This window comes from Flavobacterium salilacus subsp. salilacus, from assembly GCF_004634195.1.
Classification (GTDB): Bacteria; Bacteroidota; Bacteroidia; order Flavobacteriales; family Flavobacteriaceae; genus Flavobacterium; species Flavobacterium salilacus.
Map to the genome: position 1 here is coordinate 1 of NZ_SKBP01000004.1, position 57,671 is coordinate 57,671.

The 57,671-nt window shown below is 37.5% G+C and carries 47 protein-coding genes, 1 tRNA gene and 2 pseudogenes (1 of these 50 running past the window's edge); 28 read left to right on the forward strand and 22 right to left on the reverse strand.

Annotated elements, in window-relative coordinates; translation table 11 throughout:
- On the forward strand, window positions 1-273 hold a 273-nt coding region (locus E0W68_RS06060; RefSeq protein WP_135218527.1), incomplete at its 5' end, for a T9SS type B sorting domain-containing protein.
- Window positions 274-1,031: 758 nt separating this feature from the next.
- On the opposite strand, the gene E0W68_RS06065 is transcribed toward E0W68_RS06060, so the two are convergent.
- The gene (locus tag E0W68_RS06065; protein ID WP_135218528.1) at window positions 1,032-1,571 is read right to left on the reverse strand and encodes a hypothetical protein; all 540 of its coding nucleotides are present in this window, start codon (window positions 1,569-1,571) and stop codon (window positions 1,032-1,034) included.
- 46 nt (window positions 1,572-1,617) lie between these two features.
- Window positions 1,618-2,046 carry a hypothetical protein gene (locus tag E0W68_RS06070; RefSeq protein ID WP_135218529.1) on the reverse strand — a complete coding sequence of 143 codons (429 nt, stop codon included), beginning with the start codon at window positions 2,044-2,046 and terminating at the stop codon, window positions 1,618-1,620.
- Between the two features lie 242 nt (window positions 2,047-2,288).
- Between E0W68_RS06070 and E0W68_RS06075 the strand changes: the two genes are divergently transcribed.
- Window positions 2,289-2,519, forward strand: a complete 231-nt coding sequence (locus E0W68_RS06075) for a helix-turn-helix domain-containing protein (protein WP_135218530.1) — start codon at window positions 2,289-2,291, stop codon at window positions 2,517-2,519.
- Window positions 2,520-2,860: 341 nt separating this feature from the next.
- Here the strand turns inward: E0W68_RS06075 and E0W68_RS06080 are convergent, their stop codons facing one another.
- Window positions 2,861-3,295 (reverse strand): JAB domain-containing protein, encoded by a 435-nt coding sequence (locus E0W68_RS06080; protein ID WP_135218531.1) that lies wholly within the window; start codon window positions 3,293-3,295, stop codon window positions 2,861-2,863.
- Between the two features lie 121 nt (window positions 3,296-3,416).
- The gene (locus E0W68_RS06085; protein WP_135218532.1) at window positions 3,417-3,791 is read right to left on the reverse strand and encodes a hypothetical protein; all 375 of its coding nucleotides are present in this window, start codon (window positions 3,789-3,791) and stop codon (window positions 3,417-3,419) included.
- Between the two features lie 570 nt (window positions 3,792-4,361).
- Between E0W68_RS06085 and E0W68_RS06090 the strand changes: the two are divergent.
- The 6 genes and pseudogenes from E0W68_RS06090 to E0W68_RS06115 all read left to right on the forward strand — a co-directional run bounded on the left by E0W68_RS06090 (window position 4,362) and on the right by E0W68_RS06115 (window position 12,802).
- Window positions 4,362-4,895, forward strand: a pseudogene (locus E0W68_RS06090) (DNA polymerase Y family protein).
- Between the two features lie 50 nt (window positions 4,896-4,945).
- Window positions 4,946-6,556, forward strand: a complete 1,611-nt coding sequence (locus E0W68_RS06095; RefSeq protein ID WP_135218533.1) for a competence protein CoiA family protein — start codon at window positions 4,946-4,948, stop codon at window positions 6,554-6,556.
- Between the two features lie 447 nt (window positions 6,557-7,003).
- Window positions 7,004-8,662 carry a class I SAM-dependent DNA methyltransferase gene (locus tag E0W68_RS06100; protein WP_135218534.1) on the forward strand — a complete coding sequence of 553 codons (1,659 nt, stop codon included), beginning with the start codon at window positions 7,004-7,006 and terminating at the stop codon, window positions 8,660-8,662.
- A gap of 3 nt (window positions 8,663-8,665) precedes the next feature.
- Complete coding sequence (locus tag E0W68_RS06105) at window positions 8,666-10,027, forward strand: restriction endonuclease subunit S (protein WP_135218535.1); 1,362 nt, start codon at window positions 8,666-8,668, stop codon at window positions 10,025-10,027.
- Window positions 10,024-11,787, forward strand: a complete 1,764-nt coding sequence (locus E0W68_RS06110) for a restriction system-associated AAA family ATPase (RefSeq protein ID WP_135218536.1) — start codon at window positions 10,024-10,026, stop codon at window positions 11,785-11,787. The genes E0W68_RS06105 and E0W68_RS06110 overlap by 4 nt, the downstream gene beginning before the upstream one ends.
- On the forward strand, window positions 11,780-12,802 hold the full coding sequence (locus E0W68_RS06115) for an HNH endonuclease signature motif containing protein (protein WP_135218537.1): 1,023 nt from the start codon (window positions 11,780-11,782) through the stop codon (window positions 12,800-12,802). The genes E0W68_RS06110 and E0W68_RS06115 overlap by 8 nt, the downstream gene beginning before the upstream one ends.
- A 70-nt stretch (window positions 12,803-12,872) precedes the next feature.
- On the opposite strand, the gene E0W68_RS06120 is transcribed toward E0W68_RS06115, so the two are convergent.
- A complete protein-coding gene (locus E0W68_RS06120) occupies window positions 12,873-13,961 on the reverse strand; it encodes a DUF3871 family protein (RefSeq protein ID WP_135218538.1) in 1,089 nt (362 codons plus the stop codon).
- Window positions 13,930-14,814: an AAA family ATPase gene (locus E0W68_RS06125; RefSeq protein ID WP_135218539.1), complete on the reverse strand. Its 885-nt coding sequence runs from the start codon at window positions 14,812-14,814 to the stop codon at window positions 13,930-13,932. Before E0W68_RS06125 ends, E0W68_RS06120 begins: the two co-directional genes overlap by 32 nt.
- 280 nt (window positions 14,815-15,094) lie before the next feature.
- On the opposite strand from E0W68_RS06125, the gene E0W68_RS06130 reads away from it, so the two are divergent.
- The 3 genes from E0W68_RS06130 (at window position 15,095) to E0W68_RS06140 (ending at window position 18,476) form a co-directional block, all read left to right on the forward strand.
- Window positions 15,095-15,886: a DUF5131 family protein gene (locus E0W68_RS06130; RefSeq protein ID WP_135218540.1), complete on the forward strand. Its 792-nt coding sequence runs from the start codon at window positions 15,095-15,097 to the stop codon at window positions 15,884-15,886.
- 94 nt (window positions 15,887-15,980) lie between these two features.
- Window positions 15,981-17,417, forward strand: coding sequence for a hypothetical protein (locus E0W68_RS06135; protein WP_135218541.1), 1,437 nt, complete (start codon window positions 15,981-15,983; stop codon window positions 17,415-17,417).
- 78 nt (window positions 17,418-17,495) lie between these two features.
- Window positions 17,496-18,476: an HNH endonuclease gene (locus E0W68_RS06140; protein WP_135218542.1), complete on the forward strand. Its 981-nt coding sequence runs from the start codon at window positions 17,496-17,498 to the stop codon at window positions 18,474-18,476.
- Here E0W68_RS06140 and E0W68_RS06145 read toward each other — a convergent pair.
- The 3 genes from E0W68_RS06145 to rseP all read right to left on the reverse strand — a co-directional run bounded on the left by E0W68_RS06145 (window position 18,466) and on the right by rseP (window position 21,457).
- Entirely contained in the window at window positions 18,466-19,680 is a 1,215-nt protein-coding gene (locus E0W68_RS06145; protein WP_135218543.1) for a site-specific integrase, read from the reverse strand. The genes E0W68_RS06140 and E0W68_RS06145 overlap by 11 nt on opposite strands.
- Before the next feature lie 221 nt (window positions 19,681-19,901).
- Window positions 19,902-19,975: transfer RNA gene (locus E0W68_RS06150), tRNA-Asn, on the reverse strand.
- A 147-nt stretch (window positions 19,976-20,122) separates the two neighbouring features.
- A complete protein-coding gene (rseP, locus tag E0W68_RS06155; RefSeq protein WP_135218544.1) occupies window positions 20,123-21,457 on the reverse strand; it encodes an RIP metalloprotease RseP in 1,335 nt (444 codons plus the stop codon).
- A gap of 263 nt (window positions 21,458-21,720) precedes the next feature.
- On the opposite strand from rseP, the gene E0W68_RS06160 reads away from it, so the two are divergent.
- From E0W68_RS06160 to E0W68_RS06175, 4 genes are read left to right on the forward strand one after another with little or no spacing between them, the layout of a single operon-like run.
- Window positions 21,721-22,797, forward strand: a complete 1,077-nt coding sequence (locus E0W68_RS06160) for an NADH:flavin oxidoreductase/NADH oxidase (RefSeq protein ID WP_135218545.1) — start codon at window positions 21,721-21,723, stop codon at window positions 22,795-22,797.
- A 24-nt stretch (window positions 22,798-22,821) separates the two neighbouring features.
- A complete protein-coding gene (locus tag E0W68_RS06165; RefSeq protein WP_135218546.1) occupies window positions 22,822-23,862 on the forward strand; it encodes a Gfo/Idh/MocA family oxidoreductase in 1,041 nt (346 codons plus the stop codon).
- A 13-nt stretch (window positions 23,863-23,875) separates the two neighbouring features.
- Window positions 23,876-24,829 carry an aldo/keto reductase gene (locus E0W68_RS06170; protein ID WP_135218547.1) on the forward strand — a complete coding sequence of 318 codons (954 nt, stop codon included), beginning with the start codon at window positions 23,876-23,878 and terminating at the stop codon, window positions 24,827-24,829.
- Between the two features lie 30 nt (window positions 24,830-24,859).
- Window positions 24,860-26,065: an MFS transporter gene (locus E0W68_RS06175; protein WP_135218548.1), complete on the forward strand. Its 1,206-nt coding sequence runs from the start codon at window positions 24,860-24,862 to the stop codon at window positions 26,063-26,065.
- 10 nt (window positions 26,066-26,075) lie between these two features.
- On the opposite strand, the gene E0W68_RS06180 is transcribed toward E0W68_RS06175, so the two are convergent.
- Window positions 26,076-27,476, reverse strand: a complete 1,401-nt coding sequence (locus tag E0W68_RS06180; protein ID WP_135218549.1) for a T9SS type A sorting domain-containing protein — start codon at window positions 27,474-27,476, stop codon at window positions 26,076-26,078.
- A 69-nt stretch (window positions 27,477-27,545) separates the two neighbouring features.
- Window positions 27,546-29,471, reverse strand: coding sequence for a M1 family aminopeptidase (locus E0W68_RS06185; protein ID WP_135218550.1), 1,926 nt, complete (start codon window positions 29,469-29,471; stop codon window positions 27,546-27,548).
- Window positions 29,472-29,715: 244 nt separating this feature from the next.
- On the opposite strand from E0W68_RS06185, the gene E0W68_RS06190 reads away from it, so the two are divergent.
- From E0W68_RS06190 to mgtE, 7 genes are all read left to right on the forward strand, one after another.
- Window positions 29,716-30,684 (forward strand): T9SS type A sorting domain-containing protein, encoded by a 969-nt coding sequence (locus tag E0W68_RS06190; RefSeq protein WP_162845812.1) that lies wholly within the window; start codon window positions 29,716-29,718, stop codon window positions 30,682-30,684.
- A 97-nt stretch (window positions 30,685-30,781) separates the two neighbouring features.
- Complete coding sequence (gene serS, locus E0W68_RS06195) at window positions 30,782-32,053, forward strand: serine--tRNA ligase (RefSeq protein WP_135218552.1); 1,272 nt, start codon at window positions 30,782-30,784, stop codon at window positions 32,051-32,053.
- A 150-nt stretch (window positions 32,054-32,203) separates the two neighbouring features.
- Window positions 32,204-33,982, forward strand: coding sequence for a tetratricopeptide repeat protein (locus E0W68_RS06200; protein WP_135218553.1), 1,779 nt, complete (start codon window positions 32,204-32,206; stop codon window positions 33,980-33,982).
- Between the two features lie 18 nt (window positions 33,983-34,000).
- Window positions 34,001-34,687, forward strand: a complete 687-nt coding sequence (locus tag E0W68_RS06205) for a hypothetical protein (RefSeq protein WP_135218554.1) — start codon at window positions 34,001-34,003, stop codon at window positions 34,685-34,687.
- A 3-nt stretch (window positions 34,688-34,690) separates the two neighbouring features.
- Entirely contained in the window at window positions 34,691-35,011 is a 321-nt protein-coding gene (locus tag E0W68_RS06210) for a DUF4286 family protein (protein ID WP_135218555.1), read from the forward strand.
- A 48-nt stretch (window positions 35,012-35,059) separates the two neighbouring features.
- Window positions 35,060-35,839, forward strand: a complete 780-nt coding sequence (gene rsmA / locus E0W68_RS06215; RefSeq protein WP_135218556.1) for a 16S rRNA (adenine(1518)-N(6)/adenine(1519)-N(6))-dimethyltransferase RsmA — start codon at window positions 35,060-35,062, stop codon at window positions 35,837-35,839.
- Entirely contained in the window at window positions 35,829-37,181 is a 1,353-nt protein-coding gene (gene mgtE / locus E0W68_RS06220; RefSeq protein WP_135218557.1) for a magnesium transporter, read from the forward strand. The genes rsmA and mgtE overlap by 11 nt, the downstream gene beginning before the upstream one ends.
- A gap of 10 nt (window positions 37,182-37,191) precedes the next feature.
- Here the strand turns inward: mgtE and E0W68_RS06225 are convergent, their stop codons facing one another.
- The gene (locus tag E0W68_RS06225; protein ID WP_135218558.1) at window positions 37,192-38,094 is read right to left on the reverse strand and encodes a hypothetical protein; all 903 of its coding nucleotides are present in this window, start codon (window positions 38,092-38,094) and stop codon (window positions 37,192-37,194) included.
- A gap of 139 nt (window positions 38,095-38,233) precedes the next feature.
- Between E0W68_RS06225 and E0W68_RS06230 the strand changes: the two are divergent.
- Window positions 38,234-39,187: pseudogene (locus E0W68_RS06230) on the forward strand (2-hydroxyacid dehydrogenase); the annotation flags it as partial.
- 562 nt (window positions 39,188-39,749) lie between these two features.
- A complete protein-coding gene (locus E0W68_RS06235) occupies window positions 39,750-40,148 on the forward strand; it encodes a DUF805 domain-containing protein (protein ID WP_135218560.1) in 399 nt (132 codons plus the stop codon).
- Between the two features lie 39 nt (window positions 40,149-40,187).
- Here E0W68_RS06235 and E0W68_RS06240 read toward each other — a convergent pair whose 3' ends face one another.
- Window positions 40,188-42,011: a GNAT family N-acyltransferase gene (locus E0W68_RS06240; protein WP_135218561.1), complete on the reverse strand. Its 1,824-nt coding sequence runs from the start codon at window positions 42,009-42,011 to the stop codon at window positions 40,188-40,190.
- A 190-nt stretch (window positions 42,012-42,201) separates the two neighbouring features.
- Here E0W68_RS06240 and E0W68_RS06245 point away from each other — a divergent pair, with 190 nt between their 5' ends.
- Both E0W68_RS06245 and E0W68_RS06250 read left to right on the forward strand, forming a co-directional pair.
- Window positions 42,202-42,963: an exodeoxyribonuclease III gene (locus E0W68_RS06245; RefSeq protein ID WP_135218562.1), complete on the forward strand. Its 762-nt coding sequence runs from the start codon at window positions 42,202-42,204 to the stop codon at window positions 42,961-42,963.
- Window positions 42,964-42,992: 29 nt separating this feature from the next.
- On the forward strand, window positions 42,993-43,952 hold the full coding sequence (locus E0W68_RS06250) for an OmpA/MotB family protein (protein ID WP_135218768.1): 960 nt from the start codon (window positions 42,993-42,995) through the stop codon (window positions 43,950-43,952).
- Between the two features lie 131 nt (window positions 43,953-44,083).
- Here the strand turns inward: E0W68_RS06250 and E0W68_RS06255 are convergent, their stop codons facing one another.
- The 9 genes from E0W68_RS06255 to panC all read right to left on the reverse strand — a co-directional run bounded on the left by E0W68_RS06255 (window position 44,084) and on the right by panC (window position 55,504).
- Window positions 44,084-45,457 (reverse strand): PQQ-dependent sugar dehydrogenase, encoded by a 1,374-nt coding sequence (locus E0W68_RS06255; RefSeq protein WP_135218563.1) that lies wholly within the window; start codon window positions 45,455-45,457, stop codon window positions 44,084-44,086.
- 101 nt (window positions 45,458-45,558) lie between these two features.
- Window positions 45,559-46,926, reverse strand: a complete 1,368-nt coding sequence (locus E0W68_RS06260; RefSeq protein WP_135218564.1) for a PQQ-dependent sugar dehydrogenase — start codon at window positions 46,924-46,926, stop codon at window positions 45,559-45,561.
- Window positions 46,927-47,075: 149 nt separating this feature from the next.
- Window positions 47,076-48,689: a DUF4139 domain-containing protein gene (locus tag E0W68_RS06265; protein WP_135218565.1), complete on the reverse strand. Its 1,614-nt coding sequence runs from the start codon at window positions 48,687-48,689 to the stop codon at window positions 47,076-47,078.
- A gap of 67 nt (window positions 48,690-48,756) precedes the next feature.
- The gene (locus tag E0W68_RS06270; protein ID WP_135218566.1) at window positions 48,757-50,748 is read right to left on the reverse strand and encodes a transglycosylase domain-containing protein; all 1,992 of its coding nucleotides are present in this window, start codon (window positions 50,746-50,748) and stop codon (window positions 48,757-48,759) included.
- An 18-nt stretch (window positions 50,749-50,766) separates the two neighbouring features.
- Window positions 50,767-52,131, reverse strand: coding sequence for a DNA repair protein RadA (gene radA, locus E0W68_RS06275; RefSeq protein WP_135218567.1), 1,365 nt, complete (start codon window positions 52,129-52,131; stop codon window positions 50,767-50,769).
- A gap of 5 nt (window positions 52,132-52,136) precedes the next feature.
- Window positions 52,137-53,285, reverse strand: a complete 1,149-nt coding sequence (locus E0W68_RS06280) for an alpha/beta hydrolase (RefSeq protein WP_135218568.1) — start codon at window positions 53,283-53,285, stop codon at window positions 52,137-52,139.
- Window positions 53,286-53,324: 39 nt separating this feature from the next.
- Entirely contained in the window at window positions 53,325-54,263 is a 939-nt protein-coding gene (locus E0W68_RS06285; RefSeq protein WP_225990342.1) for a lysylphosphatidylglycerol synthase transmembrane domain-containing protein, read from the reverse strand.
- A gap of 31 nt (window positions 54,264-54,294) precedes the next feature.
- Complete coding sequence (panD, locus tag E0W68_RS06290) at window positions 54,295-54,645, reverse strand: aspartate 1-decarboxylase (protein WP_135218570.1); 351 nt, start codon at window positions 54,643-54,645, stop codon at window positions 54,295-54,297.
- Between the two features lie 13 nt (window positions 54,646-54,658).
- Complete coding sequence (gene panC / locus E0W68_RS06295; protein WP_135218571.1) at window positions 54,659-55,504, reverse strand: pantoate--beta-alanine ligase; 846 nt, start codon at window positions 55,502-55,504, stop codon at window positions 54,659-54,661.
- A 105-nt stretch (window positions 55,505-55,609) separates the two neighbouring features.
- Here panC and E0W68_RS06300 point away from each other — a divergent pair, with 105 nt between their 5' ends.
- Together E0W68_RS06300 and E0W68_RS06305 are read left to right on the forward strand one after the other, a co-directional pair.
- A complete protein-coding gene (locus tag E0W68_RS06300; RefSeq protein WP_135218572.1) occupies window positions 55,610-56,416 on the forward strand; it encodes a glycogen/starch synthase in 807 nt (268 codons plus the stop codon).
- A 20-nt stretch (window positions 56,417-56,436) separates the two neighbouring features.
- On the forward strand, window positions 56,437-57,671 hold the 5' portion of the coding sequence (locus E0W68_RS06305; protein WP_135218573.1) for a DUF4270 domain-containing protein. 358 nt of this gene lie beyond the right edge of the window; 1,235 of the gene's 1,593 nt are visible here — the first part of the coding sequence; its start codon is at window positions 56,437-56,439; its stop codon lies beyond the right edge, outside the window.

Here is a 57,671-nt window from a genome sequence, read left to right on the forward strand (position 1 = left end):
GCGGAGATATACATCTTTGACCGTTACGGCAAGCTGATCAAACAAATCAGTTCGCAAAGTGAAGGATGGGACGGTACTTACAATGGCAGTCCACTACCAGCAGACGACTACTGGTTTACGGTAACCTTCAATGAAGAGACAATCAGTATACAACCTCTGAGAGATGCAAGCGGAGCCATTGTGAATGACCCTGTAACTAATGAACCGATTATGGTGGAAGTACCCTTAGAGCTTACTCGAGAGTTTAAGGCGCACTTCTCGCTGAAGAGATAAGTTATTCTGTTCACTTATATAAAAGTAAGGGCAGCCGATTGGCTGCCCTTACTTTTGTGGGTTAAAACAGGGAAATTTTTTTTACATGGAAAAATTATCAACCAAAAGAAGAATCATTTTATGATTACAACTTTGAAGAATAACATCTCTTCGGGAATTTGCAAAAGTCTAAAATCAAAAAAGCCACTATAAATAGTGGCTTTTCTTTAGTAGCTCCCCCTCTTGGGCTCGAACCAAGTGAGTATAAACTCTTATATTCAACACTTTACAATATAGCAGAAATGTATGTTTCCTCAAATCCACCCTTTTAATAATTTTTACTACCATAATAGGGATAGGAGTAATGGAGATATAATATTATCATTTGATATTAGGATGTAGGTATTATTACCAAGTAGAGTTATACAAATTACATAGTTATTATTATAAAACCTATATAACTTGAAATTGTGTTGGACTTTTATATTTAGACTACTTAATAAACTCTCCAATCGTGTTGCAATATCCTCGGACTCCTTTAAAGGTAAGCTAATAATAATTGCTTCCAGTACATCCATCCTGAATATTAGTTCAGTTTTATTTGTAATATAATTCAGAAAATTATTAAACTTTCCCAAGTAAATGTAACTATCATAGCCTTGTATTCTATCAGGCAGTATTTCTAAATCAAATTCCAATTCCTCATAATCCATCCCTAACCTGAAGGGTAGATTTAATTGTTCCATAATTGTAATAAAAAAACCACTTACAAGAGGTGGTTATTCATTAAACAGAATATTTATAGCTTCAGTAGTATCGTTATCCTGAGCAGAAGCACTATACTTTTTAGTCTCTCTAATTCCTGCCTCTAAACCATATACTATCTTTACAATAGTTGATTTTTTGAGTTTGTCAATCTCAATATTTGTGAGATAATAAAGCACACTCGAAGTATCATCTATATACCCATATATTTCCCTGTCTATACAATGTATTACAGAATTGTCCTGAAGGTATATATATAAATCTCCTGTTAGATGAGCTTCAATTTTTAGTTCTTCATTGAACCCTTCATCATGAACAAGTTTAAGAAGGTTATCTTTTTGTAATAGAATTACTCCTCCTTTATTGTTTTTTCCTATTGATAAAGTTATAGGCTCATAATATTTACGAGAGCTTGAATAGCTATGTGTACTCGCATTTTGAGTAAAATAAAATGCATCTGTAGAGGGATAACTTTTATCATTAAAGTTGATTACATTTTGACTGTACATCAAGTGTCCTATTGTTACGCAGAACAGTAACAGTTTTAATTTCATGGTTAGTAATTTAGATGTTAATATTGGTTTGAAATCCTTCGGAATATTACACAGTAGTAAATATCTCCTGAAACTGAATTACTGTGCTGAATTCATCAGGATTAAGCTGTATTATCAGCTTATCATTTTTCTCTGAGCTACGGGAAATAGTAATTGTGGTATTAAAGAATAGCTTACTGCCAATACCTTGGTACCTCTTTATCCATGAGAGAAGAGCAGTACTACTTTGCTTATCTATCAACTCAAATTCTTCAAGGGCTTGTTTGAAATAGGCTTCCTGATTATACAGATTGATTACCTTCTGTAACTCATGGTATAATTCAAGTTCTATACAGTATTCATCACGTACAGAACATACACATGGATAAGGCTCTTCTGCATCATTAAACCACTTACCCCATTTTTTACATGGAGTTTTATTAATAGCTTCCCTTAAATCATCTTGTATGATTGACTTTTTATAATTCTTGTTCATCTTCGTAAAAAAATAGACACTATTATTATAAATGAGACAATAACAAGTATTAAGGAAAAGAATGTGAATTGCTCAAATAGCATGTCTACATTAATTCCACCTATTATTGCGAAAACAAAAAACACAATAATTTCAGCTATTATATTTTTTTCTTTTTTATCGTTCATTATTAATGACTTGTCATATATGGCATAAGTTAAAGCAAATATAAACTATTACTTGACTTGCCAAATATGTCAAGTATGGAAAAATCAGAATTACTTAAAAAAGTGGGTAAAAAGGTGCAGAAATTGCGAAATGAAAAGGGTATGAAACAGGTTGACCTTGCAGCTAAAATTCAGGGAGATATAGATACGACAAACATTTCAAGGATAGAATCAGGAAGGACTAATCCAACCATCTATACACTCTACAGAATAGCTATTGCATTGGAAGTATCACTCACTGATTTAATCCAAATTGAGCAGGATTAAAACTACTTTTCGCTATTAGGCAGTTACAAGCCTGTTTACTGGGCTTATAACCTCAGAAAGAGTAAAAGGAGATATCAGAACCTTATTTTATCCTTCATTTCATCACATTTTCGCTATAGTATATATATCTTGGAATTTAATCTGGAAATTAATTTCAGGTAATAATAGCCTTTTTTATACTCCTTTACATACACACACATTTTATAATTTCTACTACCATAATAGGGAAATATAGAAGTGGCAACATAATAGAGGAAAGTATAGAGAGAGTAGATAATAATACTAAAATTATAGATAGTCTGGAAAAGATAAAATTGCAGATTTTGTAAATACTGCAAGACTTATAAAGTACCACTATCAGCAAAGCTATAGTAGCCTTCCTTAGAGATTATTAAATGGTCAAGCAACACCAGGTCTAATAAATGACATGCCTTTCTTAATTGCCTTGTTATTCTATTATCAGGCTCACTGGGCTGTAAATTACCTGAAGGATGATTGTGTATGAGTACTATTGCACTGGCATTACACTTTAATGCTACCCCGAGGATAATTCTTATATCTACCACTGTACCTGAAATACCTCCTTTGGATAATTCATATACCCCAAGAATTTCATTTGCCCGGTTAAGTAGTATGATTTTACTTTCCTCAATATATTCTATGGTCTCAGAGCTCCATAATGGCAGTATTGCTTCATAAATGGCTTTACTATGCAATACCTTTAACCTCTGAGTGCCCTGGTTGATATAGGACACTTTTATTTCTGCTAATTGCATGGTTTGAATAAATTAAAAGTGCCAAAGTGCCAATTATTTCCGAAACTATTTTCAGGATTTCTCAATGGAAATTACCAAAATAAGTATTCAGATAAAAAGGCACTTCAGCACTGGTTACACTTTAGACTTGCTGTTCTTTTAATTCCTCATGCTGCCCATTTCGGGAAAAGGCATTTGCATCAGCTTGTAAGTTTCCCATTTGCTCAGGAAGATACACGTACCTGTAGTTAAGGGTAATTACTTCCCCTGTGTCCCGGATAGTGTATTCATAAGGCTCACATTCTGCCTTAATAATACTTCCTGGCATCTCTGAGCCAACAAGGGCTTTACAAATTTCTTCATCAAAGGTTGAAGCAAGGTAGGCTTTCTTAGCAGTAGCATAAAATTGTCCTGTGGCATTTGACATTACCATTTCAATACCACCTGTGATTTCAAGCACAAAGAATTCTTTGCCATCTTCAGCTTGTCTTTGCTTGTAGTTTACAATTCTAACCATAATACTTAAAGGTTTTTGAGTTGATAAAAACATAATGATTACACCATTAAACCAGAGCTACAACTATCACCTTGAGCTTTCTAATTATAATAATAAACCAGTATGACAGGCTGACCAGCCTGCCTGAATAAGTAGGGGTATTTAGTGGGGATGGTACGTGAGAGTGAGAGGGGTTACAAAGATTAGATGTTTAAAGCTACATAATAGTTTGTGAGATTCTACTAGATCATATAATTGTATGTAAATAACTTTCACTCCTGAATAAGTTAATTCAAAATAGATTAAATAATTTTCAAAGATTGATATATCTGCCAAGAAAAAAAATCTATATAAGAAAGGGTACGGGGGAGTTTCCTTTTTTAGAAAGGGGGGGCTGTTTTTATAGGGAGGTTCACAGACTTATAGATGTATTAAATAATTTTATTAAAAAAAATATAGCTCAATCTATTTGTATAGTGTGAATTAAATTATAGAAAAAAACAATTGTTGATTAAATTCTAATTATATAAGAAAATAATATTATAATTTTGTATTCTAATTTAAGACGTTATGAGCAAGGCTATAGTGCATATGGATTTAGATACTTTTTTTGTGTCTTGTGAGAGGCTATTGGATTTAAAACTAGACAATATGCCTGTAATTATTGGAGGTAGTTCTGATAGGGGTGTTGTTGCTTCATGTTCTTATGAAGCAAGAATATTTGGTGTGCGCTCTGCGATGCCTAATAAAAATGGCATTGAGATTATTTCCCCAGGCAAAGGTCATAAAGGGAGATATGGAGCTATACTCTAAAATGTCTCATGCTGTTACAGAAGTTATTGAGGAAAAATCCCCTGTAAGTAGAAAGCAAGTATAGATGAATTTTACCTTGATATTACAGGTATGTATAAGTTCTATGGCTGTTATAAATGGACTAATGAACTTGCCAAAACAGTTTCCAAAGAAACTGGTCTTCCCATTAGTTTTGCTCTTTCAGTTAATAAAACAGTATCTAAAATAGGTACAGGTGAAAGCAAGCCTAAAGGTAATATAGAAATACCTGAAGGAATGGTAAAGCCATTCCTAAACCCTTTATCAGGTTTGCCGAGATATAAGATGAAGTAGATTTATATATCTAAAAATTATATATTAGCCCTCAATGATTTATAGAAGCAATGAAAGAAGTAAACCTTGAGCAACAAAATGACTGGGCTTTTGATATTTATGACAAGCCTATTCATATAGCCAATGCGGAAAGTGGGCTAAAAGGATATTACTGCATGGGCTGTAAGAAAGAGATGCAGGCAGTAAAGCCTACAAAATATCAATCCTACTTCAGGCATCATGCTTTTAATGTTGATAAGAAAAGTACGGAATGTGTATATTCCAGTAGGGAATACCGCGAAAGATTAGCTGAGCAAATTCTCCACAACCTTAAAGAACTAAAGCTTCCTGCTGTTATTAAATATCCCCCAAAAGATGTTGATGGTGACCCTATTATACTAAAGGAAAGAAGCATATGTGTAGCAGCTAAAGTAAAATCACAACTTAGTTTTTATGAAGATGAAGATGGTAATATAAAGTATGGTAAAAATCCTGATATAGAAGACAGGTTTCTTTTAATCAGGCCTGATGTTACTTTCTTTGACATTCATGACAAGCCAATTCTATTTGTAGAGTTTGTTATTACACATAAAGTTGATGATGAGAAAAAAGCAAAGTTAAGGCGATTAGGTATTGATACAGTTCAAATAATAATTCCTAAAGTACCTCAAGAAGAAATAGAAGCAAGTCTAAAATCAGTATCTAAGATTAAATGGGTATATAATGAACTCGAAGCAAACACCACTTACCTATCAATTTCCGAAGGAAATCCAGAAAGAGTATCATCAATTGATGAACAGCAAAGAAAGTTTTTTGAAGAATCTGCCACTTGCAGAACAGCGCAAATTAATAACCTTATACGCTCGATTAGCAGAAACTTGGAATCTCAACAATACAGAAGAACTATCAGACTCTTTGAACAGGAAATATCAAGAATTGCGAGAGCTTCAGGAGAAAGAAGAACAAGACTGGAAGAGCTGGAAAGAAGCTACGAGAGCGAAGTATATAGAGAGTTTGAACACTCACAATTTGAACTTGAACAAAGATATCAAGAATTTAGAGAAGAGGAAATGGCGTTTACAGAAAAATATTCAAATCTGGAAAGAAGATATATTAAAAAAGATAGAGAACTTCGAGAATCTACAGAATTACTTTCAAAAAATATCAGAAACATCCTTAACTCAGGAGCAATTGAGACAGGAATTAGAGGAGAGTTTGATGCCAAGCGAGACAGAATTAGAAGAGATATTGAAAGAGAAAGAGCTTATGTTGAAATGCTTAGAAGAAAAGAAGGAGATTTTGGAGAACAATTTGAGCGATTTGGAAGAGAAATTCACGAAGAGTTTCTTGAACAGGAAAGAAGAGAACAAGAAAACCTTGAAAGTTCAGTTAGAGAAATTGAAGAAAGAAGAGAACAAATTGAAACAGAAATCAATAGCCTTGAAGAAAGCTTTGGAGAAGAAGAAAGACGAAGTATATCAGAAGTGGAAGCCATTGAAAGAGAATTCATTGAAAGAATTAGGAATGAAGATGCTTCAGGAAATTCCGAGTTGTCCGAAAGAATTAACTCAATACTTGGAGTTAGGGGATTTTTACGCAATTTCACTGAAAGAAAAAGCACTTGTGACAGATACAGAGCACATCTTGAGCTTGTTAGAAAAGGAGCTTGGAAATCATGGTAAGACTTACGAATGGCTTTACAATAAACTAATATCTAATAGTTTTTAAGCGTAAATCAATGTTCCTTTTATAATACAGAAAATGAAGGATGGGTTGTAATAATGTAAATGCCCATAAAAATAGCTACATCAGGGAGTAGACAAAGAGGGAGAAGATTGGAGCAGGCGTGATAAATAGCTGTGCATGATGTATTCCCGACTAAAGTTATTACATAAATTACTTGCTGAGGATATAATTGATAGTGTTATTTTAAAAAATGTTTCCTTTTAAAAAAGGGGGGGGATGTTTATAAGGATGATTGTAGATGAACAACCTTTTAAAAAAAAGCTCTACTTTTGATTAATTATTTAGGTTGAAAGTATTTATAAATTTTTCTAAAATTTTAATTTATTTATTAGTCTATTTATCAATAACTTAAATGCAAATCCCATAACTTAAAAAACACAAAAATGTTACAAAATAATGCAAGGTTAAAAGCCTTAATAATGAGTTTATGGAATACTCTATATGGGGGAGGAATTTCTAATCCTATAACTGCTATAGAGCAGATTACATATTTGTTATTCATTAAGAAACTCGATGAATTAGAAAATACTAGGGAAATAGAAGCAACATCTAAAGGAAAAAAGTATATCTCTAAATTTGATGGCAATTATATACCCTGGATTGATGAAACGGTATATCGTCCGAAACCTAGTATGACAGAAGAAGAGAAGGATGAGTTAAATAAAAGAAGGGATGAAGCGCTTAGATCGAGGCGAAAAAGTGAATTAAAATGGAGCTATTTTAAGGATATGCTTCCAGCCTCTGAAATGTTACTACACGTTAAAAATAATGTGTTTACTTTCATTAAAGAATTAAACGGAGAATTATCTCCTTTTACACATTATATGACTGATGCTTCTTTTATAATACAAAAGCCATCGTTGCTGGTAGAAGTAGTTAAAAAAGTTGATGAAATTTTTATAGAAATTGAAAAAGATGCTGAAGAAGGGAAACAATCATTTCAAGATATTCAAGGTGATGTCTATGAAATGCTTCTTAAAGAAATATCCACCTCTGGCAAAAATGGGCAATTTAGAACTCCCAGACATTTGATAAAGTTGCTTGCTGAACTTACAGAGCCAAAATTAGGAGATAAAATTGCGGACCCAGCCTGTGGTACTGGAGGTTTTTTACTAGGTGCATATCAATATATACTCACTGATATAATTAGAAAAAAAGAACCCAACTTATTACAAATAGATGAAGATGGTTTTGAAAGAGCTAAAGTCTCTTCTTTTCTTGATGAAGAAACGAAACATAAGTTAAATGAAAGCTTTTATGGGTTTGATATTGATATTACAATGGTACGTCTAGGTTTAATGAATCTTATGATGCACGGCATAGACAATCCTCATATTAATTATAAAGATACTTTAAGTAAGAATTATAATGAAGAAGCTAAATATGATATCGTCTTAGCCAACCCTCCTTTTACTGGCAAATTGGATAGAGGTGACGTTAATCCAAGCTTAGGGCTAGATACGGGCTCAACGGAATTACTATTTTTATCTCGAATTTCCAAAATGCTACGCATAGGGGGCAAAGCAGCGGTTATCATACCTGAAGGAGTTTTATTTGGTGTTTCCAAAGCTCAAAAAGCTACACGAGAAATATTACTAAGAGATAACCAACTAGAAGCTGTTGTTTCTTTACCTGCAGGAGCATTTAAGCCTTACACAGGGGTAAAAACTGCCATTTTGGTATTTACTAAAGTTGATGAAAACAAAAAAAAGTGGAATACCGAGAAGGTTTGGTTTTATTCATTAGATAATGATGGGTATACTCTTGATGATAGTAGAAGGAAACTAACTGAAAACCCACTCCCAATAGTAAAACAAGAATATTCTAAGAGAAATAGAACTATTATCTCGGATAGGAAAAAACACTTTTATGTTCATTTAACTGAAATTCAGGAAAATGACTTAGATTTAAGCTATAATACATATAAAGAGCATGAATACTACGAAAAAAAATATGAAGCTCCAAAGAAGATTTTAGACAGCCTAATTCAATTGGAAAATCAAATACTAAGAGAATTAGATGAACTTCAAGAACTTATTTAAGTTATGAAAGTAAAATTAGAGAAACTATTTCTTTTTAAAGAGAAGTCCAAAATAAAAGCAGGGGAAGGTTTGTCAGAAGGGAATTTCCCATTTTATACATCTAGTCCAACACTTTCAAAATGGGTGGACAATTGGCAATATTCTGACCCATCTTTAATCTTTGGAACGGGTGGTTCTCCAAGTATTCACTATTCTACCGATAGATTTTCAACATCTACAGATTGTATTGTTATTTCTAAAAAAAACGATATAGAACTGAATGAGAAATTTGTATATTATTACTTACTTGGTAATTTGCACATAATTGAGCGAGGATTTAAAGGTGCTGGATTGAAACATATTTCTAAAAAATACATACAAAACATTGAAGTTCCAATATATCCAATTGAACGACAAAATGAAATTGTAACCCTCTTAGATAAAGTCAGCTCTTTATTAAAGAAAAGAGAAGATGCAATAGCGGGATTAGATGATTTATTACAAGCTCAATTCTATATTATGTTTGGAGATAGTTATAATAATCCAAACAACTATGAAACGAAAAAGATTGTTGAGATTTGCTCAAAGATTATAGATTGTCCTCACTCAACCCCAAATTATGTAGATGAAATAACGGAATATCCCTGTATTAGAACATCTGAAATAAAGGGTGGAGAAATTATTTGGGATTCGATCAAGTACCTTAATTCAGAAGGTCACAAAGTTAGGATATTAAGGTTAGAACCAATGGAAGGTGATATTGTATTTGGAAGGGAAGGCACTGTGGGTGATGCAGCACTCATCCCAAATAATGTTAATATAAGTCTAGGTCAAAGAGTAATGTTGTTTCGTGTAAATCATGAACTTGTTACACCTGAATATTTTTGGGCTCTTTTACGTTCTAATGGAATACAATTTAAAATTAAAATAAGGACTGTTGGCGCTACTGTTAAGAGAATTAATATAAAAGATGTAAAACAAATTATATGTCCTGTTCCACCGCTAAAAGAACAGGAAAAGTTCGGCTATCTTGTACATAAGCATCAAGCTTTTAAAGAAAAATATTTTATGACATTTTCTAAAACTAAAGAATTGTTTAATTCATTAATTCAACAAGCTTTTAGTGGTCAACTTAATGTTTTAGAAGAAGTTGCTCTTGAATCTTTAATAGATGATATTGACTTAGAAAAAGACAAAAATGACGTGCGGGATATCGCTACTGTTTATTTAAGGGAATTAGTTGAAAAATTAAATGATAAAGATTTTGAGCATTTAATCCAATATAGGAAAGCAAAGAAAGTTGCATTCCAACTTTTAGAGTCAGGAATTCTAACACAGCGTTTTAATGACAAAAATAAAAGTGTAGAGCTTATCATTAAACAATGAAACTATTAAAATTACATATTCAAGATGAGTTTAGAAGTTTACATAGTGACTTCATCGTAGACTTTCATAATTTAGAGTCAAGAGTGGCTGACTTGGAGACATTTCAACCTTTCTGTTTTGCAGGTTTAAATGGTAGTGGTAAATCTAATGTTCTTGAAGCTCTGGCATCAATTTTTTATCATTTAGAATTTTGTGTGGCTAAATTTAGACCTCAAAGTTTTGATAAATATTTTAAACGTCATATTTGTACTCCCAATTCATTTCAATTAGAATATTTAATTGGAAAACATGATGACAAGCCATATATTTTGCCTAATTTTTATAGGGTTGTTATTTCGAAAACTAATGATAAGCAAAAAAAGGAAGTAGATAATGAACCTAAAATGTTTATCCAAGAATATCCTTTTCAAGCAAAAAATGAACTTAAAGAAATTTCATTAGTTCCCTCTAAAAATAATAATGAAGCCGCTGAGGGTAAAATTTATCTGCCTGATTTGGTTGTTGGCTACAGTTCAGGTGAAAATGAAATTTTAAGCCTACCATTTATAAAAAACAGGTTAGTCAATTTTGATAAATATCGAGAAGACTATAAAGGTAGAATTCTGTTCAATGAGCCTGAAACAAGTCTTATATATATTGATGAGAGTATGAGTCAAGCAGTATTATTAGCTGCATTAATTTTTGAAGATGATGAAACGCTTAAACCGTTAAAAAAAGAGCTCGGTATTGTTGGTTTACAAAGCTTTACTATGAACCTAAATAATCAAGGTTTAGCAATGGTTGATAAAGAAGTTATCACTTCTAAACCAATACTTGAGCATATAAGAGCTAGGCTAGAAGATTTAAAAAAATGCGCAACTTCGTATTATGAAGAACAATCTGATATGATTGATGGTTTTTTTGGTCCATTTTCTGTTTTAAGCCTTGATTTCTTTGTGGATGATATAACCAAAAAAGTCTTCAAAAAACATTTTAAGACTTCATTTGAGTTATTCCGCTTCTTTCAAGTGCTTTATGAACTCAATTCAAATATAGTTTCAGATAGTATCAAAGAGGATGTATATAACTCAAAGGGATTTTATACAGATGGCAAATTGCCCATACCTGCTCCTCAAGACACTGTATTTCATTTTCTTGACTATAGAATACTCAAAAAAGTTAAAGGTTATGAAGAGCCATTACCCCTGTTGCTTCGAGAATTTTCAGATGGTGAACATCAATTCTTACACACGATAGGTATCTGCTTAATGATGAAAGAGCGGAGGAGCTTACTCCTTTTAGATGAGCCCGAAACTCATTTTAATCCATCATGGCGAGCTAAATTCATTAAAATATTAAATGACAGTATTACTGCTGGCAATCCTAAGGGATTAACTGATGGAGATATAAATGTACATTTATTAAAGGATGTGATAATTACCTCACATTCTCCCTTTATTATTTCAGACTGTATGCCAAACAACGTTATTTTTTTCAAACGTAATGAAGAAACACAGAAAGTTGACGCTAAAAGCGCATTAGAATTAGATTTTAATACTTATGGAACTTCAGTAGAAATAATACTAAACGAGTTATTCGAATATAATCAGTCCATTGGAGATTGGTCTAAGCAAGAATTGTTAAATATAGTTTTTGATAAAATAAGAACTCAGAATGATGTCCTAAATGCCAAAAATAATTTAAGAAAACTTGGGCCATCTATAGAAAAAGATTTAGTCTTAGCTAAGTTAAACCGTATTAAACCTGAAAATAATGCTTAGATTATATAGACCTATTGAACACGATATATTTAAATTACATACTATTCTAGAACATTTAGTATGTAATGTATGGTGCGAAGCTTGTGATGAAGCTTGTGATAGCAAACTTCAAAACGAATTTAAAGCTCTTTATGTCTATTCCGTAAAAAAAGGTGTGACTTTAAAAAATGAAGTAGAAAGAATATATAAAATTTTTCAAGTTATCCCAATTGAAGATAGAGCACTTATTAAAAAAGCATTTGAAAAAAATAACGATATCGAAAGATTATGTAATGGAGAAATACCAATTTATTTAAATGAGTTAAATGACGTTATAAGTAATGATATAAAACCACTTTTTAAGTGGTGCTATGAAGTCCTTCTTAATAAAGAGAAAGTTGTAGGTGATAAAATGGATTACTACAAGGCACTAATCAAACATAATAATTTTCATGTTTGCCCATGTTGTGGATTAATTGATATTGAATCCTTTGAAAGCAAATATAGAGAAGCCTTTGACCATTATCTTCCAAAATCAAAATATCCATTTGCAAGTGTTAATTTTAGAAATCTAGTCCCCTTATGTTATAAATGTAATTCTGACAGGAAAAAAGCTAGGGACCCAATTGAAAATGAAAGAGTTGTGTTTTATCCCTTTTCTCAAGAAGACCATTCTATAGAAATATGTTCAGAATTCCTACTAAGTAATAATGATGAAACACTTGAAACGGAGCTTGAAGATTTCAAAATTGATTTTATTGGCAACAGTGATAAAATTGACACTTGGAAGTGGTTATTTGATATAGAAGAAAGATATGGCAGTCAGATGAAAAGATTTGCTACATCTTTTTTAGGACATATTAGAAGGTTGCATAATCAATTTGTTAGTTTAAATCCAAATTGGACATACTTGGAAACCATAGATTTCCTTATAAATGACTATAAAAATGACTATTTTGATGATAAAAAATTTCTAAAAATTGCATTTCTAAAAGCAGTAAAGAAAGATAACGCATTTCTACAGACAAGCGCATAAGTCAAAAAATAGCGTGATAGATTGTTAACTAATAAGTTAGAGCCCTTCCATTTTACTGAAAGGGCAAATCTCAACTCAAAAACCAAGCATAGCCAGAACTGCTACCACTTAGTGCTTTTACAATACCCTGATTAAAATCAAAGGCATTTACATTCCTTTCAAGGAAAGTATCTATATAACTGGACTTGTTAGCTTGGGTAAATAGGTTATATACCTTCCATAAGTCAACATTACCTGTATCATCCCTACAGAAACTCTCATCCTGATAGTAGTCCTTTGCAATAGTACTAAACTGTCCATCATTAAAATCTAATTGAGGTATTTCAGCTTTCACTTTCTTAGACAAGTGTTGGTATAACCTTGCCTTACCTACTAATTGAGCAAATTGATGCTCAGAGAGTGAATAATTGCTAAATTCCTGCATGGCTTTTAAATGTGCTTCAGCCTGATAACCCTGCATTATTTCAAGTGCTTTGGCTTCTAAATCCCGTACATGCATTACCTTCAGGCTCTCCTGAAAACCATCAGTATTGATACATAAGTTAAGGCATACCTGATTTTGGAAGCCTATAAAGAATTTAAACTTCTCAGCACTTTTCTTACTGTATAAGTTCTCCTGATTGTAGGCTCTTACACCTCCAATAGTAAGTTGTAATTCATTTCCTCCTACTTTCTCCATTATGGTAGTAGATTTCATGATAAAAGCCATCCTTTCATAATAGATAGTCTTTTCATTATCCAGTAGTTCTTTTACAGGCTTATGTATTGCCTCCGGGGTTCTGCCTTTTATCTGGTGGCTTACCCTAATCTCAGGAGTTTCAAACTTAGCCTGTGGAAATGCCTTATAGGCAGCTTCCTGTATCGCTTCTATAAACTCCTGGTGTGCTATGGTCTTTTCATTGTCCTTTGAGAATACAGGTATAATACAGTCATTGCTTAGGTGTTGTAATTCTACTTCAGTAGTATTAGCTTCTATAAAAGGTCTTTTAGGTACAGATACATTCTGTATTGTCTGAGGTTGTGGGATTACAATAGTAGGTTCTGTTATAACCTCATTGTTTCTCGGAGGTACAGTAGTTGTATTGTTGTTAGCCTGCCTTATGACAGGTTTTAATTGCAGAGTTGCATTATTGTTGTGTTTGATAGTGTAAGCTTCCATTGCTGCTAAAATTTTGTGGGTTTACTAAATGTTGTTGTGATGTGATAGCATCTTTTTGTTGTTTGAAGTTGTACTCTAAGAGTTCCCTCCACTGTGCGTATTGATTATAGAGTACTTTCAATTCATCAAGATTGGTACATGCCTTTATCTTGTTCCGGGCATCCTGAAGGTTAGTGCCACTGTTGCACCATTCCAGTATCTTCTTACCTGTGGCAGAATTAATGATAAATTCAGGTTTATTCATGAACAGTCCTGTCCTGTCCTTACTTGCCCTTACCAAGTGGTTCTCATTGATAAGTTCAAAGTTTATGGTAAGCTCATACTCAAAGCCTTCTTTGGTAATCTCTTTAGTACCTAACTTCTGTACTTTGAGTTTACCTGAAGCATCCCTGTCAATATCATATTCTATTTTCCTGCGGGTGGTGGTAATGATATGGCAGTCTGATTGCAGTATCTTATCTATAAAAGCTTGGTGCCTGGGGCTTACTTGTGCCCAATCCTGAAACCTGCCACCAAGTTTCTCATGTATTTCCAAACAGCCTCCTGAGCCATTCCATTCATGGGTAATACTGTCTATGATAACTACAGCTATCTTTGCCCTTTCACAGACTGATATAGCTTCTATGTACCTTTCAGGGCTATAGGGTGGGGATAAGTCCAGTACATTAAAACTACCTAAGTCTGAGTAAAGTGAGGCAGATGAATTTTCGGTGTCAATGACTGCAATTTTATTCCAGTCTTGGGTCATGCCATAAGCTAATAATAAGGCAGAGTGAGTTTTTCCAAACCCACTTGCTCCACTTATGCCTAAGCGTAGCTTTACCTGCCTTCTCTCGGATGGTCTTAATTGCATAATTTTAATATTTAAAATGGTTAATATTGAAATGAAAAAAGATTAATTTTTTTATTAATTTGTTGTACAACTAAAAAAAGGGTGTTATTTTTGCGCCAAATCCCGAAATGGGCTACTTCGAATAAAATTTAGAGTGCTGTTCTTGCCTCGAATTTTCCAGAATACTTACTTTATTGTTTCCATGGAAATTTTTAGACCTCAAAAGGTTTAAATATCCTTGCGTGTGTAGTGTTTTCTCGTACGCTTTTTAATTATTTATTAATCAAAAAGTATCATTGACATGATGAGTAAAACAGAAAACAATCTAAAAATTGATGGGTTCAATAAAACCCATATTAATTGGACTGACCTTACCTGGAATCCATGGACAGGTTGCTCTAAAGTCTCCGCAGGATGCAAATTCTGTTATATGGATGATTTCGAAATAAAAAATGGTAGAGACCCGAAGGTAGTTAAGAGAACCTCAAAATTGACTTTTGAAAAACCTCTTAAAGTTAAAACCCCTTCAATAATCTTCACTTGTTCCATGAGTGATTTCTTCCATCCTGCTGCGGATGAATGGAGAAAAGAAGCTTGGGAAATCATAAGGAGAACCCCACACCATAGATACCAGATACTCACCAAGAGACCTGAAAGGATAAAGGAATGCCTTCCAGATGATTGGTGTCAAGCTAATTACAAACATGTTTGGTTAGGGACAAGTGTTGAAAATAATGACCCTAAAGTAATTGATAGAATAAGAATTTTAAGGGAAGTTCCCTGTGAAATCAGGTTTATATCTTTTGAGCCTCTCCTTGATGATGTTAAATTAGAAAAGAGCCAACTTGAAGGGATTCACTGGGGAATTATTGGTGGAGAATCAGGTAAATATGTAAAGGGTAAACCTCAATTTAGAGAAGCTGACCCGCAATGGTTCAGGAATCTGAGAGATATATTAAAGGATGCAGGTGTGTTAGTCTGGTTTAAACAGGCTGGAACTTACCTTGCCCATAAATATAAAATGAAAGGTAAAGGAGGTGAATTATATCAAATTCCATCAGACCTTAGGTTAAGAGAAAGACCGGAATTTTAATACCAAGACTGGGTATGAATATTCATTCGCAGGAGCTATATAAATAGCGAGGCCTAACCCTTTTATGGGTTAGCCCTCCCTTCGGGGAGGGGATATGAATTTAGAATCAACAGTGAGGTCTGTTTCAAATCCTCACTATAATCAGTCCGGTGGCCCAGGTATAGAAACAGTACCTGTTAGTAAAGATGGCTACGAGATAATTAGTTCTTTGACATTGTATGTTCCTGAAAGGATTAATATTGATAGGATTTTATCAAGGCATCCACCCAATTTTCATTATCACAGGGATTACTTTGTTTATATACTTCATTTGATTACAGCAATACCTTCAAGAAAAAGGGATATCCTTGAAAAGAATCAGGGTTATACCCCTATAAATAGAAAGTTTTTGCAAAGGAGGTTACATGATTATAAGAGATATATTGAATACCTGAAATCAGTAGGTTTAGTTGAAGAAAGGAGTTACTATAAACCAAATGAATCATCTATGGGGTTAAAAATTACAGCTTATTATGATTCCACAATTGTGCCTGTAACTATAACCAAATGGACACTGATTAAAAGTATAGTATATCTTCATAAAAACTATAATGTTGAAATTACCGAAGCATTAACCTATCTCAGGGAATGGTTTAGTCATGGTATAGAAGTAGATTATGAGGGAGGAGTAGAATACCTGAATGAATTATACCAACAGGAAGTCAATAATCCTGAAGTAGAAAATGAAATGCTCAGGTACAACAGCAGGCTATTACCTTTATTAAAACTCAAGAATAGAGAATACAGTTTTTATGTTGACAGTACAGGGCATAGGCTTCATACCAACATCACTCAGATGATGTCAGGTCTAAGAAAATTTGTTACTTACGAAGGTAAAAAGCTCTGTGCCATTGATATTAAAAACTCTCAATTATACCTGGCAATAGTTTTACTTGATGATGAACTATTCTCTAATAATAATATAGCATCCAAACTTATAAATCCCATTCTACTATCCAATCCTAATTACCCTATTATGGTAGTAGATTTTATAAGGAATATAAAAAATGAACCCGATGTTATGTTGTTTAAGGAATGGGTTTCAAGCGGATTGTTCTATGAAAAGTTTGGAGAGAAACTAGTTGAAAGAGGTATTTTAGAAAACTTACCTAATCAGGAGTTAAGGGAGGCTGCAAAGGAGATTACTTTTTCATCTATTTATAGCCCTAATACCTCTGTAGCCTATAATCAGGCTATACAACTTTTTAAGGCTATCTTTCCCAATGTTTATGAGGTATTTAAACTAATTAAAAGAGGGCGTAATAATCATCCAACCCTTTCGGTGTGCCTGCAAAGATTTGAAGCTGAATTGGTTTTACACAAAGCCTGTAGTATTATTTCGGAAGAAAGGCCTGATGTATTTCTACTGACTCTTCATGATTCTATAATTACCACAGAGGATAATGTTGAGTATGTAAAGGCTGTACTATATAATGTGCTTAGAACTAATCTTGGGGTACTACCCCATTTAAAAATTGAGAGATGGGAATAAAAACCCATCTCTTTTTTTATTTTTACTACCATAATAGAGAAAGATAATAAAGGAAGGTTTTTTAATAGTATATTATTAATGAATGGTAGTCTGTTAGAAAAATATAATCAATATTTCTTAAAACTGAATAGAGGGTTCAACAAAGGGATGGGATATGCTCCACATAAGCCAATACTTCTGCTCTCTGTGATTCAGCTTATACAAAGTGGAATTATATCATCTAACAGAATATTTATAACCCCGGAATTAGTTTTAGCCTTTAAAGAAAACTGGCAAAAACTGGTTGAAACCCCACATACGGAAAATTTTGCTTTACCATTCTTTCATCTCAGGAGTGAACCCTTTTGGAGGCTTATTACTTATAATGGGATTGAAAATTTAACCACTACTTCAAAAAGTATTAAAAGTTTTAAAGCCTTAAAAGACAATGTTGCTTTTGCGGAAATAGATAAAGATTTGTTTGCTTGTATCAATGATAGCGTACAATCTATGCTATTAACAAATACCCTTCTTGATACCTATTTCCCAAATACAAAAAAATATCATTCATTATCCCTTTATAGTGATGTACAACAGCAAATTGAGATGCAAATCCTCAATGAGCCTAAAGAAGAATATCAAAGCCATATTAAAGAACTGAAAGGTAAACTCAATGTTGAAGAATTTGAGGAAGAGATATTTATCAGGGGAGGCTTGTTTAAAAGGATGATTCCTAAGATTTACAATAATACATGCTGCATATCAGGCATGAAAATTGAAACCTCTATGAACATACAAATGATTGATGCGTGCCATATAGTACCCTTCAGTATTTCTAATGATGATACTATCCCTAATGGAATATCTCTATCCCCAAACCTCCATAGAGCATTTGATAGAGGGTTAATTACTATTAATAAGGACTATGTAGTAAGAATATCTCCTACAGTAAAAGAAAAGAATTCAGTATATTCTATCTCCCAATTTGAAGGGTATAGGATTTCACTACCTGAGGAGGTTAAATGGTATCCTTCAATAGAATCATTAACCTGGCATAATAAAGAAGTATTTATTCTTTAGGGCTTAGTTTTATTGCTAAGCTACGCATGTGCTCACTAACCTTTTTCTGTACTACTTTTCCATAATGTTCCTGTGTTATACTCATTTTTGAGTGTCCGAGTAATTCAGATACTATTTCCATAGGTACATCATTATAGAGAAGTACTGTAGTAGCAAATGTTTTTCGTGCGATATGATGCGTGAGCTTTTTGTCAATCCCAACAATTTCAGCTATTTCCTTTAAATAAGAATTAAACTTCTGATTACTAATTGAAGGAAATATTTTATCTCCATCACTACCATATTTCTCTATTATGTTAGTAGAAATTTTCAATAGAGGTACTGCTATTTCTCTTTGGGTTTTCTCGCGAATCATTTTAATCCATTTATTACCATCAAAACCATCAATGATATGTTTCTCCTTCAGTCTGGACATTTCATTAAATGCAAGCCCAGTATAACAGCAGAAAACAAACATATCCTTTACATACTGTAACCTTTCCTGAGAGAAAGTATGATTTTCAAGTTTAACTAATTCTTCTGTAGTAAGGTAAACCACATGGGTAGTAACTTTTTTAGGCTTATGCTGTATAAATGGAGAAGTTTCTATAAGTTTGGCTATCACAGCAGTGTTTACAACCTTTTTTAATCTCTGTAAAGCCTTATTAATAGTTACCTGCTTTTGGTTCTTTTCTGTCTTTAAGTAAAACTCAAATTCTACTATAAAGCTATAATCAAGGTCTTTCAGAAGCAAATCAGTTTTACTATATCTATGCTTTATGAAGTCCTGTACATCTGTGCGTATGTATCTAAACTTATTCCAGGTGCTTTGTTTGATTTCAATACCAATTAGCTTTCTGTACTTTTCAAGGTATTCATTATAGTAGGCTACAGTGCCTATATTCCTTGCTACAGTTTTACCTGAATATTGGTTATAAATATCCTCTACTGTAAAGTCTATTTCCTGAGCTTGGAGCATTAAAAAAGCCCGATTAATTCTATTCTTAATCAGGCTTAATTGGGTATTAATATTCTTGTTCTCCTCTGAAGGAGGTTTTGCTTTTGCTGTCTGTTGCTTGCTATTCCAATGGTTAGGATTAACAAACAATCCAATAGCAAATTCATGTCTTTCTTTTTTGTAAGTTATTCTACATTTCATAGAACATTTACCCTGAGCATTTAATCTACTCCGAGTAATTAGAAATGTTATATATAGGTTGTTCATAGCTTTAATAATTTGGAGTAATAAAATGAAATGGTTTTCATTGCACACCCGAGAAAAATAGATGCACACTTTTTGCACACCTCAAAGATGTATTCAAAAGGAGGAAGGGAAGGAAAATTAAAAAGAATTAAAAAGGGAGAAATAACAGGAAGTGCTTATAAATACTACACTCAGTTATAAAATCAAAAAAGCCACTATAAATAGTGGCTTTTCTTTAGTAGCTCCCCCTCTTGGGCTCGAACCAAGGACCCTCTGATTAACAGTCAGATGCTCTAACCAGCTGAGCTAAGGAGGAAACTGTATATTGTTTTGCAATTATTACCAAAAATTGGTGGTAATCACATTGTGCTTTAATGAACTTGTAGCGCAATAAATATGTTACCTTTATTGCGGTGCAAATATATAACCATTTTTAATTTCAGCAAACAAATTCATGAAAAATTTAGGAGAAATTTTTCATGATCAATTGATAAATATCTTTACCGAAAACTAACGCCATGAGGGTTAACAATATAACCATCCCTATAGTTTGTACTACACCGGCAGCCTTATCGCCCAGTTTTCGACCGGTAATCATCTCTGCTATGGTAAAAATAGCATGCCCTCCGTCAAGACCGGGTATCGGTAATATATTCATAAAAGCAAGCCCTATGGAAAATAATGCTGTAAACCTCCAGAAAAACTCCCAGTCCCAAGTAGTAGGCAGTTTACTGGCTATGCCCACCACGCTGTTTACGTGCTGATAAGCCCCCGTACTTGGGCGTAATATTAATTTAAATTGTTTTATGTTATATACAATCAAGTTGTACGATTCATCCATTGCAGCAGGAATAGCACTGAAAAAACTATACTCTTCGTTAACAAAATAATCCCTGCTCGAAGGATCTTTTTGCATAATACCAATAGTCCCTAAGGAATCTACCGCAGTAGTAACAGTAAGCAATTCATTCCCTCGTTTTATGTTCAAATCAAGCTTTCCTTCCTTGTGATTATAGGCTTCTTCGTTTATCTGAGTCATATATTTAAGAGGCTTTCCTTCAACACCCACTATACTATCGCCCGTTTTAAGTCCTGCTTTTTCGGCATTACCTCCTTTAACAATGCTGTCAATATAAGTAGTCGTTACCATAGGATGAATAAAACCACGCCCCTCTTTGTCCAATATCTCCTTTATACTTTCATCTTTCAGGTGTATGGTTACAGGTTTTCCATCACGTTCCACAGTTACTTCATCACCTAACAGTATATCGAGCATCATCCTGTCAAACCTTGGCTGATATTTACCATCTACACTCAAAATTTTATCGCCATCCATAAAACCTGCTTTTTTACCTACACTGCCAAAAGCAAGACCATTTTCCTGTATCTTTTCGGTAGCTACGTAGTTTTTACCATAAGTAGCATAAACAAACGTAAAAATAAGCCAAGCCAAAAGCACATTTACAATAATACCCCCCATCATAATAATAAGGCGTTGCCAAGCCGGCTTGCTGCGAAACTCCCACGGTTGCGGTTCGCTTTTCATTTGGTCGGTATCCATACTCTCATCAATCATACCGCTTAGCTTTACATAACCACCCAAAGGCAGCCAGCCGATACCCCACACCGTTTCGCCTATCTTCTTTTTGAACAATGAAAAACCGGCATCCATAAACAGGTAAAACTTCTCTACCCTTACCTTAAACATTTTTGCCGTTATGTAATGCCCAAACTCGTGCAGTATTACCAATATTGATAACATTAGGATTAACTGGGCTATCTGTGTAAATGTATCCATTCTTTCGTTTTAGTTTCAATTTTTATAAACGCACAAAAATAGTGTTTTCTGATTACTTATAACCATTTTTAATCTATATCACTCTATGTTTTAAAAGTTTGTTAATAATAAAAGGAGGCAGCCATACATCAATTTTTGTAAGTAAATTTACAATTCCTAATAGTTTATGGCTGGTAATGATAACGGCACTCAATATTATTATTGCACCTAAACCGGACAGATATGGTAAAAAACCATAGATAATAACCTAAAAACACCATGATATGACCTCGCAACTATTTTCCCTCCTGCAAATAAAAAGCCTTATCCTGAAAAACCGTATCGTAGTATCGCCCATGTGTCAATATTCTGCTACAGATGGTTTTGCAAACAACTGGCATTTGGTACACCTTGGCGCACGAGCCATTGGCGGTGCGGCACTCATTATACAAGAAGCAACCGCCGTTTCGCCCGAAGGACGTATATCTCCCGGAGATTTAGGTATATGGAGTGATGAGCATATTGAAAAATTTAAAGAAATAGCCGAGTTTATATTGCAGGAAAACACTTTTCCCGGCATACAGCTTGCCCATGCAGGGCGCAAAGCAAGTAGGTCGGCACCATGGCAGGGCGGGCGAAAACTTTCTGTTGAAGAGGGAGGTTGGCACACCGTAGCTCCAAGCAGCATAACCTTTATGGAAAATGAACCCGAGCCACCGCAAGAGTTGGACAAAGCAGGCATACAAAAAGTAATTGCCGATTTTAAAGTCGCTGCACGCAGGGCACACGAAGCCTGCTATAAAGTATTGGAAATTCATGCGGCGCACGGCTACCTCATTCACCAGTTTCTCTCGCCGTTATGCAACGAACGTACGGATGAATATGGCGGAAGTTTTGAAAACCGGATACGCCTGCTGTTGAAAATACTGGAAGCCGTAAAAGAAGAATGGCCTTCAGACCTTCCGTTATTTGTTCGCATATCAGGTACTGACTGGGCAGAGGGCGGATGGAATATTGACGAATCTGTAAAACTGGCTGCCATACTGAAAGAAAAAGGCGTGGATGTTATCGACTGCTCTTCGGGCGGTGCAGTGCGCTGGCAGGAAATACCCGCTAAACCCAACTACCAAGTCCCATTTGCCGAACGCATTAAAAAAGAAACAGGCATACATACCGGTACAGTAGGACTTATTACCGAAGCACAGCAAGCAGAAGCTGTTATTGCCAATGGGCAAGCCGATTTGGTATTTTTTGCCAGAGAATCGCTGCGCGACCCGAACCTTGCCCTTACCTTTGCACACGAACTGAATGCCGACATCATTTGGCCTAAACAATACGACCGTGCAAAACTTGAAGATTAAATTTTTATCCTCTAAAGAAGAACAATGCAAAAAATAAAAACAGCTTTAGTATCCTATGGCATGTCAGGCAAAGTGTTTCACGCACCATTTTTGCAAGAGCATAGCGGATATGAACTTGTGGGCGCATGGGAGCGTAGCAAAAAAAATATACAAAACGATTATCCTGATACAAAAAGTTACAATTCATTTGAAGAACTTTTAAACGACTCCGTTGACTTGGTAATTGTAAACACCCCTGTAAATACGCATTATGAGTACGCCAAAAAAGCATTACAGGCAGGCAAACACGTGTTGGTAGAAAAAGCATTTACCGCTACTACCACCGAAGCGGAAGGGTTGGAAACATTAGCCAAACAAAAAGGATTAAAACTAACCGTTTACCAAAACCGCCGTTGGGACAGCGACTTTAAAACCGTTAAAAAAATAGTAGATGAAGGCAACTTGGGTAAACTAATAGAAGCCGAAATTCATTTTGACCGCTATAACCCCAACCTCAGCCCCAAAGCACACAAAGAAACAGGAGAACCCGGAGCAGGCATATTATGGGATTTAGGCTCGCATATTACAGACCAGGCAGTAGTGCTTTTTGGTTATCCTGATGCTGTATTTGCCGACATCAGAAAAACAAGAGAAAACTCTAAAATAGACGATTGGTTTGATATTATTTTATACTATCCTGATAAAAGAGTTCGCCTAAAAGCCGGCTTTTTTATGCGGGAGCCTGTGCACTCGTACATCCTTCACGGCACCAAAGGCAGTTTCCTGAAACAGCGAGCCGATGTACAGGAAGACGAGCTTAAAGAAGGTAAAAAACCGGGAAGCGACAATTGGGGCACAGAGCCAAAAGAAAAAGAAGGATTGTTGCACACCGAGATTGATGGCGAAGTTGTAAAGAAAACGATAGCTACAGAGCAGGGTAATTATGGTGAACTTTTCGAACTTTTATATCAATCCCTTACAACAGGTATAAAAGAACCTGTTACTGCCGAAGAAGGTGTACAGGTGATGAAAATAATAGACGCTGCACAAAAAAGCAGCGCACTAAAACAAGTTGTTGAACTATAAACAATACTCAGAAATGGAAAAAAGACAATTAGGCACTACCAATTTGCACGTTTACCCTGTAACCTTTGGCGGTAACGTATTTGGTTGGACAATAAACGAGAAAACATCATTTGAAATATTAGATGCCTTTACAGGCGAAGGCTTTAATTTTATAGATACGGCAGATGCCTATTCGCGCTGGGCGGATGGTAACGAAGGCGGAGAATCAGAAACCGTTATCGGTAACTGGATGAAGCAAAGAAAAAACCGCGAAAGCGTAATTATTGCTACCAAAGTAGGTTATGATATGGGCGATGGTAAAAAAGGGCTTTCTAAAAAACGGATCCTGCAAGCAGCAGAAGATTCGCTCACAAGACTGCAAACTGATTACATTGACTTATATCAAACCCATTTTGATGATGAAAGTACTCCCATAGAAGAAACGCTGGAAGCCTACCAACAACTGATAAAAGAGGGAAAAGTACGCCACATAGGAGCATCTAACCTTTCGCCGGAAAGGCTTACGGTATCACTTGCGATAGCTAACGAAAAAGGATTGCCTGTTTACAAAACGTTTCAACCGCATTATAATTTATACGATCGTGATAAATTTGAAAACGGACTGGAACAAATATGTCTGGATAACAATCTTGGGGTACTTAACTATTTTTCGCTTGCCAGTGGTTTCCTTACCGGTAAATACCGTAGTAAAGACGACTTTGGCAAAAGCCCTCGCGGTGGCGGTATGGGTAAATATCTTGATGAGCGCGGGCAGAGGATACTGGCAGCCCTGGACAAAACAGCCCATGAGTTAAACACCACTCAGGCTACGGTAGCGCTGGCATGGCTGATACATCGCCCGTCCGTTACCGCCCCCATAGTAAGCGCTACCAGCCTGAAACAGTTAAACAGTATTATAGCTGCGCCTAACCTGCCCGTAAGTCCCGAACAAATTGAATTTCTTACGCAGGAAAGCGCATGGCAATAATGATGTATAATAAATATATGAGAGGCTAAAATGCAGGAAAATGTTACTAAAGAAACCCTGCCTGATAAAAAAGGGTACCGAAAAGTAAAAACAGATTACCTCAACCGCATACGCTGGGCAGTAGGGCTGCTTTATTTTGCTATGGGGCTGTGTTTCGCCACTTGGGCAAGCCGTATTCCTGATATTAAAACATCGCTTGCGCTTACCGAAGCCGATTTGGGTACGGTGCTCTTTGCCATACCCTTCGGGCAACTGGCTATCATGCCTTTTTCGGGCAGGCTTGCCACCAAGTACGGTAGCCATAAAACGGTTCTTATCGGGTTAGTATCATACATCCTTAGCCTTGTGGTTCTTGGTTTGTGTACCGAACGATGGCAACTCTCGCTCGCGCTTTTCTTTTTTGGCATATCCAGCAACCTTACCAATATTTCTGTAAATACACAGGGTATTTATACCGAAGGTATTTTCAGGCGACCAATCACGTCTGCCTTTCACGGCGCATGGAGTATGGCAGGTTTTATAGGAGCATTAATAGGCTTGGGAATGATGGGGCTTAAGGCAAGCCCTTTTGTACACTTTGTTTGTGTGGCTATTTTGCTGGTTATTGTAATACTGGTTAATTACAAATATCTTGTTAAAGTAAAAAAACAGCCGTTACCTCAAAAAAAGAAATTATTAAGCAAACCCGATACCGTACTGCTGTGGCTTGGGGCAATGTCCTTTTGCTGTATGCTGAGCGAGGGGATTATGTTTGACTGGAGCGGAGTATATTTTAAAGAAGTGGTACAAGCACCGGGAGCACTGGTTGTTTTAGGCTACGCCTCGTTTATGATAATGATGGCACTGGGGCGTTTTCTGGGCGATATTGCCATACGAAAACTGGGGCGCAAAAGGGTACTGCAACTCAGTGGCTGCCTTATAACCGTTGGGCTGCTCAGTGCCGTATTCTTCCCCTACCTTATTACCGCTACTCTTGCTTTTATGATGGTGGGTATCGGCGTATCAGGCGTTGTGCCAATAATATACAGTGTAGCCGGTAAAAGACCGGGCATACCGCCGGGCATTGCCCTGCAAACTATTTCAGGCGTTAGTTTTCTTGGTTTTATGCTTGGTCCGCCCGTAACGGGTTACATAGCCCAAGCTACCAGCCTGAGAGTATCATTTGCCATTATAGCTGTTTTTGGTATAGGCATTGCCATTTTAGCCACCAAGGTAAGAGCGATAAGCGAGGCATAAAAAAATTACACTACTCTTTTACAAATCGTAGTTGTTTACTGCCTTTATCAGTTATCAGGGTAACAAAGTGTACGCCATTGGCAAGCCCTGAAATATTCCATGTTGTTTCGGTACTTCCTTCCAGTACTTTTTGCCCTAATGTGTTATAAAAAATTGCTTTTTCTAAAATTACACCTTGCGGAAGTTGCACATTCAGTTGCCCCGAAGCAGGGCTTGGATAAAGTATTAAATCATTTAAGGAAAACTTGTCAGTATTGGCAGTTATTTCGGTACAATTTAAAAAAACTGAAATATTTTTTTGCCCGTCATCGCCGCTGTTATAATTAGATACAACCATATCCGGTTTTTCATCCATATTAAGGTCATCTATAATAACTGTAGTGGCATATAGCCCACCGACAAAACTTATGGGAGCTTCAAAAGTACCATCGCCGTTATTGTTGCCCAGTAATACAGATACGCCACTTGTTTCCGAACCCTCGTTGTTTGTGACAACAAGGTCGGTAATCCCGTCAATATTAAAATCGGTAACCGCTATAGAAGAGGGGTTTGGAACGGTGTAAGTTGTTGGCTCTCCAAAAGTACCATCGCCTGTACCAATATGTATTGAAATATTGCCTGAATCAAAGTTAGGTACAAGCAAATCGGGTATATTATCATGATTTATATCTTCCGGTGTTACACTTCGTGGCGAATCGCCTGTAGTGATATAAGTAGGCGTGTTAAAAGTACCATCGCCGTTACCTGTTATAACCGAAACCGATCCTGCAATATAATTAGCTGTAACAATATCTATATTTCCGTCAGAATTAAAATCAGCTTTAGCAATATTATAAATACCATTATCTCCCGTAAGGTTAATAAATGAGGCCTCACCAAAAGCCCCTGTACCTGTACCCAAAAACAGAGCAACTTTATTATTGCCGCCTCCTGCTGCAAGGTCAATGTGATTATCATTATTAAAATCAGCAGCAACCAGTCCTTTAGGATATTGTTGTCCTGAGTTTATATTGAAAGTACTGAGTGGTGTAAAATAGCCTTCGCCGTCACCTATAAGTATCGTAATATTACCGCCGGTAGAATTAATAGTTGCTATATCGGTTATATCGTCTTCATTAAAATCGCCTGCAACAAGTTGTAATGGCTGTGTGCCTACAGGAAAATTAGAATTGCCTGTAAGAGCGCTATATGTACCATTACCCATATTAATCATTACTTTCACATTATTATACATATTGCCTATAATGGATGTAGAGGCTATATCGGGAAAACCATCTCCGTTGAGATCGGTACTTATAACTGAATTAGGAAAACCTCCTGAAACATAATTGCTCGGCTCAAAACATACGTCCTGCGCATTAGCCGAAATAAAAACTGAAAAAAGTGCAAGAAAGGTAATTTTAAAATCCATCTCTTTATTTTTTAATTAGTTAGCTCGCTAAAGTATATTAAAACCTCTTCAACAGGTGTTAAATTTTAGTTAATTATATTTCACAAATCGCAGTTGTTTACTGCCCTTATCAGTTATCAGGGTAACAAAATGTACACCATTGGCAAGCCCTGAAATATTCCATGTTGTTTCGGTACTTCCTTCCAGTACTTTTTGTCCTAAGGTGTTATAAAAAACTGCTTTTTCTAAAATTACACCCTGCGGAAGTTGCACATTCAGTTGCCCCGAAGCAGGATTGGGGTATAATTGTATGGCTTCAAGAGTATTGATACGTTTTGTACTTAAAATATTTTCATTATTGGCAGAGATTATGTCATTTTCAGGGTCAAACTGCATCGCAACATATGGAAATGCGACTTCTATTATAAATTCCTGCCCGTTAAAGGTATTATCCAGCAACACGTTCTGTTGCTGCCCCTCTGCGCCAAAAAGCCTTATGGTTACCGGCATCTCAAAATAACTTACGGACGGATGGGACTGCGTTTGGCTTATCGTTACTTTAACACCTCCCTCTTCAAGGTGTTCTACTGTTGTTGTATAGCTCGGGTAACCTTCGCCATAAACCCAGTCCTGAAAAAACTCTTCTAAGTCCATTCCGGATGCAGCTTCCAGATGCGCCTGTAAGTCGGCTGTTTTAGCATAGCCATAAGCTAAATCAGGATCGGCAAGATAATTTTTAACCCCCTGATAAAAATCGGCATCGCCCAATTTGTAGCGCAGCATATGGACAACCATAGCTCCTTTATTGTAGCTAAGTCGGCTGCTAAATACCCTGCTTACACTCAGCGTATCGGCTTCGGGAACATAAACACTTCCGCCGGAGAGTGATGTAATAAATTCTGTACGGTCGCCTTTCCAGGCGGTAAAAGCCTCATTGCCATCCATATCTTCTACCACCAAGCCTGATAGGTAGGTAGCAAAGCCTTCGTTAAGCCATATATCTTTCCATGAGCCACAGGTTATTTTATTGCCAAACCAATGGTGGGCAAGTTCGTGTGCTATCAGTTCTCTGTTAAATCCGCCCATAAATGATACCGTAGTATGTTCCATTCCTCCGGGGATGCTGCATTGTGCATGCCCGTATTTTTCCATATGGAAAGGATAGGTTTCAAATAAATCCTCAAACAAATCCATAATAGGCGGTGTTACGGCTAATTGTGCTATTGAATTGTCAACCTCATCAGGATAAAGATAATTTACTATCGAAAAGGTATTGGGGGCAGTTCCTGCGGTTTGCTCGTATATGGAATATTCTGTTACTGCCATGGCAATAAGATAGGCAGGTATTGGATAATTGTGCTGAAAATGAGTAGTGGTTGTGCCGTCGCCGTTATCTGTCTGCGACTGCTCTATTCCGTTAGAAACGCTTGTGTTTTGGGACGGTGCGGTAATATATACATCTATAGTATCTATCTTGTCATTCAGGTCTTGTTTACAGGGCCACCAGTCTTTTGCTCCGTAAGGCTCAGACAGTGTCCATATTTGAGGTATCCCGCTATGATTGCCTGTATTAAACCCGTCAGAGTTTAACGGTGGTTGCCCCGAGTAGGTTACTACAACGGTAGCCTGAGCTCCTTGTGCAATAGGAGTTGGAAAAGTTGCTATAAGCTCATCATCGGCATTTTGTTCAAACATAAGGCTGTTACCGTTTAGTGTAACGGCGCTTACCGTAAGTTGCGAGCTAAGGTCAAATGTAATATCGGGCATATCATCTTTAGCTAAAAAAGTAGTGGTAACCACGCCGTCTATAAAATGTATGCCGGGATTCACCTCAAAATCGAGCCTGTGGTATAATATATCATAATCGCTTGTATTCAGATTAGTAGTAATATGGGTTATGTTATGTGCCGATTTCATTTCGGCTTCTACTATCTGTTGAAAAGTATCACTACCCTGTTGGGCAAAAAGTGACGACAAGCTAAGCAATAAGGCAAGTAGGGAAGTACAATTTTTCATTTTCAATCTATTTTTTTCAAATATACTCATAAAAGTTATTCATTGGTAAACTGCTAACAGTATCAAACTTACATACGTTTTTCTGTTTCAAACAGTTGTGAAAACTCAATATTTACCGGAGGTGTATAATATTATTTTGAAAAAGATATTCTTTCCGAACAAAACGGTGAAGCTTGGCATATGGATTGCTATGGAAAGTTTGCTATTTTATGCAATCATTAATCAATTAACATTTAAACACTTTATGAAAAAAATTATGCTCTTTTTAGCAACCTCGGTAGTTGCTGTTATTACTGCCAATGCACAAAACTATTATTTTGCTGCCTCACAGCAGGATTATTCCGATTTGGAAAACCCGACATCAATAAACAATGGCGAGGTGTGGGATTACAATATTTTCAATGAGGTAGAAATTCCTTTTGATTTTTCAGTGAATGGGGAAATTGTAAGCCGCTTTCTTTTTGATGATGACTTTTTTGTGCTTTTAACCCCTGAAGCCGATTATTTTGAGAGCGAGGAAGGCGTATATTATATATCTACATCATCCATTTATATGCAAGACCGTACTTATAGCAGCGGAGTATCAAGTTCGCCCATCAGTTATACTATATCGGGCGCAGAAGGTAACCGTATCCTTAAACTTGAAATAAAAAATGCCGGTTTAGAGCTTGCTGATGAAAATGGTCTTGATGAAGACGAGTATTACCTTAGCTATCAAGTATGGTTATATGAAGCTGATAACGCTATAGAATTCAGATATGGAGATCATAATATAACCAATATAGAAATTGCAACAGACGGAGAACCCCTTTTTGCCGGATTTGGTAATCCTTACTCTGTTAATATTGTTTATGGAAACATTTTTACCCCTCAATATGGAGAATTTACAGAAGATACGCTTCCTTTAGGCACAACGTTGAGCGAATATCCGTCAAACGGCACTGTGTACCGATTTGCTCCTGCCGAAGTAGCGGGCATACCTGTAGTACAAAAGCAAACGGTATCTTTATACCCCAACCCTGCAACACATACACTTACTATTAAATCAGATAGTTATACAGAAGGAGTTTATACTGTGACAGATATAACAGGTAAAATAATTATGCAAAACAGTATATCTTCAGGTAACACTCAGGTAAATGTAGAAAGCCTTACTTCAGGTATGTATTTCCTGAATATCAACAACAATCATATCAAGTTCCTTAAAAAATAAGCAACATTTAAATACCTTATAAAGTAACGCAAATTTGGGGAAGTGTTTTTAAAACCATTTCCCTAAATTTGCGTTCGACATTTTAATAAAATCAATCATGTTACAGACAGCATTTATTAGGGAAAACAGAGAAAAAGTAATTGAAGCACTGGGCAAAAGAAATTTTGAAGCCGAAACACTGGTAAACGAAGTTATTGCCCTTGATGAAAAAAGAAGAAGCACCCAGGTGGAGCTTGATACTGTTTTGTCGGAATCCAACAAGCTGTCTAAAGATATTGGCGAACTGATGAAGTCGGGCGAAAAAGCCAAAGCTATATTACTTCGCGAAAAAACATCTGAATTTAAAGAAAAAAGTAAAGAACTCAGCGAAATACTTAACAGCGTATCGGAAGAGCTGACGCAGGTGCTATATAAACTACCAAACGTTCCTGCGGATATTGTTCCCAAAGGTAAATCGGCAGATGATAATGAAGAGGTGTACAGAGAAGGCAATATCCCCGAACTGCACGGAGAGGCTATGCCCCACTGGGAGCTTGCCAAGAAATATGATATCATCGATTTTGAATTGGGTAATAAAATAGCCGGAGCAGGTTTCCCTGTATATAAAGGCAAAGGAGCAAGGTTACAACGTGCGCTTATTAATTATTTTCTTGATAAAAATACTCAGGCAGGTTATAATGAAGTTCAGGTACCGCATTTGGTAAACGAAGCATCGGGCTACGGCACAGGGCAACTCCCTGACAAAGAAGGGCAAATGTATCATGTGGGTATAGATGACCTTTACCTTATACCTACTGCCGAAGTACCGGTTACCAATATGTTTCGCGATGTAATTATCGAAGAAAAAGATTTGCCTGTATTATGCACAGGTTATACACCCTGTTTTCGCCGTGAGGCAGGTTCTTACGGTGCACACGTGCGCGGGCTAAACCGCCTGCACCAGTTTGACAAAGTAGAAATTGTACGTATCGAAAAACCGGAAAACTCCTATGCGGCTCTTGATGGTATGGTAGAGCATGTAAAAGTATTACTGAAAGAGCTTGGATTACCTTACAGGGTATTACGCCTTTGCGGTGGCGATATGGGCTTTACATCAGCACTTACCTATGATTTCGAGGTATTCTCTACTGCACAAGACCGTTGGCTGGAAATAAGCTCGGTTTCAAACTTTGAAACGTTCCAGGCAAACAGGCTTAAACTGCGCTACCGAGACAAAGAGGGTAAAAACCAACTGGCACATACATTAAACGGAAGTTCTTTGGCATTGCCAAGAGTACTTGCCGGACTGCTTGAAAACTACCAAACTCCGGAAGGTATTGTTATACCGGAAGTTTTACGACCTTATACCGGATTTGATATTATAAATTAGTAAATTTGTTACTAAAGGTAGGAACGCGGATACCGCGGATTTTACAGATGCTCACAGGTTTATACTTATAGATGCTTATTTTGCGTTTATATACCAATCTGCGAAAAATCTGCCTGATCCGAGTTTTCCGCGTTCAATTTTTATATTACTATGAAAAAGCTGTTACTCTGTATTATCCTTCTTTTCTCGGTTGCCGTTTTCGGGCAAAACGAACAGTTGGCAAATAATTATTTTGAAAAAGGAGAGTTTGAAAAAGCACTGGTTATCTATGAACAGTTAGACGAGAAACAACCAACAAATACTTTTATTGCCCAGCGTATGGCAGCCGCTTATCAGCAGTTGGAGCAATATGACAAAGCGCAGAAACTATTACTCGAAAAACTGGAAAAGACAAACCAGCCCATACTGTTGGTAGAGCTTGGCTATAACCACCAATTACAAAAAAACACCGCCGAAGCCGAAAAGTATTATAAACAAGCTCTGGATGCAGTAGCGCAAAATCCGAGCTATGTGTATAATGTAGCCAATAATTTTGAAAAAAAAGTATTGGTAAAAGAGGCATTGCAAGCTTATGAAACTGCAATGGAGATAAACAAAAGCCTGAATTTTGACTATCAAATGGCACTCTTGCAGGGACAGTTGGGCAATATGGATTTGATGATAGAAAACCTGCTGAACTATGCCTACAAAAACCAACAAAATCTGCCAATAGTGCAAAATCAGCTTTCGCGATTTATGAACGAAGAATCGCCCGAAACATTTAATACCGCACTGCGAAAAGCACTCCTTGTAAACACGCAAAAAAATCAGGATATATTCTGGAACCAATTCCTGAGCTGGTTTTTTGTGCAGCAACGCGACTATGGCAAGGCTTTTATACAGGAAAGGGCAATTTATAAAAGAGAGCCGGACAGTTTCCTGAATATAGTGGCTTTGGCAGAACTTACCGTTGAAGAGGGCGAAAACGAAACAGCAAGCGAAATACTGAATTTTATACTGGAAAACACCCAAGAGCCTACCCTGCAAATGCAGGCGCACAGTCGCTTATTAAAAATAGACATTGCAGCAGCACAGGAAAAGGACTATCCTGCCATTCAAAAACGCATTGACGATTTACTGGCACAGTTTGGCGTAAGCCCTTATTCATTAGACTTACAAGTATTAAAAGCTGACTTTGATGCTTTTTACATGAAAAATCCTGATGCGGGTATTGCCGCCCTAAATACAGCCTTGAAACTGCAACTGAACAAATATCAGGCTGCCGAAGTGAAAATGAAACTATCGGACATATTGCTGCTGGAAGAAAAATTTAATCAGGCAATAATATATTATGCCCAAATAGAGGAAGACCTTAAAAATGATGCCGTAGGGCATGAAGCAAGCCTTAAAGTAGCTAAGAGTACCTACTTTAAAGGCGACTTTGAATGGGCACAAAAACAACTGAAAGTATTAAAATCGTCATCATCGCAGCTTATTGCCAATGATGCGCTGGAGCTTTTTTTACTGATTACCGATAACACGGTGGAAGACAGCACCCAAACGGCTTTAAAAAAGTTTGCCCGAGCCGATTTTAAACTGTATCAGAACAAAAAAGCGGAGGCATTAATCGAGTTTAAAGACATTATTGCTAATGATAAAACCGAAAGCATACAGGATGTTACCCTGCTGCGCATCGGTAAAATATACGAAACACAAGGGCAATATGACCTTGCCCTGCAATACTATCAGGAAATAATTAACAAATATGCCGAAGGTATTTATATAGACGAAGCCCTGTTTTTCTCGGCAGAGATTTACGACAAAAAACTGCAAGACCCCGAAAAAGCGAAACCATTATACGAAAAAGTACTTTTTGAACATCAGGACAGTATTTATTTTGTAGAAGCCCGAAAAGAGTTCCGAAAGCTAAGGGGCGATACAGCGAGTTAAATGCCAATCAAAACGATAATGAAAAACCTACAAAGCATTGTTGAATTTATAGAAATAAATTCTGAAGATATAATCAATAATATTGATATCGAAAGTATTTCTGTCTATTCATTCATAAAAGAAAGATTTATATCATCTAATATTATTGATGATTATATATTTCAATTTGTATACAAAAGCTATTATAGAATTGAAAATGCTGGATTAACTCCTGATTTTAAGAAGAGGTATTTCGAAATTCTTAAAGAACTACAGAATACTAAAAATTTTGAAATTGAAAAAACAATCTCCGATTTATATCGCATAAAAAACCGAAAAAACCAGTTCAGTGTACAATTTTCCTTCACAACAAAATTATTAAATACAATAAATGAAAATCTCCCTATTTATGATAGTGAAGTAGCAAAAGTTTTTTCTTTTTCGCAACCGTATTCACGCCCGTATAATCAGAAAATTGAAATTTACCTAAATCAATACAGTCAAATTAATGATGCTTATAAAAGAATCATAGAAGAAAACCTATTGTACAATGTTGTAAAAAAATTTGATAGTAAGTTTACAAATAACAATATTGGAGCTATAAAAAAACTGGATTTTATTTTTTGGTCTACAGGCAAAATTAAAAATACAATTGGAGATGATGGGTTTCTCTCTATCAAAGAACTGGATTTCATTGACGAATTATCAAATAAACAAATCAACTAACACATGATTATTTACAACGTAACAATAAATATAGACGATACTGTACGCGAACAATGGCTAACATGGATGACGGAAAAACACATTCCCGAAATGCTGAAAACCGGAAAATTTACAAAAGCTAAAATGGTAAAAGTGCTAATTGTAGAAGAAATGGGTGGCACTACCTACTCCGTACAGTATTTTACCGAAAGTAAAGCAATGCTGGAACGCTATTATAAAGAAGACGCTCCTAAAATGCGCGAAGAGGGACTACAGCTTTTTGGCGACAAAATGCTTGCTTTTCGTACCGAACTTGAACTGTTGAAAGAATTTAAACCGGCATAATATTACGCTGCCTAAAGCCTGTTTCCATACAGGCATCACATAATTTGAATGGATAGAGTAAAAGCCAAAAAACATCTGGGGCAGCATTTCCTGAAAGATGAAAGCATTGCCAAAGATATTGCCGACACCCTAACGCTACAGGGGTATGACAAAGTTTTGGAGATAGGTCCCGGTATGGGCGTGCTTACCAAATACCTACTGGAAAAACCCGTTGAAACCTATGTTATAGAAATAGACACCGAATCGGTGGAGTACCTAACCACCCATTACCCTAAGCTACACGGTAAAATTATCTCTGAAGATTTTTTGCGCTATAACCTTAACACCGTTTTTGGCGATGCCCCGCTGGCAATAATAGGTAACTTTCCTTATAACATATCGACACAAATTGTTTTCAGAACCCTCGAAATGCGCGACCGGATACCTGAATTTGCAGGAATGTTCCAAAAAGAAGTAGCCGAGCGTATTTGCGAGAAAAAAGGCAGTAAAACCTACGGAATCCTCTCGGTACTGGCACAGGCTTTTTATGATGCCGAATATCTTTTTACCGTTTCAGAAGATGTATTCATACCGCCACCAAAAGTAAAATCGGGGGTACTCAGACTAAAACGCAAAGAAAATTACCACTTACCCTGCGACGAAAAACTGTTCTTTGCCGTAGTAAAGACAGCTTTTAATCAACGCAGAAAAACACTGCGTAACAGTTTAAAAACATATAACCTCTCCGATAATTTAAAGGAAGATAGTATCTTTGACCTGCGTCCGGAACAGCTTTCGGTGGAAGATTTTATTGTGCTAACCCAAAAAATAGCTGCCAATGGAATTTAAGGTTAATAAGGATTTCATCGCTCAGATAGAGCAATATATCGAAGAAAATCGCGAGAAGGAACTACAAAACCTTCTTGAGGATATTCACTATGCGGATATTGCCGAAATTATGGGCGAGCTTAGTGACTCCGAAGCAACCTATATATTCCATATCCTTGACAGTGAAAAAACGGCTGAGATACTTCTGGAACTTGATGAAGAAGTAAGGGAGAAAATTTTAAAGGAACTTTCGCCAAAAGAAATTGCAGAAGAGCTTGACGAACTTAGTACGGATGATGCTGCCGATATTATTGCCGAACTTCCGCAGGACAGGAAAGAGGAAGTTATCTCTGAAATACTGGATGTAGAACACGCTAAGGATATTGTTGACCTGTTGCGTTATGACGAAGATACGGCAGGTGGACTCATGGGTAAAGAGCTCGTAAAGGTTAATGAAAACTGGAACGTGCTTACCTGTGTAAAAGAAATGCGCGAGCAGGCTGTAAATGTACAACGGGTACACTCTATATATGTGGTTGATGATGAAAACAGGCTTAAAGGCAGGTTATCGCTGAAAGATCTGCTTACCACATCGACTAAAACACCCATAAGCGAAGTATATATCCCTAAAGTTGACTTTGTAAAAGTAAATACTCAGGGGGTAGAGGTAGCGCGTATCATGCAAAAATATGACCTTGAGGCAATACCTGTGGTGGACGAACTGGGCAGGCTTGTAGGGCGCATTACCATTGATGATATTGTGGATGTAATTAAGGAAGAAGCCGATAAGGATTATCAGTTAGCAGCAGGTATCTCTCAGGATGTAGAGGCGGATGACAGCATCCTCGACCTTACCCGTGCACGATTGCCCTGGCTGGTACTGGCATTATTAGGCGGTTTTATAACCGTTAGGGTTATGGGGCTTTTTGAAGGTGCTATGGAAAAACATGGTAACTTGTTTTACTTTACTCCGTTAATTGCGGCAATGGCAGGTAATGTCGGAGTACAGTCGTCGGCTATTATAGTACAAGGTCTTGCCAATAACACCCTTAGCGGCTCGCTATGGAAAAGACTTGTAAAAGAAGTTTCCCTTAGCCTTTTAAACAGCTCTATTTTAGCATCGATATTAATATTAGGAAGCCATTTTCTTTTAGGAGTCAATTATGAAGTTGGGCTTACCGTGAGCATATCGCTTATCTCGGTAATCGTTATCGCCTCGCTTATTGGTACATTCGTACCCATACTGCTGAATAAATTTGGCATAGACCCTGCACTTGCCACAGGTCCGTTTATTACTACCAGTAACGATATTTGCGGAATATTGATTTACTTTACTATTGCGAAAATGATACTTGGGTTTTAGCATTAAGACTTCATTCAAAAAAAGTTACTTCAATTGCATAAACTTTCTTTTCCCAAATGTGTATAAAGGCAAATCCTTTAGAACCCACAAAGGAAAGTTGATAATAATAATTATCTGTTGCGTCTTTTAAAGGAGCACCCCAGTTCCTGAAGGTGGTAGAACAGGGATAGTTTTCAATTAGTTTTTCTTCACTGTCACCAATTACAATACCGTCAACACTAAGAGTATAAGGAATTTTATAATTCCCTTTCGGATAATGTGCATTTATGGTACTGATGCTGCCTGAATCGGCAAACAGTACTTCGAGATTATTTACCCAGTACTCTTTTTCAACAGCAATTTTATTTCCGAAAATAGAATCAGTACTTACCATTTGAAACGGGGCAATCTTATTTTCAAAACCTTTACGCTTCAGTTTATAAATAGGTTTATTATCAACTATAACCTTATCTACCGGTATAGTATCATACACACGCCGATTTATTTCTGATAAAAAATCTTTGGAAACAAAATCTTCAAAACCCATAGTAAGCACATTTTCCAATTTACTTTCAGCATCAAAATATTTCTTTTGTTCTTCCGGAAAGAAAATGGCACAGTTATTTTTTGTGGTATAAATAGTATCCCTATAGCTGTTTATCTGTATTACATACATATTGGGTATTACATCCCCCTTATCATACACCTGTCCTTTGCAATCGCAATTTTCGGCATACCAACTTTCTTTTGCCTCCCTCTTTAATTGCAAAAGGCTGTGTGCCAAATCACGGTCATAAGACACTGTTGCCTGTATGGTAGTCCCTACCGCAGAGACTTCTTCAAAATAATCTTTTATAGTGCACGACCCATTGCGGAACATAACGCCCAAAGTATAAGCCGTTACTTTAGTATTATCTTTAATCTCTTGTGCCATACAGGATATACTTATCAGAAAAAAGAAAAAATGATATCGCATAATTCAGTTGGTTAGTAATAATTATAAAACTAATAATTTTACCCGATAGTATATTAACAGCTCCTTTCTTTAACTTTGTATGACAAAATATTGAATAATGAACGTACACCCTGAACAAATAAAAATCCTTCATATAGACAGTAACCACCCTACCTTATGGCAGCAACTGGAACAGGCAGGGTTTACTAACGAAGCTGACTATACATCTACAAAAGAAGAAACAGAAGCTAAAATTGCAAACTACAACGGGATTGTTATTCGCAGCCGTTTTGATATTGATAAAACCTTTCTGGATAAAGCTGTAAACCTTCAATTTATTGCCCGCGTGGGTGCAGGGTTGGAGAGTATCGACTGCGACTATGCCGAACAAAAAGGCATACGCCTTATCGCTGCGCCCGAAGGCAACCGTAACGCTGTGGGCGAACAGGCGCTGGGTATGCTGTTGTCATTATTTAATAACCTGAACAAAGCCGACAGGGAAATCCGCGAGGGTAAATGGATTCGGGAAGCCAACCGGGGGCACGAACTGGACGGTAAAACGGTAGGTATTATAGGGTATGGTAATATGGGTAAGGCATTTGCTAAAAAACTGCGTGGGTTTGAGGTAACAGTATTGTGTTATGATATAAAACCTATGGTAGGAGATGTTAATGCCAAGCAGGTATCATTACAAGAACTGCAACAAAAAGCGGATGTATTGAGCCTGCACACACCCTGGACTCCTGAGACGGATAAAATGGTGAATGCCGATTTTATAAATGCTTTTGCCAAGCCTTTTTGGCTGCTTAATACCGCACGGGGGAAAAGCGTAGTAACAAAAGATTTAGCCCAAGCCCTACAATCAGGAAAAATTTTAGGGGCTGCGCTGGATGTCTTGGAATATGAAAAATCATCCTTCGAAAATTTGTTTACTAACGATACTACTCCTGACGAATTTCAATACTTGCTAAACGCTGATAATGTATTGCTGTCTCCCCATATAGCCGGATGGACTTTTGAAAGTCATGAAAAACTGGCACAGGTAATTGCAGATAAAATAAAAGTAATTTATTTTGAAAGTAACGTAGCTGAACAAGAAGATAAGCGCGTAACAGGCATAGGCGGTATTTTCTTCAAGTCTGAAAATCCTGGTGCTTTAAGAGATTGGTATAAAAAACATTTAGGGCTTGCTACTGATGATTATGGTTGGTCGTTTTGGTGGAAAGATGCAGCAGGTAATGATGCTATAACACAGTGGTCGCCTTTTGCTGCTGACACTGCCTATTTTGAACCTTCACAAAAACAATTTATGCAAAATTTCAGGGTACATGATCTTGATAACCTTCTCGAAAAACTAAGGGGAGAAGGCGTAACCCTTGTAGGAGAGCCGGAAGTGTATGATTATGGTAAATTTGGCTGGATACTGGACTGCGAAGGAAACAAGATTGAGCTATGGGAACCTATTGATAAAGCATTCCTTTAATATTAAGTTTTTGGGTGTTTTTTGGGTATTTCATAACGTTACGTTAAAAAAAGATTTATTTTAGTACCCCTATAATGGTATCTGATCCGGATAAAATCAGGGAGTAACCGAAAAGCCATACGAGTAGGAACCAACCAAAAACAAATAAATTATGATTGAATGGTATTTAAAAGTAGTTCGTGATAACTATGCAAATTTTTCAGGAAGAGCACGCAGAAGTGAGTATTGGTATTTTGTACTTTTCAGCACTATAATAAGTATCGTACTAAATCTTATCGATATGTTTTTATTAAACATGAGAGAAGTAGGTGTAATTAGTACTATTTATAGCTTAGTTGTATTCATTCCAAGTTTAGCAGTAGCTGTAAGAAGATTGCATGATGTAGGTAAAAGTGGATGGTATTATCTTTTAATATTCCTGCCTATCATCGGATGGATATGGTTGTTAGTACTATTCTTCACAGAGGGAGATAGCGGTGCTAATGAATATGGTCCTGACCCAAAAGCAAATTATAATGAATTTGAAGAAATAGGTAAAACTGACGTATAATAAAAAAAGCCCTTTATTAAAAGGGCTTTTTTTATATTCTTAATGTTCTCCTTTTTCTATCAGTTTACGTTCCAGCTCAGCCTGAAATTCTTCCATCACAGGTTTTACAGTACTTTCCGGCAGGTCGGCAATACGAATGTACATTAACCCATCTACCGAGTTATTAAACAAAGGGTCAACATTAAAGGCGATAACCCTTGCATTCTGTTTAATATACTTTTTTATCAGCACCGGCAGGCGCAGGTTACCCGGTTCTACTTCCTCTATTATTTTGTCGAACTTATTTAGATCCGATTCCGTTTCGTTAAATACAAAATCCTTGTCAGCATCCTTAAGCTTTACTTTATACTCCTTTTTAGGATGCACATACTGGGCAATATAAGGGTCATAGTAATGTGATTTCATAAACTCTATCATCAAGGATTTCGAGAAGTCTGAAAACTGATTACTGATACTTACCCCACCTATCAGGAATTTATGTTCCGGATAGCGCAGTGTAGTATGCACTATGCCTTTCCATAACAGGAATAACGGCATTGGCTTTTGCTGATAATCAGCTATAATAAAAGCACGCCCCATCTCAATAGATTTCGACATCATGTCATACAATTCCGGCTCAAAACGGAAAAGATCGTGCAGGTAAAACCCGTTAATACCATACTTTTTATAAATATCGCTGCCCAACCCCATGCGGTAAGCCCCTGCAATTTGTTTGGTATCATCATCCCACAAAAACATGTGATGGTAATATTTATCATAATCATCAAGGTCAAGCGATTCATTAGTTCCCTCACCTACTGCCCTAAAGGTAATTTCGCGCAGTCTGCCTATTTCATGCAATATATTAGGTATTTTATCTGCCGACACAAAAAATACTTCATAATTTTTACTTTGCAACAGCCGATAATCGCCTTCTCGCAGCGCTACAACCTCAGCCTGTATCTGTTCCTGATTTGCCGGTTTGGCAATTTGTTTGGGCTGGTTTTTAGTGCCTTTTTGGAGTTTTATATTCAAGCCGGCAGTGTCTATAAGTTTTGTTCCCTTTTCAAAAGGATTTGCCAGCATATAGGTTTTACGCCTTAAAAATTCGGAGTATGCCTCCATGCTTTCATGCTCATTTTGTTCCGCTACCGATATAGGCTTCCCAATACGTACTTTTATTACTCTGGATTTTTGGGTAAGCAGTTCAGAGGGTAATTTTGCCGTACGCAAAGTATCGCTAAGTCTGGAAAGAAAGTAAAACAGCCTGCTGTTTTTGGCATGAAAGTATATGGGCACTACAGGTACGTTTGCCTTTTTTATAAGTTTTATAGCCCCCTCTTCCCAAGGTCTGTCAACAACCAGTTTACCATCTCTGTAGGTCGATACCTCGCCCGCAGGAAATATCCCCAGTGGTTTATTCTCACTCAGGTGGCGGAGCGCATCTTTTATTCCTGCAACACTCGATTTAGCATCTTTATGTCCCTCAAAAGGGTTAACAGGCATAATATAACTCTTAACGGGTTCTATGCGGTGCAGTAAAAAATTGGCTATAATTTTAAAATCAGGACGCCTTTCCAGCATTAATTTCATCAACAAAACCCCGTCTAAGCCTCCCAGCGGATGATTAGAAATTGTTATATAAGCACCTTCTTTGGGCAGGCGTTTAAAATCTTCTTCGGGAATTTCAAATTTTATCTTAAACTCATCGAGTAATGCGTTCAGGAACTCCACATCAGGCAAATGTTTATGCTTGTCGTATATTTTGTTTATCGTGGAAATCTTCAAAACCTTCATCAGTATCCAGCCTGAAAAAGTCCCTAAAAAACCATATTTATCAGTCTTTATTGCTTTTGCAACTTCTTTAGCGGTAACTAGGCTCATCTGCATTATTATGTTTCGGCGAAAAACAAAGATAACAATTCTGATGAAACGTTAAAATGGAATATTTTTTTTAACGCTTTAATTATTTAAATGCTTAAATAGCTACCATTAAAGCATTTAAGGTCAAATATTACAACCCAAGTTTAATATATATAGTTTTTTGGTTACTTTTGGGTTGTTAATTTAGCTTATGAAAATTATTTCTTACAATGTAAACGGCATACGCGCTGCATTTACAAAAGGTTTTTTAGACTGGCTGAAACAAGCCGCCCCCGATATTATATGCCTTCAGGAAACTAAGGCAAACGAAGATCAGGTTGCCGTAAAAGAGATAGAAGCGGCAGGCTACCCCTATCACTACTGGTTTTCGGCACAAAAAAAAGGCTATAGCGGCGTAGCAATACTCTCTAAACACAAACCGCTTAATGTGGTATATGGCACGGGTATAGACTATATGGATGCCGAAGGGCGCAACCTTAGGCTGGATTTTGAGGACTTCTCCGTAATGAGCCTTTACCTGCCATCAGGAACAAATATTGACAGATTAGACCACAAGTTCCAATATATGCGCGATTTTTACGATTATATAAATAACCTAAAGAAAGAAATACCCAATTTGATAATTTGCGGGGACTATAATATATGTCATGAAGCCATAGATATACACGACCCTATACGCAATGCAAAAGTATCAGGCTTCCTGCCCGAAGAACGTGCCTGGCTCGATTCATTCATCAAAAACGGGTTTATAGACAGCTTTAGGCATTTTAATAAAGAACCGCATAATTACAGTTGGTGGAGCTATCGTGCCAATGCCCGGAATAACAACAAAGGGTGGCGTATAGACTATTGTATGGCAACTGAACCAATGCAGGAAAGACTGACAAGAGCCTTGATATTGCCCGAAGCCAAACACAGCGACCACTGCCCTGTAGTAATTGAATTTGAATAACGAACGGATATAAATTGAACAAAAAAATGATGATTAAAAGAATTTCTGTCGGATTACTTGCTTTAGTACTTACTACCTCATGCGTATCCTCTAAAGTATATAAAGACCTTGAAAATAAATATGCCGACCTGAAAAAGGAGAACAGGTCGCTGGCTGACGAAAACAGTGCTTTGTCAAAAGACAAAAACCAACTGGACTTGCAGGGGAAAGACCTGCAGGCACAACTGGAAAAAACTAAAGCGGAACGCGACAAACTGGCTTTCGATTATGCCGCGGCACAGTCGAGCCTTAATACCTTAAAATCGTCTTACAGTGCACTGGAGAAAAACAGTAGTGAAGCGCTTGACAGCAACATGAAGAAAAATCGTGAGCTACTGGCACAACTTGAGGCTAAAGAGAAAGCACTTGCTGCAGAGCAGGAAAGGCTGAACAAGCTGAAAAGCGACCTGCAAGACCGCTCGCAACGTGTGGATGAACTGGAGGGTATGATAGCCAACCAGGAAGCCAGCCTGAAACGACTGAAAGAAACCCTGAGCAAAGCACTAAATAGTTTTGAAGGTAAAGGACTTACCGTAGAACACAAAAACGGAAAAGTATATGTGAGTATGGAAAACAAACTGCTTTTCGGTTCGGGTAGCTGGACAGTGGGTGCAGAGGGGCGCAGAGCTGTTAGCGAAGTTGCGAAAGTACTTGCTGATAATCCTGATATTGCTGTACTGATAGAAGGACATACTGATAATGTGCCTTATAACGGTAACGGACAAATAGCTGATAACTGGGATTTATCTACCAAGCGTGCTACCGCTATTGTAACTATTATTAAAGAAAACAAAGGTGTTGACCCTAAAAATCTTACAGCAGCAGGACGTGGAGAGTATGCCCCGATAGCCAGTAACGAAACTGCCGAAGGCAAATCGAAAAACAGGAGGATTGAGATTATCCTGACTCCGAAACTGGACGAAATTTCTAAAATGCTTAACGAGATATAATAAGTATTCCTATAGATTGTATATACCAAAAACCCCTCTGCAATGCAGAGGGGTTTTTATGTTTTGATGCTGTGCTAATAAAACATTTTTTATTTTTTAGACTCTTCGCTTTATTCGGAATAACAAGCCCATTATTTTACTGACAGTTTATGGTTATATACCGCATCATTACTGCCTTTAACCTGAAGCAGGTATAACCCTGAAGGCAACCCGCTTACAGTAAATGTGTTATCAGAATCACTAATCTTGTTTTCTATCAGCAGCTTCCCGCTCATGTCATATACGGTAATGCTTTCAGGCTGTATGCCATTTCCGGCTTGTATGGTAACAACATCATTTGCGGGATTAGGGTAAACTTTAAATACCGAACCGCTAAAAGTATCTGTGGCAGCAGTACTATCGATTATCTTATATACTTTACCGCTGGCATTGCCTGCTATATATAGTTCTCCATTATTATCCTTCCCGAAGGTAGCAAAAAAGTTTCCGTCGAAAGCCTCACTCCACGTAACTTCAAGGCTGCTGTTTACCATCCCTATTTTATTGTTACAATAATCGGCAAAAAGATACATGCCCTGCAATGCAGGATACATACTGCCTTCATAAACATAACCTCCTGTAACGGAGCACCCAAAAAAATCTTCGCCAACATAATGATTATATGTTACTACAGGCCATGTAATTTCTTCGGCAGCAACACATCCGTCTGTGTTAAACTCATCATTCCCTTCATAGCATCTCCAGCCATAGTTCAATCCGCCTGTAGCAGCATCCGATTTATTTACTTCTTCTATAATTCCCTGACCAACATCGGCAATCCATATATTGCCATCGGCGTCAAAATTAAATTTCCAGGGGTTACGGAATCCGTAAGCCCATATTTCATCGGCTCCGTCAGTCCCTACAAACGGGTTATCGGCAGGTATGCTGTATGGGCTGCCATTATCAACATCAATACGTAATATTTTACCAAGCAGCAAATCCAGGTTTTGGGCATGGCTGTTAGGGTCTTCCCACTCACCGCCATCACCTATAGCTATGTATAAATAACCCCCGGGACCAAAACGCATACAACCGGAGTTATGAACAGCTCCGGGCTGGTCTATACTAAGTATGGTTTCGGCACTTGTTGCATCTGCCACATCAGGATTTGCACTAACGGTATATTTAACGATAGCGTTATCTCCATCCACATCGGTATAGCTTATAAAAAATATTCCGTTTTGGGAATAGTCAGGATGGAAAACCATACCCGACAGCCCTTGCTCATTCCCGTCATAAGACACAAGGCTGCTTACATCCAGAAAAGGGTCTTCGTTAACACTGCCATCCGGGTTAAGTATCCGGATAAGTCCCTCCTGTTGCACAATAAAAAGACGGCTGTCTCCCGCATTAGCAATTTCGGTAGGTTTCACAAAATCGGCTCCTACTTCTTCAAGTGCAATAGTTTGGCCCAAAGCGATTGCGCTGCAAAGCAAAGCGCCAGCAAATAGTAATTTTCTCATCGCAAATTTATAGATTAAAATTTTTTTCAATATAGAAAAAAAACATGACTCACAGTGATTGTAAGAAATATTTGCTGAATATTTTATTATGGAAAAGGCTTTTACCGAATTGATAATTTATGGCTGTAAATATTTCCATTACTGCCTGTAACCTGCAACAAATACAACCCGGAAGGTAACCCTTTTACATCAACAGTATTATCTGCACTATTAATATTGTTTTGCTGTAACAGCTTACCGCTCATATCATAAATCGTAACGTTGTTTGCTACTATGTTACTGCCTGCCTTTATCGTTACCAAATCATTGGCAGGGTTAGGGTAAACTGAAAATACAGAATTGGTAAAACCGGGCACGCTCAACTCGGTATCTACAATACGGTACACATTACCGCTGCCACTGCCGGCAATGTATAGCTCGCCGTTTACATCCTCGCCAAAGGTGGTAAAAAATTCTCCTTCAAAAGCATCAGTATAAGTTATCTCCATAGCGCTATCCAAAAGCCCTATTTTATTATTACAATAATCAGCAAAAAGATATATGCCCTGTAACCCCGGATAGGTATCTCCGGTATATGCATAGCCCCCTGTTACAGAGCAGCCATTGGTTTCCGTATGGGTATATTCGGCTACAGGAAAAGTGTACATTTCTACAAGCGAGCATCCGTCAGAATTATACTCAGCGCTACCCTCAAAACAACGCCACCCAAAGTTGTACCCCCCTGTTGTTGGGTCAACTTTATTAATTTCTTCTATTTCGCCCTGCCCTACGTCGGCAATCCACATATCGTTATTTATTTTATTAAAGGAAAACTTCCATGCGTTGCGCAATCCGTATGCCCATACCTCATCAGCCCCGTCAATACCTACAAAGGGGTTATCGGCAGGTATGCCATACGGCGCAGCACCATCCACATCAATGCGCAGCATTGCACCCAGTAGTGTATTAATGTTTTGCCCGTTGCCGTTAGGGTCGCCACCACTACCGCCATCGCCCATAGAAATATACAGGTAACCATCAGTACCAAAACGAATACAGCCCCCGTTATGGTTAGAAAAAGGCTGATCTACCGTCATAAGTATCATAGCACTGTCCGCATCGGCAACATTGGTGTCATCCTCGCTTACGGAATAACGCGCTATAACGGTAGCGCCTGATGTGTTGGTGTAATTAATATAGAAAAAGCCATTGATGGCATAATCCGGGTGAAAGGCAAGCCCCAACAAACCCCTTTCGCTGCCCGAAGATATAAGATTATCAACATTCAAAAAGGGCGTCGCGTTAGTTGTACCATCTGCATTCAGCACCTTAATCATTCCGCCCTGTTCTACTACAAAAAGTCGGTCATCGCCCGCATGTGCTATCTCAGTAGGGGAATTAAACCCCGAAGCAAAAAGTTCCAAATCTATCGTTTGTGCAAACGAAAGACCTGAAAGCATAGTAAGAATAAATAGTAATTTTGTTTTCATAGCGGTTTTATTTGTATGTTACTATGCTAATTTAAGGATAATTAGAAGATTTAACGTTAGTATTATGAAAATTATATACAAACAGACTTGCAACAAAAAAACAACCCCTGCTTTCGCAAGGGTCGTTTCGGGTTATTGAGTTAGTTAGATTACAAATTCGCTATTATTTTGTCCTTGGGATACCTGACTTTATAACTGATACGCACTTTTTTGGTTTCGCCCGGTTTCAGGTTAAGCTCCCACGTGAGTATGCCTGTTTCGGTATTTACTTTTGCGCCGTCATCTTTCAGCAGTTCCACTTCAATTTCTTTGTCGGTGCTTATGGGGTACTGGTCTTTCAGTATTAGCTCAACAGCTTCTTTTTTATTGTTTCGCACCGTAATATCATAAGTAAATGTTTGCTCTTTGTAGGACGACAGGAATTTACTACCCGATTTATCGGCTACTTTTTCTCTTTTAATCGAGATTTTTTTATCCCTGCCCATACTCAATCGTAAAGTATCGGTCGTTTGGTTCGGGTCTATATAGGTTTTACCAATATACATCCCTTCAAAAATGATATTTGCCTCACCCTGCAACAGGTTGTACTGCGAATAATCTTTAAGCTCTGCCAAAAGGAAGGCTTCTTTTTCCAGTTTTGGTACGGCATAATGTTTATAGGTAGCCGGCAACTTGATTTCTTTAAGGGTTACGCTGTGTTTTTTACCATTGCTAAGTATATCATACGGCACATCAATATCAAATGAAACGTTAAGTTGGTTTTCGCTTATTGTGGTATAATCAGATATTGTAGATTCTTGTACATCTTCGTATGCTTTCCCTTTATTTATACTACTGGCACCTCTTATTGCTATCGTATTCATAACTGCATTACTATTATCATACCCTCTATAAATAACTCCAAATCGTAAAAACCATGCCTGTAATAACGGTGCCTGGTTGTTTTGGTTCGGCATACCGCTGGACAGCGTGAGTTTTGCCTTTTTCCAGTCAATACCCGTTTGCTGTACCACCTGTGCTTTATACAGCATATTTATCGGCTCGCTGATGTTATCGGCTCGCAAGTCGTAAAACGGCGACCATGATGCACCTGTGGTTAGGTAGTTTATTTCGAGCGGCACATTGCCTGCCACATCATTCATTACCTGTAGTACGAGCTTCCCTTTCGATGTTTTTTCTTCTTTGTTAATGTTGGTTTCCAGCCTGCTTCTCAGTTCGCTCAGGGTTACATTCAGCTTGTTGAGTTTGTTATTCAACTCATTTTCAGACAGTGCAATTTCTTTACGTTTCGCTCTGTAATACTCCACCAGCTTGGTAAGCTCATCCACACTCAGCCCGCTTTGCTGCCCTGCTACCTGCTGATTCCTATCCAAAATTTCCAACGACTTTTGCTCGGTATATTTAGCAATGTTTACATTTTGGATTTCTTTTTCTACCAACGTAATACTGTCGCGTACCTTTTTCAATACAGGCGAGCTTTCGTCAGGTTCAAATTCCGAAATATAATCGCGGGTAAACTGTACTGACAATACCGTGAGGCTTTCGGGCGCGCCAATGCGTACTGTGCTTTCGTTAACATAGTCGGCAACGTTTTTAATCACTATTTCGGATGTTCCCGAGGGTAGTGTAGCCGATGCCGTTTGGGTTATCTCGGCAGCGTTAAAATATACCGTTGCTGCTGTTACCTTTGCCGATGTAAATACCGGCTTTTGTGCATAAATGATGCTGCTGAAGAGCAGGCATACAAAAAGTATCTTCTTCATAATTATCGTGTTTAATTATAAAGAGCATCATTTTGTAAGAAAGGTTGGGACAGCCCAAAAAAAAAATTTAATATACTTTGGGAATAGTAAATAAAAAATCGTCTATATCTATCGAATCGTTCGCTATAGCCATAGTGTCTTTTATTTTTAACCTTGCCCGGGCAGGACCGTTAATATATACCTCTTCCTGTTGCAGCGTATCTTCGGGGGTTATCAGTTGCCTGCGCAGCATTAAATCTCTAATATAGGTATTATGCCTTTCGGCGTAAGGTTTCAGTTTGCCCTCATCGTTAAACTGCCACATAAAAGACTTGGGGCGGGGCACTATACTTGCCAGGAAAAGGCACTCGTCAAGCGTAAGTTCTGCCGGCATTTTTTGAAAATAATACTGCGATGCTTCGCCTATGCCATATACATCGGGTCCCCATTCTATCACGTTGAAATAGACTTCCAACATACGCTCTTTACCGGCAATGCGATTGTTTTCCAATATATATACCAGTAGTATTTCTTCCAGCTTTCGCGAAAGCGTTTTTTCGCGGGTAAGGAACACATTTTTTACCAACTGCATACTGATGGTACTTGCCCCGCGCGCAAACTTCTTGGTCTGGATATTTTTAATTATCGACTGGCGGAATGCCTCTGTAATAAACCCTCTGTGATGAAAAAACGAAGGGTCTTCACTCGTCAGTACCGCTTTTTGCAGGTAGGGCGATATTTGGTCTAACGGGGTAAAGTTAGGGTTTTCAGGTCCTACCACAATGGGGCGTTGGCGTACTCCCCTGTCAATAGCCATGTAGGTAAACGCTGTATTGAGTTTGGCAAGATTAGCTTCGCCATATTTGGTAATTTTCAAACCGTCTTTTTTCAGGTTGCTGTCAAAAACCAACTCTTTTGGCTTGTTCTTGTTATACACAAAATCGAGGTCGTAACTAAAGCTGCCTTCCGCTTCCATACCTTCAAAATTACTGAAAAGCCCTTTGGGGAGCGAGGTTATAAAATCCTGTGCCTGCATTTTGGGTATATGTAGCTGTAACTGATATACAGTATCTTTCTCAATACTGTACTTGGCAAAGGGCGTTAGTTTAACATTGTTAAACTGTACGGATGAAGTGCTGTCCAGCTCCATAAAATCTGCCCCGAAAAGAAAATGATAATCAAAACGGGCATTGTTTATCACTACATCTTTCCTGGCAATTTTAGGATGGTTTACCATAAAATCGTTTATGGCTGCAAAACCATCTATATGCAGTTCATCGCCTTCCATATCAATATTTTGAACATTAACACGGATAGAGTCAAATCCTGATTTCAGGTTAAAACGTTCACTAATATAGGGCAACTCAATACGCGAAGTATCGTTATTAAAAAATTTGAGGTCGGTTTGCTTGTTGCGTGGGTCAGCCACCCCCTTTACCTGCCATGACTGTACTTTGTCTTTTTCTGTTACCCCGAATGATGATTCCAGTTGTTTATCGGCAAGGCGCAACGCTGTAAGGTCAATACTTACCTCGCGCCCCATATCATTAAGGCGCAGCGAAAGGTTTTGCAATGTCATATCGGTAGGCACAAGGTTCAGGGCACGGTTAAGCAAACGATAGGCTTTTTTAGCATAATTTACCTTTTCTTTTTCTTTCGGCTCTTCGGTTTTTTTCTTTTTTGCAGAGCGTAAAAAAGCATCAAAGTTTTTACCTTTTTTATTACGCACCAGTTGAATATAGCCATTTTTCATTTCCAGCCTACCCAACTGTATTTTGCCTGTCAGGAGGCGCGATACATTAACATCGGTAGTAAGCGATTGGATATGCAACAGTGTATCGGCATCTTTGGGTACAAGTGTAATACCTTGCATAGTTATACCCGAAAAGCCTTTGAAGGAGGCTTGCTTAACTTCAAACTTACTGTTATAATCACGTTCTATTTTATGGGCTACTTTGGCAATTGCCTTGTTTAGTAATGCATTTCGGAAAATAAAAAATGCTATAACGCCAAGTACTACAAAAACAGCAAATATTTTTACTATTAATAGTACTAATTGTTTCCTGTTTCTTTTTCGCATTATATAAATAATATAAACCTAACCGAAAAGATGCCCCGCAACATCTTCTATTTTTGCTACGAGCTTTATTTCGATAAGGGTGTCTTTTAATGATATTTTATTATACTTAGAAACAAATATAGTGGAGAAACCCAACTTTTCTGCTTCCAGTATGCGCTGTTCTACGCGGTTTACGGGGCGCACCTCGCCCGAAAGCCCTATTTCGCCTGCAAAGCAATAGTCTTTATTTACCGGAATATCCTCGTTAGAAGATAGTATGGCAGCTACTACGGCAAGGTCTATAGCGGGGTCGTCAACATTAATACCGCCTGTAATGTTCAGGAAAACGTCTTTTGCGCCAAGCCTGAAACCTGCTCGTTTTTCCAATACGGCAAGTATCATATTCAGTCGTTTAGCATTATAACCTGTTGCGCTGCGCTGCGGTGTGCCATATACCGCCGAGCTTACCAGTGCCTGCACTTCTATCATAAGTGGGCGCATCCCCTCCATAGTGGTGGCTATCGCCGTACCGCTCAGTTCTTCTTCTTTATGCGATATGAGTATCTCTGACGGGTTGGTTACTTCGCGAAGTCCGCTGCCCAGCATTTCGTATATACCCAGTTCGGCAGTAGAGCCAAATCGGTTTTTCAGCGAACGCAATATACGATATACATGGTTGCGATCGCCTTCAAACTGCAACACGGTATCAACCATGTGTTCCAGTATTTTGGGCCCGGCTATGCTGCCATCTTTAGTAATATGCCCTATCAGGATAACGGGTACATTGCTTTCTTTGGCAAATTTTATCAGTTCGGCAGTGGTTTCGCGAATTTGCGAAATACTCCCCGCCGATGATTCGATATAATCGGTATGCAAGGTTTGTATGGAGTCGATAATAACCACTTCGGGTGCTATCGCTTCTATTTGCCTGAATATGTTTTGGGTTTTTGTTTCGGTAAGTATAAAGCAGTTATCGGCATCTGGGTTTATCCTTTCGGCACGCATTTTTATCTGTTTCTGGCTTTCTTCTCCCGATACGTATAGTGTGCGATAGGGTAACTTTAAAGATATTTGCAGCAGCAAGGTGCTTTTCCCTATGCCCGGCTCTCCGCCCAACAGGGTGAGCGAACCCGGCACTATACCGCCTCCCAACACTCTGTTCAACTCGGCATCGCCGGTATCAAGGCGTTGCTCGCTTGCCGTGTCTATATCTTTAATTTTTAAAGGCTTTGATGCTTTTTTTACTTCGGGAGATGTTGTTGCCCTCCACGCAGGTTTTTCTTCCTTTTGTATTACTTCTTCCACTATGGTATTCCATTCTTTGCAGGCATTGCATTGCCCCTGCCATTTGGAATATTGTGTGCCACAGTTTTGACAAAAGAAAGACGTTTTTACTTTAGCCATCTATATTATTCAACCAGGTTTTTTAGTACCTCTGCTTTTTCTATAATGAGATCCTTAGTATAATCGCCAATATCAGTATAGTTGTACCCTTTCAGGTAGGCACGTATTGCTTTTCGGGTTTCTCCCTTCATTTCGTGGTGCAACCCTTGGTAGTACTCTCCTATTATCATTTTCGGGTAGTCGTCCCGTGCCATATCAGCAAGGTCTTCGAGCTCATCATAGGCGGCATTTTTCATAATGGCAGCTTCTATTGCCTTAAAGTCATTGAGCCTTACTGGAATTTTAATTCCTAAATCGTTACGAATGGCATCATATTTCTTTTTCAGATAATCAACATAGCCTGATGGCAATGTAACAATTTTTTCTTCGTATTCTTTTGACGATATCGGTTGGTATTCTGAAAATATAAAGTAGAGCGAGTTAGGTATGCCCAGTGCTACCAGCGAGTAGTGCGATGCTCCTTCAAACTCTTCAAACTTATATTTTAACTGCGGGTTTTCAATAGCTTTTATATTAACGTTAAGCGTGTCTATTTTTTGCTTTATATTTTTTACATCGCCACTTGCGGTTGCCATATAGTAATAAGTAGGTTGCTTAACCTCTTTAAGTACCTCCGGCACTCGTTTGTCCATCTCTATGGGTAGTATGGGGCTAAAAGATACATAGGCATTAAATACGGGCTTTTCTCTGTACATGAAAAAGTTGAGAAAGCCGGCGGTAAGGTTATGCCCTGCTACTACCTTAAAGGGTGCAACACGGTAATTTTTTTCCATGTAGGGTATTAACTCATTAGCTATAAACTGGTAAAACTGGTCGCCCTGCCCTTCGGGCAATCCTGTAGATTGGTAGGTTTGGGTATCGAATTCCCTGCCTTCTGCTCCGTCGTGATTTACTCCTACAATTATTACCTGTGGCAAATCGTCCCAATACGAGGTGTACGATAATATCCCTTCAAAAGGATCTACTAAATATTCTCCGTCAAGTAGTATCAGTAAGGGATATGTTTTATTTTCATTTTTTTCATAGAGCGTGGGTGTGACGACAGTCACAACCCGGGTATCATTGAAAACCCTTGATGGTACATCTTCCAGTGTTTTTTGGGGGTATAAACAGGAAGAAGCCAACAATATGAATAGCAAATATTTGTATTTCATTGTTTTACGACTTAGTTGAAATGCTATGCAAGGTAATAATTATTTTTTTCTATAAAGTAACGGGAGTAATAAAAATGAGAGCCCGCCCAGAAAAATAACAAATACTATTTGCGATGTCCATACAATCCAACCAAACGCAGTACCTACTGCCTCAGGAACATCGTATAAAAGTAATATTGCGCCAATTACTACCGGATAAACTCCAAAACCTCCATTTGAGAATGTTATGGCAAGGCTGCCTATAACAAAGGAAGTTGCTACAGCGCCAAGACTGATATGGGCAGTTTCGGGCAATGCATATATGCTAACGTAAAACATGGCTACATAGGCTACCCAGATATATAGTGAATGAAGTAAAAATGGCCATTTGTTAGGCATTTTGAAAACGCTGAGGGAGCCTTCTACAAGCCCTGATACTTTTCTTTTAATTTTAAGTACCCACTGTAGGCGCGAATATTTATAGAACAGTATTGTGCCCGCAAAAAGTATTATGAGAACACTGCCGTAAACCAGCAATTCTTCGAGAGGTATTTTTTGCGAAACATACTCTTTAAGCACATCAAACTGTAAAATTAAGGTTACGGAAATGCACAATATAAGAAGGATTAAATCTACAAACCGTTCGGATATTATAGTCCCGAAACCTTTATCAAAAGGCACGCCGCTGTAATTTTTTAATGCTACGGCACGTGATACCTCTCCTGAACGGGGAATGGTAAGATTTAAAAAATAGCCTATACTTATAGCAAAAAAGTTTACTAAAAAGGGAGACTGGTAGCCCATATGCTCTATGGTATATCGCCACCGGTAAGCGCGGGATATATAGCTGGTAAGTGCAAAAAAAAGTGATATTGCCACGTAGCTGTAATCGGCATTTGCAAAATGCCGGAACATCTCCGTACGCTGTTCGGGTGTAAAGCTGTTGTAGCTGTATATAATTAAAAACACTCCCAGCAAAAGCGGGAGTGTTATACTCAATATTGTTTTTGTTTTTTTATTCAAGACGCTCTTATGTTAATGAGTTATCTTTCTCATTAGGGAAAATGATAGCGGGCTTGAATGTTTTTGCTTCTTCAAACTCAAATATACCATAAGAGATGATGATGATGATATCGCCCTTTTGCACTTTTCGTGCAGCAGGACCATTTAAGGTTATTTCACCACTGCCTCTGTTTCCTTTTATAACATAAGTCTCTAATCGCTCACCATTGTTAATGTTTACGATAGCAACTTTCTCTCCTTCAATAATATTGGCGGCATCCATTAAATCTTCGTCAATGGTAATGCTCCCTATGTAATTTAAATCAGCTCCAGTCACCGTAACGCGGTGAATCTTGGATTTTACAACTTGAATTTGCATGGTGCAAAGGTAATTAATTTAATGAAATATTATCTATGAGCCTTACATTGCTTAACATAACTGCAATAAAGGCTCTGTATTTTTTATTTTCCTTCAGCGTAGTGGGTATAAGGTCGTCTTCGGCAGTTATCTCGAAATATTCCAGCTTAAACTCAGGATGTGCCGAAAAAGATTGTGTTACATACTCTTTCACCTCTTCTATAGTCTTAGCTGCAAACTGGTCTTTTGCTGCTGTAAGCGTTTTGTATATCAACGAAGCCGTTTCTTTTTCAGCATCCGTAAGCCTTTGGTTTCTGGAACTCATTGCCAGTCCGTTTGGCTCGCGGGTTATGGGGCATCCCACTATGTTTACCGGAATGTTATTTTTGGCAACCAATTTCTTAACAATTTGCAATTGCTGAAAATCTTTCTCACCAAAGTAGGCATTGGTGGGTTGCACATATTCAAACAGTTTTTTTACTATGGTGCCTACTCCGTCAAAATGACCGGGGCGGTGGCTGCCTTCCATTTGATTTTCTAACCCATCAAAAGAAAATGATACCGATTGTGTGTTGCCATCATACATTTCATCTACAGATGGTGCAAAAACAATAATATCACGACTAACTGTCTCTATCTGCGCTACATCGACTTCCAACGTTCGCGGATATTTTTTTAAGTCTTCAGGGTTATTAAATTGAGTAGGATTTACAAAAATACTGATGACAGTAATATCGTTATCTTTTACAGACTGCTCTAAGAGCGACAGATGCCCACGATGCAATGCGCCCATGGTAGGCACAAAACCAATTGAAGAACCTTTGCTTATATAGCGGGATAAAAGCGACCTTAAATCGGCTTTATTATTGAAAATGAGCATTAAATTTGAATTAAAAATCAGGGCAAAATTAATTATTTAGTTATAAACTGCGTAAAAATGTTTAATTTTGCGTGTTTTTATACCCAATTAAAATAAATTTTGAAGATGGAGGATAAGAGGATATTATATGTATCATCTGAAGTAGTGCCATATTTGGCTGAAAATGAAGTATCTTTAATGTCATACGAAGTGCCGAAAATGATTAATGATCAGGGCGGGCAGATAAGAATATTTATGCCGCGCTATGGTAATATTAATGAAAGAAGGCATCAACTGCATGAAGTAATCCGATTGTCCGGAATGAACTTGGTAGTAAATGATATGGATATGCCGCTTATTATAAAAGTAGCATCTATCCCCAAAGAGCGTATTCAGGTTTATTTTATTGATAACGATGAGTATTTTAAAAGGAAAGCAACATTTAGCGATGAGGATGGTGTACTATATCCTGACAATGATGAAAGAGCCATATTTTTTGCAAAAGGTGTGGTAGAAACCGTAAAAAAGCTAAACTGGGTGCCCGATATTATACACGTACATGGCTGGATGGCTGCCTTACTGCCCGTGTATATGAAGCACTATTATAAAAACGAAGCGCTATTTGCCGACACTAAAATTGTGACCTCTGTATATAACCAGTCGTTTGAAGGCACACTTGATATGGGCATGCTTAAGAAAGTTCTTTTTGACGAAATTCCTGAAGAAGCGGTAAAAGATCTTGAAACACCTGATTATCAAAACATACTTAAAACAGCTATAGCCCACTCTGACGCGGTTATCATATCATCTGAAAACCTGTCTCCCGAACTGACAAAATTTGTTGAAGAGTCAGGAAAACCCTTTCTTCCTTATGTTTCTAAAGATAAATTTTCAGAAGCATATACTAATTTCTATAAAAATCAGGTTTTATAGTAAATCATTAAAAAACTTATATGAATAACCGTTCGTTCTATAAAAAACTTATTCTTGCTTTTAGTATAGTATTCTTCATTGCCTGCGATACTGAGTATAATGACATTGGCGCAAATATTATAGATGAAGATATACACCACGACATGCTTGTGCACGAAGCCCGCGTGGTGGCTACCGATGTGGGCACAGGAGCTGTACAGGCAAACAATTTACCCATAAACTTGCTTGGGGTATATGATAACCCTGTTTTTGGCAAAACTGTTGCCAGCTTTGTCAGCCAGGTAGAACTTGCAAGCGTTAACCCAACTTTTAGCAGCCCTGTTATAGACTCTGTATATCTGTACGTACCTTACTTTAGCACACTGGAGAGCACCTCAGAAACAGGAGAAGGCACTTATACGTTAGACTCTATTTACGGAAACATCAACTCTAAATTCAGGTTGCACATTTATGAAAATAATTATTTCCTGAGAGATACCGATCCCGGTTCAGGCGATGCCTCTGCACAAAAATACTATTCTAACGACAGAGGTTTGGTTGAGTCCAACAGAGGTACAACATTACTTAATAATAATGGGGCTGAAAGTCAAAACGAAGCATTTGCATATAGTGCCACAGAGGTAAAAAGAAGATATGGCAGTAGCGGCACTGTTGCCGAAACCTTTGCTCCGGGTATGTTCCTGTATCTGGATAACGAATTTTTCCAGTCTAAAATACTAGATGCAGGCGCTTCGGGCAACTTGCTTAATAATAGCGTATTCAGAGAATATTTCAGAGGACTTTATTTTCAGGTAGAACAAATAGGCGACCAGTCAGTAATGGGCATGCCGCGATTTGACCAAGGTAAGATTACTATAAAATATACTGATGATGAGCTTGACCTTGATGGTAACCCGGTAATTGAAAACGGAGTTGTACAGAGGGAAAGCAAATCGCTTACAATAAACCTTATAGGTAATACTATTAACTTTTTCGACAATACCTATTCCTCACCATTCACAACAGCCATTACCAATAACGATGGCGCAACGGGCGATGAACGCTTATACATTAAAGGCGGAGCAGGATCTATGGCAGCTATAGACATACTTAGTGATGAGGATATCGCACTATTAAAAGCGGAAAGAATACTGGTTAATGATGCAAGCCTTACTTTTTATATAGACAGAGAGGCTATGGCAGGTGTTAAAGAGCCTATGAGGCTATACCTTTATGACCTTACCAACAAAAGACCTTTATACGATTACAGTATAGA

Excerpts from the sequence above, each read along its gene's own strand:
- E0W68_RS06065 (WP_135218528.1), bottom strand. The coding sequence starts at position 1,571 with ATGAAATTAAAACTGTTACTGTTCTGCGTAACAATAGGACACTTGATG.
- E0W68_RS06070 (WP_135218529.1), bottom strand. The coding sequence starts at position 2,046 with ATGAACAAGAATTATAAAAAGTCAATCATACAAGATGATTTAAGGGAA.
- E0W68_RS06075 (WP_135218530.1), top strand. The coding sequence starts at position 2,289 with ATGGAAAAATCAGAATTACTTAAAAAAGTGGGTAAAAAGGTGCAGAAA.
- E0W68_RS06080 (WP_135218531.1), bottom strand. The coding sequence starts at position 3,295 with ATGCAATTAGCAGAAATAAAAGTGTCCTATATCAACCAGGGCACTCAG.
- E0W68_RS06085 (WP_135218532.1), bottom strand. The coding sequence starts at position 3,791 with ATGGTTAGAATTGTAAACTACAAGCAAAGACAAGCTGAAGATGGCAAA.
- E0W68_RS06095 (WP_135218533.1), top strand. The coding sequence starts at position 4,946 with ATGAAAGAAGTAAACCTTGAGCAACAAAATGACTGGGCTTTTGATATT.
- E0W68_RS06100 (WP_135218534.1), top strand. The coding sequence starts at position 7,004 with ATGTTACAAAATAATGCAAGGTTAAAAGCCTTAATAATGAGTTTATGG.
- E0W68_RS06105 (WP_135218535.1), top strand. The coding sequence starts at position 8,666 with ATGAAAGTAAAATTAGAGAAACTATTTCTTTTTAAAGAGAAGTCCAAA.
- E0W68_RS06110 (WP_135218536.1), top strand. The coding sequence starts at position 10,024 with ATGAAACTATTAAAATTACATATTCAAGATGAGTTTAGAAGTTTACAT.
- E0W68_RS06115 (WP_135218537.1), top strand. The coding sequence starts at position 11,780 with ATGCTTAGATTATATAGACCTATTGAACACGATATATTTAAATTACAT.
- E0W68_RS06120 (WP_135218538.1), bottom strand. The coding sequence starts at position 13,961 with ATGGAAGCTTACACTATCAAACACAACAATAATGCAACTCTGCAATTA.
- E0W68_RS06125 (WP_135218539.1), bottom strand. The coding sequence starts at position 14,814 with ATGCAATTAAGACCATCCGAGAGAAGGCAGGTAAAGCTACGCTTAGGC.
- E0W68_RS06130 (WP_135218540.1), top strand. The coding sequence starts at position 15,095 with ATGATGAGTAAAACAGAAAACAATCTAAAAATTGATGGGTTCAATAAA.
- E0W68_RS06135 (WP_135218541.1), top strand. The coding sequence starts at position 15,981 with ATGAATTTAGAATCAACAGTGAGGTCTGTTTCAAATCCTCACTATAAT.
- E0W68_RS06140 (WP_135218542.1), top strand. The coding sequence starts at position 17,496 with ATGAATGGTAGTCTGTTAGAAAAATATAATCAATATTTCTTAAAACTG.
- E0W68_RS06145 (WP_135218543.1), bottom strand. The coding sequence starts at position 19,680 with ATGAACAACCTATATATAACATTTCTAATTACTCGGAGTAGATTAAAT.
- rseP (WP_135218544.1), bottom strand. The coding sequence starts at position 21,457 with ATGGATACATTTACACAGATAGCCCAGTTAATCCTAATGTTATCAATA.
- E0W68_RS06160 (WP_135218545.1), top strand. The coding sequence starts at position 21,721 with ATGACCTCGCAACTATTTTCCCTCCTGCAAATAAAAAGCCTTATCCTG.
- E0W68_RS06165 (WP_135218546.1), top strand. The coding sequence starts at position 22,822 with ATGCAAAAAATAAAAACAGCTTTAGTATCCTATGGCATGTCAGGCAAA.
- E0W68_RS06170 (WP_135218547.1), top strand. The coding sequence starts at position 23,876 with ATGGAAAAAAGACAATTAGGCACTACCAATTTGCACGTTTACCCTGTA.
- E0W68_RS06175 (WP_135218548.1), top strand. The coding sequence starts at position 24,860 with ATGCAGGAAAATGTTACTAAAGAAACCCTGCCTGATAAAAAAGGGTAC.
- E0W68_RS06180 (WP_135218549.1), bottom strand. The coding sequence starts at position 27,476 with ATGGATTTTAAAATTACCTTTCTTGCACTTTTTTCAGTTTTTATTTCG.
- E0W68_RS06185 (WP_135218550.1), bottom strand. The coding sequence starts at position 29,471 with ATGAAAAATTGTACTTCCCTACTTGCCTTATTGCTTAGCTTGTCGTCA.
- E0W68_RS06190 (WP_162845812.1), top strand. The coding sequence starts at position 29,716 with ATGAAAAAAATTATGCTCTTTTTAGCAACCTCGGTAGTTGCTGTTATT.
- serS (WP_135218552.1), top strand. The coding sequence starts at position 30,782 with ATGTTACAGACAGCATTTATTAGGGAAAACAGAGAAAAAGTAATTGAA.
- E0W68_RS06200 (WP_135218553.1), top strand. The coding sequence starts at position 32,204 with ATGAAAAAGCTGTTACTCTGTATTATCCTTCTTTTCTCGGTTGCCGTT.
- E0W68_RS06205 (WP_135218554.1), top strand. The coding sequence starts at position 34,001 with ATGAAAAACCTACAAAGCATTGTTGAATTTATAGAAATAAATTCTGAA.
- E0W68_RS06210 (WP_135218555.1), top strand. The coding sequence starts at position 34,691 with ATGATTATTTACAACGTAACAATAAATATAGACGATACTGTACGCGAA.
- rsmA (WP_135218556.1), top strand. The coding sequence starts at position 35,060 with ATGGATAGAGTAAAAGCCAAAAAACATCTGGGGCAGCATTTCCTGAAA.
- mgtE (WP_135218557.1), top strand. The coding sequence starts at position 35,829 with ATGGAATTTAAGGTTAATAAGGATTTCATCGCTCAGATAGAGCAATAT.
- E0W68_RS06225 (WP_135218558.1), bottom strand. The coding sequence starts at position 38,094 with ATGGCACAAGAGATTAAAGATAATACTAAAGTAACGGCTTATACTTTG.
- E0W68_RS06235 (WP_135218560.1), top strand. The coding sequence starts at position 39,750 with ATGATTGAATGGTATTTAAAAGTAGTTCGTGATAACTATGCAAATTTT.
- E0W68_RS06240 (WP_135218561.1), bottom strand. The coding sequence starts at position 42,011 with ATGAGCCTAGTTACCGCTAAAGAAGTTGCAAAAGCAATAAAGACTGAT.
- E0W68_RS06245 (WP_135218562.1), top strand. The coding sequence starts at position 42,202 with ATGAAAATTATTTCTTACAATGTAAACGGCATACGCGCTGCATTTACA.
- E0W68_RS06250 (WP_135218768.1), top strand. The coding sequence starts at position 42,993 with ATGATTAAAAGAATTTCTGTCGGATTACTTGCTTTAGTACTTACTACC.
- E0W68_RS06255 (WP_135218563.1), bottom strand. The coding sequence starts at position 45,457 with ATGAGAAAATTACTATTTGCTGGCGCTTTGCTTTGCAGCGCAATCGCT.
- E0W68_RS06260 (WP_135218564.1), bottom strand. The coding sequence starts at position 46,926 with ATGAAAACAAAATTACTATTTATTCTTACTATGCTTTCAGGTCTTTCG.
- E0W68_RS06265 (WP_135218565.1), bottom strand. The coding sequence starts at position 48,689 with ATGAAGAAGATACTTTTTGTATGCCTGCTCTTCAGCAGCATCATTTAT.
- E0W68_RS06270 (WP_135218566.1), bottom strand. The coding sequence starts at position 50,748 with ATGCGAAAAAGAAACAGGAAACAATTAGTACTATTAATAGTAAAAATA.
- radA (WP_135218567.1), bottom strand. The coding sequence starts at position 52,131 with ATGGCTAAAGTAAAAACGTCTTTCTTTTGTCAAAACTGTGGCACACAA.
- E0W68_RS06280 (WP_135218568.1), bottom strand. The coding sequence starts at position 53,285 with ATGAAATACAAATATTTGCTATTCATATTGTTGGCTTCTTCCTGTTTA.
- panD (WP_135218570.1), bottom strand. The coding sequence starts at position 54,645 with ATGCAAATTCAAGTTGTAAAATCCAAGATTCACCGCGTTACGGTGACT.
- panC (WP_135218571.1), bottom strand. The coding sequence starts at position 55,504 with ATGCTCATTTTCAATAATAAAGCCGATTTAAGGTCGCTTTTATCCCGC.
- E0W68_RS06300 (WP_135218572.1), top strand. The coding sequence starts at position 55,610 with ATGGAGGATAAGAGGATATTATATGTATCATCTGAAGTAGTGCCATAT.